Raw genomic sequence first — 57,671 nt, forward strand, 5'->3', positions numbered from 1 at the left:
AAAGGATAAGGTAGTGACTGAATATTCTGTAGATAGTATATGTTCTCAATAACTTAAATTTGACAATGCTTAAATATTTTTATGCAATGCTAGTGATATCATATAATATTTATATATTGTAAATTTAATTATAGAGTTGGAATAATCTTTTCGCGAGAACTAATGGGAGCAATGACTTTTTTAATGGAAGAAAGTGATCCCTTTATTTTAAATCAGGGTAGTACATATTTAAATATTGTGCTGGCCTCAATGCTTTTTGGTCTGCCGATGATGGTAGTTAATGCTATTCTGCAGGGAATTGGAGATATGAAAACTCCTCTTTTTATTATGTTTATCAGTAATGTTGTAAATGTTTTATTTAACTATCTTTTGATCTTTGGTATCGGAATTTTCCCGGCAATGGGAGTGGCAGGAGCTGCTCTGGGAAGTGGGCTGGGGCGTTTTGTCGGTTTTTTAATTGGAATAGCAATTTTAATCAAAGGTGAAAAAGGGATTAAATTAGATTTAGATGTAATTGAACTTAAAGTAGATTTTGAAATAATTAAAGATATCTTAATTATCGGTATTCCAGCTGCAGTGGAACAGTTTGCCCGTCAGAGCAGCCAGATCATTTACACAGCTATGGTTGCCGGCCTTGGAACAGCTACCATTGCAGCCAATGCAGTAACTATGAATGTTTCTTCACTTTCTTTTATGCCCGGTTTTGGTTTTGGAATGGCCGCAACTACTCTTGTCGGTCAGAGCCTGGGAGCAAAAAAGAAAAAGCTGGCTGAAAATTATTCCAAACAGTCGACTTATTTAACTTTAGTCTTAATGGTGGCTGCTTCGATTTTGATGTACATTTTTGTAGAACCAATTGTAAATTTATATACTGATGACCCGGCAGTTGTCAATATGGCAGTCTCTGCTCTAAAAATATTTATCCTCTTCCAGCCGCTTTTAGGACTCTTTATGGTTCTGGCCGGTGCTTTAAAAGGTGCTGGAGATACAAAGTGGGTTATGTATTTTACCATAGCTGGTAACTGGGGTGTCCGCCTGGTTTTAAGTTATATCTTAGGTTTAAGAATGGGAATTGGTTTAAATGGTTTCTGGATTGCAATGGGAATTGACATCACCTTTAGATCGATGCTCATAATCTGGCGTTTCTTATCCGGTAAATGGAAGGATTTAGATGTAGTAAATGTCAGAGAAAAAAGGATCGACCGGATTGTAGAAGAATAAGCTATTAATCGCAAAGTCCCCCATCATGATTGATATGATGCGGGACTTTTTCTTAACTATTATATAATTTTTCGAAGCTTGTATTTAAAAGCTCAAGTTTTGCCAGCTCATTTACCCACTGCTCAGGGATCTGATCAAAACCATAATAGGCACCTGCAAGCTGTCCGGTTACTGCTGCTACTGTATCTGCATCATCTCCCAGGTTTGCTGCCAGCAGTACTGCTTCTTTGAATGAATTACTATTTAAAAAAGCCCAGAGGCTGGCTTCCAGAGTATTGATCACAAAACCATCAGATTTAATTTCACTTCTTTCTCTTTTAAAAGCACCATTGACTGCCATAATTACCCGCTCATCTAAATCAAGGTCCACAGCAGTATCCTTAAGCACTTTCTTTTTAAAAGCATCCATCTCAATCCGAGCATTGATAAACTGCTGCAGCAAACCGCCAAAATAGCGGCAGCTGTCAACTGCCATCTGGTTATTGTGGGTTGTGAGTGAGCTCTCACCGGAATATTTAACAGCTTTTTGAAAATCATCCCTAAAATAAATAGGAACTGGTGCCAGCCGCATTAGAGAACCATTACCTGCTGCCCTATCTTTTTCCGGCGGCAGCTCTCTGTTTTCTTCAAAATACTCAAGAGAACGGGCTGTATTGGCTCCAATATCAAAACAGCGGCCTGTAGAACTCAAATAACCATTTCGGTACCAGTCTAAATATCTTAGAAGCTGGTCTTTAGGGTCATAACCCTTCTCACTTAAACTTTCAGCAAGACAGAGAGCCATTGAGCTGTCATCAGTCCAGTATCCTGCCTCTAGACCATGCGGACCTCCGCCCCTCATCTCTGTAACTTCTTTGAATGTATCCCGCTTTTTAAATTCTACTGCAGCTCCCAGAGCATCTCCAACCAGAAGTCCAATAAAAGCTCCAGCAGCCTTGTCTTTTCTCTTTATTTCAATTTCTCGCATCAATCTTTGATTATCAGATGGGGTTTGAGCCATAATCTTCACCCTCTCATAAATTTTATACCCTTAAAAAAAGAGAATAATCAGCTGATTATTCTCTTTAAAAACTATTTACCCAAAATCTTTTTAATTTTATTTGTAGCATCTAAAAGTGGACTGACCGAATCATCATAGTTGACAGTATCAATCAGCAGTGAAATTAATTTAGACATATCTACCTCTTCAAACCACTCAGCATCTTTAAATTTCTGTGGAATATAGGTCATATTGGTTGAGAATAATTTTGTGATATATCCCTTTTCATAGTACTCATTCATCTTTTCAATACCATTGGTAAAGAAAGTAAAAGAAACTGCAACATAGACATTACGGGCATTTTTCTTTTTAAGTTCTCTGGCAATATCAAAAACTGAACCACCTGAGGCAATCATATCATCAACAATTAAAATATCTTTACCTGCTACTTCTGCTCCCATATACTCATGCTGAATAATTGGATTTCTGCCGTCTACAATTTTTTTGTAGTCTCTGCGTTTATAAAATAGCCCCACATCAAGGCCTAAAACACTGGCATAATAGATTGCTCTATCCATTGCCCCTGTGTCAGGAGAAATAACCATCATCGCATCCTTATCAAAGCAGATCTGATCATCAACTCTGTGCATTGCTTTAATGATCTGATAGGTAGAATGTAAACTTTCAAAACCGGTCTGTGGAATAGCGTTCTGCACTCTTGTCTCGTGAGCATCAAAGGTAAAGATGTTTTCCACACCCATATTCTCCAGTTCCTGCAGGGCCATTGCACAGTCTAAAGATTCTCTACTGTTTCTTTTATCCTGACGGCTCTCATATAAAAGCGGCATAATCACATGAATTCTTCTCGCTTTACCCGCAATCGCAGAAATTAAGCGCTTAACATCCTGAAAATGATCATCAGGACTCATCCTATTTTCATGTCCGAACATATTATAAGTTACATTATAATTGCCAATATCGGCTAAAATATAAATATCTTTTCCTCTAATTGACTCTTTAAGCTGACCCTTTGCTTCCCCATTAGCAAAGCGAACTATCTCACTGTCAATAATGTATGAATCTTTAATTTCATCTACATGATATTCACTGCAGCTGCTGGCAAATTCTTCTCTTCTGCGCTTAACAATATAGTCATCTACTTTTTTACCAAGCTCTTTACAGCTGTCATGTACAATAATTCCCAGTTGCCCAAATGGTATCTTAGTGATCTTTTGTTCTTCCACTTTTGTTTTAGCACCTCATTTATATATTATTTTCTTATCTCCTAATATTATTTCAAGATTTAAGATAAATATCCTCTTTTACGACAGTAATTAATGAAAGTTTATATATTATCTATATTCACACATTGATATATTCTGCCAATTAATAAAATAACTGCTTAAATTAAATAAACCAAAAAACTTCTGGCCAGTCCCAGAAAAACGAAAAATCCGAAGACATCAGTTACTGTAGTTAAAAATATAGCTGAAGCCAGTGCAGGATCAATCCCCAGTGACTGCAGTGAAAGTGGAATTAAAAATCCAAACATACCAGCTATTAAGAGGTTTAAAATCATTGCCAGAAAGATAATAAGTCCTAGATAATAATTACCGTACATTAAATAGAGAATAAAACCGGTAACCAGTCCGGTGGCTGCACCATTAATTATTCCAACAGCTGCTTCCTTAAACAAAAGTTTCCAGTTATCTTTAAAATCAATTTCTCCCAGGGCGATTCCTCTAATAACTATAGAAAGAGTCTGAGTACCTGCATTTCCACCCATTCCAGCTACTATCGGCATTGCCGCAGCTAGAGCAGCAACCTGAGCAATCACATCTTCAAACATGGCAACCGTAAAAGTGGCCAGAAAAGCTGTCGCCAGATTTATAAACATCCAGGGCATCCTGCTTTTAATCGACTGCAGTAAGCTTGTATCTGAACTTTCTTCTTCATCCACCCCGTGCATCTTATATAAATCCTCGGTGTTTTCTGCTTCAATAACGTCAATAATATCATCAACTGTAATAATCCCAATTAAAATTCCACTTTTATTAATTACTGGAATTACTGTCAGGTCATACTTAGCAACCTGCTGGGCAACAATTTCCTGGTCTACATCAGCGGTTACTTTAATAATGTTGTCATCCATTAACTCTTCTAACTTTTTATCATCATCTGAACTCAAAATATCCCTCAAGTCAACACTGCCCACCAGTTTTTTGCTTTCATCAGAAACAAAAATTGTATCAATGATTTCTGTATCAGGAGCGATATTCTTTAATTTCTGCAGGGCCTCTGTAGTTTTTAAATTTTTATTTAATAAAAGATATTCGGTGGTCATAATACCACCGGCAGATTCTCTGTCATATCCCAGCAGATTTTTTACTACCAGTGCATCATCCTGCTTCATATGACGCAGCAGTTCTTTTCTTTTTTGAATTGGCAGTAAACCCAGGATATCAGTAATATCATCAGCTGCCATATGAGAGAAAATCTCAATTATTTCTTCGGAACTTTTGCACTTTAAAATGTCAATCTGCAGCTCTTTTTCTGATTCTTCAAAGATGTCTGCCAGGTCTTCAGTTTCCAGCAATTTGGTAAAGTTATTTATTTCTGAAGCATCAAGTTCAGAAAGAGCTTCTGCAATATCAACTGGATGATTATCTTCTATCCATTCTTCTTTAATGTTTTTTTCTTCAGTTAAATATTTATTAATATCATTTTTAATGTTATCAATTTTTTCTTCCATCTAATCACCCCACTAATAAAATTAAGCTTAAATTCTACTCCTCATTATAACAATAAATAGAGTCAGTTAAAAGTGATTGAAAATAAAATTAATTGTTCAGGTGAGCAATTAATTGCTGAGCACTGCTCAATTCAAAACGGCCCGAATCGAGCTTCCAGTACTGAGCAGAATCTGTTAGCCTGCTGATGAATGAAATTAAATGTGGATGACAGCTTAAAATAAATATCTGATGGCTCCCGGCAAGTTCAGCAAGCAGCTCGGCTGTGTTATAAAGGTGGCTTCGATCAAAATTAACCAGCGAATCATCCAGAACAAGCGGCAGTGGAGGATTAATCTCTTTTATTCTGCTTAATCTAACTGCCAGAAACAGCTGTTCTAAGCTCCCCTGACTCAGCTCCTTAGTCTGTTTTTCTTCTTTATTTTTTGCTGTAATTATTCTAAAATCTCTCTGTTCAAGATCAGAAGCTGTTTTGAGCTGGCTGTAATGACCGCTGCTGATTCTCTTCATGATTTTGGAAGCCGGTTTTAGTAATTCCTCTTCTGCTTTTTCAATCATCTTTGCGCGCAGTTTTTTTAAAATAAAACTAACACTTTGATTCAGAGCGTAGTCCTGAGCCTTTTTTTCCAGTTTTGTCTGTGCCAGATCAATTTTCTGCTGAGCTTTTTCGATTCTAGTAGAAGTAGATAATTCATTAATTCTATTTTTTAAAGTTGTGATATTTTCTTCCAGCTTTCCCTTTTCAGCTTTTAAATTACTCAACTCTAGAGAAAGCGACTCTTTTTCTGCTTCTACTGCTGCAGCTGTGGGAAATTGCTGATAAAAATTAATAAATATCTGATAATAACTCTGTTCTTGATTAATTTCAGTGAGTGCATTTTTTATTTTCTCAGAAGCTTTAAGAGTGTGTTTAAGTTGATTTTTTTTAGTAAGATATTGATCAGTCAGTGCCTTTAAATCTTTAATTAATTCAAAATCTCCAAAGAGATCCTGCTGATTTTTGATTAAATCAACTTCTGCGGCAGCACTAAACTCCAAATCACAGTTTTGTGCTGTATTTTTAATTATTGTTTTTAATTCCTGCAGAGTTTTAAGCAGCTCTGCTTTATTTGAGAAGTGAACTTTTTCCTCATTTTTAAGTTCCTGATACCTTCTCTGCTTATCTCTAATTTCTCTGTAGTAGGAAGCCAAAAATGACCGATATTCATCTTCCTTTATTCCTAATATTTGAGCATAACTGCCCAATTCTTTTTCAAGCTCCTCTAAAAGCTCTGTTTTTTTAGCTAAATTCTGCTCCAGTTGAGCAAGTTCACGCTGCTTAAGCTCTTTTTCTTTTTTTAATTTATCAGCTTTTTCTTTTTCTAACTGGGATGTCTTATAACTGGAGCTGTAGTAGAAAAATGCAGCCAGAGCTATAATCAGCGATAAATATCGCAGCTGATTGAGATTAATTAAAAATGAAGAGCCTAAAGTTAAAATTGAAACAGCTAAAATTAAATAGCTCTGTTTCAAAACAGTTCCAGGTTTTCTAAATTCAACTGCTTCCAGCTCCTGGCTGAGATCCCGCTCATCATTTTTAAGCCTCTTTATTTGTGATTCGATTTTTTCAAGATCTGAATTTAAATTTTCATAATCTTTGAGTTTAAGATTTAATTTCTGCTCTTTTATCAGGTCAAGTTCAATATTATTGAGCTGCTGCAGACCTCCCTCCCAGCTGGAATTTAAACTTTCCAGTTCCAAAAGCAGCTGCTGTCTTACACCAGCTAATTTTTCTTTTTGTAATTGATAATTTTTAATTCTCTCTTTTAATGCTTCTTCTTTCTGCTTAAATTTGTTAATTAATTTATTTTGTTCAAAAAAACTTATCAGTTCATTTAATTTTTTCTGCTGATTAAGATTTTCCGTCTTAGTTTCTGCTTGATCTGGCTCCACAGATCTGCTGGAAGAAATACCAGAGACGGCTCTTTTCAACTTCTGCTCAACCGCTTCTATTTCCTGAAGTTCAGAATAGTTATTTTTTAAGAGGTCAATTAAGATGTATTCATTTTCAACAGACTCAATTTTTTCGTTAAGCTTCTGCAGGCTGCTCTGTTTTTTTAATAACTCTTCTCTCTTATTAGAAAACTCTTTAACCTCTAAAAGTGCCTCGTCCCGGTCATCTTCAGCCTCTCTTATCTGATTATAGTAAGGTTTAAAATCTGCCACAGAGGGGTCACCGCGCTTACCACCCGTATCTACAGCTCTATTATAATATTTATCTGCAAGTTCCGGCACTCTGACCAGCTCTGAAAAACCAGCCCCAAGCAGTATTGAATAAAGCCGTTTTTCTTTCTTTTTACCGCCGGCAATTTTAGATAAATGCTGCAGTTCATCCAGACTGATACTAAATAAGTGCTGATAAGTTAACTGGTCCAGCTGATTAAAAAGTTCAACTGCAGAATGTTCTCTCTGTTTTTCATCTAAGACCCGGGGCTTAGAAAAACCTTCCAAAGAAAGATTATAACTGGTATTTTCTTTTTCCAGCTCAGCTTCTATATAATAATTGCTGGCAGCAGGTGGAATAGAGTTATCCTGCGGCAGGCCGTAGGGTAAGTAGCGGAGAAGCTTTAAAAAACTGCTTTTGCCGGCTCTATTTTTACCGCCAATAACCACCAGCTTATTTGAAATATCATCTAAATTCTGATTGTTGAAAATTCCAAAATCACGAATGTATATTTTCTTATAATGCATTTAATCTCCATCCTCAATTAATTCAGAAATTATAATTCTTTTTGCTTCTGCCATAATTTCCTGCTGCAGCTTTTGATCAGGATAAAATTTGTGGTTCTCTCTATCCTCTGGATCCTGAGTTCCCTGCCAGATCTCTCCCCATTCTGCCAGCAGCTCCTGATTTAATTCTTCCTCAGCTAAAATATCACTAATTAAAGCTTCTAGATTCTTATATAGTGGGTTGCTATTTCTCAATTCAGCCAGTTCTGGTAGGGATTTTGCTGTTCTAAAAATAATTGAATGCAGCCAGCAGCCTGGACTTTGATTAAAATTAGATCGGCGAAATTCTGCCAGCAGAGTCTCTTCCAGTTCTTCGCTGTTGTTTTCAACATGCCGGTGCAGTTCAGTTCTACCTTTGAGCAGCAGGCGAATTATTACCGCTTCAGCCGCAAACTCCTGTTTTTTATTCTGTCTGTTTATTTTATCTCTCAGCTCTTCAATTCTCTGCTGAAGCAAACTCTGCAGTTGACTAATATTATTTAAATCTTCTGCTGTCAAATCAATTTCTAACTGCCGGTAGATAACTGGAGCCAGCGGAATAAATTCTTCAATGCTCTTTAAATTGCTGTCAACCTCAACCAGAATTGCTCCTTTCTGCCCCTCTTCACTAATGTTATGGGCCTGCAGGGTTCCAGAAAAATAAACAGCTGGCTTTTTATTGAGCTGTTCAAACTGATGGATATGCCCGAGTGCCCAGTAATCAATTTCTTTTTTGCTCAGGAGCTCTCCTTTGTTAACCGGAACATAGCGGCTATTATCTTTAGTCAGAGCTGTGTGGAGCAGACCAATATTAAAAACAGAATTATCAGCTGCAGTGTAATAATTATACATGGTTCGTGATTCAAATTTCTGTCTGTAGGACTGCCCGATAATTCTGGCTGCAAGCCTGCCTGCTTTCTGATACTCAAAAGTTTCGACCTCTTCACTGGAAAAGTAATGGACATTTGCCGGGAGTTCAAAAATCTCATTTTCAACTCCCGCGGGATCATGGTTGCCGGAGATCAAAAATAGATCAATATCTTTTTCCTGCAGCTCTTCTGCCTTTTCTAAAAAAAAGCGGCTGGCCTTAACTGATCTTGCTTCCCGATCATAAAGGTCACCGGCAATTAAGATAAAATCAACTTCTCTGCTGACAGCAAGTTTAACTAAGTTTTCAAAGGCTCTTTTACCTGCAGTTCTAAACAAATTTTCATTTTCCGAATGATTTAGACCATTAACACTTAATTCTCTGCCGAGGTGAATATCTGCTGTATGAATAAATTTAATTGGCTTCGACATTAATTTCCTCCAGTCTTAGCTGTAATCTCTCTCAGTTCTATTTTCCCACTTTACAAAAAACCAGCTGAAAACAAAAATTTGGACAGTAACTTCCGGGATTCCTATCAGATGCTCAGCCAGAGACATCTTAGTATAGATAATTCCTTCAATTGAGCCAGGAATTGGTGCTACAGATCCAATCAGCGAAAATCCCCAGATCAAAAAAAACATTTTTACCCAGGCATAATCACTTTTAATCAGAGTATTATAGAAAGGATATAAAATAAAGGCGAAAAAAGCTCCCCTAAAAATTTGAAAAACTGGAGCCATCCTGACAATAGTGGAATCCAGTGAACGAAAATTAGCAAATGCATCCATGGTGACAAAGGCACTGGCATAGTTCTGCAGGTTCATAAAAACTACACCGATAAAAATATAAGTTATAACATGGACCAGGATAAAACGAATTGTAAAATAGACAAATCTTTTAGACGGTTTTAGCATCTTATTCCCCTTTTTCTACTAGTTTTAGTTTGATAGTAATTTTAACCTCTTAATAATATTTCTATATTAAAGAATTAAATCCTGTAAATTAGTTTTAAATTTTGCATAAAATCCATTGACTAATATTAATAGTAGGAATATAATTATTTATGTAAAGGAGTATCCAAAAAGCAAAGCAGCCTGTAGAGTTTTAATTCTACAGGCTTTTTTTAATTAATAGTTAATTATTTAAAATTATAATCGAGCTTACTTATCATTTTCTTCAAAACTCTCTCCAAAAGTTAGTTCCTCAGCCAGATCGCCGACATAAGGCAGTTTAAACAGCTCACCATTATAAGCCTTATACATTAATAAAAACCAGAGAACTGTTCCCACAAAGGTAATTAAAGAAGAAAGCAGGATTCCAAAGACCGGAATCACAAGCACTAAAGACGAAGCAATAAATAAAGAAAAAAAGGTGATCAGTGACTGCATCGCATGAAAGCGAACATGATTATTGTCTTTTTCTATAAAAAGAAAAATCAAACCTGTAATCCAGATGCCTGCATAAGCCAGAATGGCTTCCACATTTTCATCCAGGCCGAGACTGGTTTTTTTATGATACATAATATTTGAGATAATTATCTTTTAACTCAACTGCTAGATAATATCTCTCTCCCCCCTTTTTTCTATAGTTTTATTGTCAGAAAATTGATTGATTTCTTATATCTTTATTTTAACATAAAATCTCAAAATTAAAAAGTACTTTAAATAGAGAAAAAAACCGGCTCTGGCTAAATTTTAGAGGCGGTCTGTATTCTGATATTAAATTTAGAGCTATTCTAATTCTAAAATTAGTTCTCCTGATTCGAGCTGCTGTCCGGCTGCAGCATGAATTGCAGCTACAGTACCATCAGCAGGAGCAGTAATATTGGTCTCCATCTTCATGGCTTCCATAATTACCAGGCTCTGATTTTCTTTAACTTCTTCTCCTTCTTCGACCAGGATTTCAACAATATTCCCCGGCAGGCTGGCTCCAATTTCCATTTCATTTTTCGGATCAGCCATCTGTTTGGAGGCAGAATCAGAAGCAGCTGTACTTGCTTCATCATATATTTTTATCTCTCTTCTAAAACCGTTAACTTCAAAGGCTAATCTGCGGTACCCCTGATCATCAACCTTACCGATTTCTAAGAGTTTAACCACCAGAGTTTTACCTTCTTCAACTTTGATTTCACTGGTTTCTCCCTCACGCAGAGCGTGGAAGTAAACATCACTACCCATATGGCTTAAGTCTCCGTGTTCTTCCAGATAATCAAGATAATCTGTATAAACCTTAGGGTAAAGGGCATAAGCTAAGAGATCCTTTTGAGTCGGTTCAAAATCAAATTCCGCTTTTAACTCAGCTTCAGCTTTTTCAAAATCATAATCTTCCAGCAGAGTTCCAGGTCTAACAGTTATTGGCTCCTCGCCTTTTAAGACCAGCTGCTGCAGCTCTTTAGGAAAACCTCCAGGAGGCTGACCGAGCATACCTTTAAAGTAGGCTTCTACTGAATCCGGGAAGGCCATATTTTTGGCTTCTTCACAGATATTATCAGGTGTCAGGTCATTTTTCACCATAAAGATTGCCAGATCTCCTACCACTTTAGAAGATGGTGTAACCTTAGGAATATCACCGAGCATAAAGTTAACTTTGCGGTACATTTCCTTAAACTCCTTAAAGCGGTGGCCGAGACCAACACTTTCTACCTGTGGTTTTAAGTTAGAATACTGACCTCCAGGAATTTCATATTTATAGATTTCTGCTGTTCCAGATTTAAGTTCAGATTCAAACTGAGAATAAACAGGCCTTACTGCTCCCCAGTAGTTTGAGATCTTCTGAATATTTTCAATATCCATCTCTGGATCACGATAGGTATTTGTCAGCGCTGCAACAATTGAGTTTAGAGGTGGCTGACTTGTCAGGCCTGCCATTGTATTAAAGGCAGTATCCACAATATCAACACCTGCCTCAGCAGCCATCAGTAAAGTGGCCGCACCATTTCCGCTTGTATCGTGAGTATGAAGATGAATTGGAATTGAGATTTCTGCCTTTAAGGCTTTAATCAATTCATAGGCTGCATAAGGTTTTAAAAGACCTGCCATATCCTTAATTCCTAAGATATGAGCCCCCATTTCTTCAATTCCCTTTGCTAATTCCAGATAATAGTCCAAGTCATATTTATCTCTTTCATCATCTAAGATATCACCTGTATAGCACATTGATACCTCAGCTATTTTACCCTGTTTAACAACCTCATCCACTGAAACTTCCATTCCCGGCAGCCAGTTTAGTGAGTCAAAGATTCTGAAGACATCAATTCCAGCTTCAGCTGCTTCGACTACCAGACTGCGGATTACATTGTCAGGATAGTTTTTATATCCTACTCCATTTGAACCTCTTAATAGCATCTGGAATAAAATATTGGGTATTCTATCACGCAGGCGCTCAATTCTTTCCCAGGGTGATTCCTTTAAGAATCTGTAGGAAACATCAAAAGTCGCTCCTCCCCACATTTCAAGTGAGAATAAATCTTTAGCCAGATGAGAAGTTGCTTCAGCTATTTTTTCCATATCCACAGTTCTCATTCTGGTTGCCATCAGTGACTGATGGGCATCTCTATAAGTTGTATCTGTTAAAAGAATTTCTTCCTTATCCTTTATCCACTTAACTACAGCTTCCGGTCCACCCTGATCTAAAATTTGTTTTGTACCTTCCAGGCTGTCGATTTTTTCAAATTCAGGAACCTTGGGTACATCAAAATCAGGCTTATTACCACGGGTTTCATTGACAATTTTTTCTCCGAGATAACTTAAAATTTTCTGCTCCTGATCAGAACCGGGCACAATATCCAGCAATTCAGGATTATTGGCAATAAAGCCAGTGTCACAGGTTCCATTTTTAAAGTCTTCATGGTTTAAAACATTGATTAAAAATGAGGCATTAGTTTTAACTCCACGGACCTTCATTTCTTCAACTGAGCGCATTACTTTCCTAATTGCATCAGGAAAACTTCTCGACCAGGAAATAGTCTTAACCAGCAGACTGTCATAATAGGGATTGATAATTGCCCCTGTATAACCATTTCCACCATCAAGTCTGATACCATAACCGGAGCCAGTCCGATAATGATCAAGACGGCCGGTGTCAGGAATAAAGTTGTTGGAAGGATCCTCAGTTGTAACCCGACACTGAATGGAATAACCATTCATTTTAATTGACTCCTGTGAAGGAATATTAATTTCTTCTGAATCAAGTTGGTAGCCTTCAGCCACCAGAACCTGACTCTGAACAATATCAATTCCAGTTACCATTTCACTGACTGTATGTTCAACCTGAATTCTCGGATTAACCTCGATAAAATAATGATTATTATATTTATCAACTAAAAATTCTACTGTACCTGCATTTTTATAACCTGCACCACGGCAGAGTTTTAAAGCATCATCCAAAATTGCCTGTCTCTTTTCATCACTTAAGGCAACAGCGGGTGTAAACTCAACTATTTTCTGATGGCGGCGCTGGATTGAGCAGTCACGTTCAAATAAATGAACAAGATTGCCGTGTTCATCACCTAAAATTTGAACCTCAATATGTTTCGGATTCTCCAGATATCTTTCTACAAAAATATCGTCAACCCCAAAAGCCTTACGGGCTTCTTCTTTGGCATCTCTATATTGAGCAATTAATTCGTCATCAGAACGAACAATTCTCATTCCACGGCCACCACCACCGGCAGCTGCTTTAAGCATCAGAGGATAACCATGTTTTTCAGCGAATTTTTTGATCTCATCTTCTTTTTTAATCGGTTTTTCTAAACCAGGGATAGTAGGCACATCAAATTCCTGAGCCAGAATCTTGGACTTAATCTTATCTCCTAATTTCTCCATTACTTCTGCATTAGGTCCAATAAACTTAATCCCGGCTTCCTCACACTGACGGACAAATTCCGGATTTTCTGATAAAAATCCATAACCAGGATGAATTGCATCTACATCCTTTTTAAGTGCTAAGTCAATAATTTCGTCGATAGCCAGATAAGCCTCAATTGGTCCTTTGTTATTTCCAATTTGATAGGCCTCATCTGCTTTAGTTCTGAAAAGAGCGGTTCTGTCCTCCTCAGAATAAATTGCTACAGTTCTAATGCCCAACTCCTTACAGGCTCTAATTACTCGAATTGCTATTTCTCCACGATTGGCCACTAAAACTCTCTTAAACTTTTTCGGCATACTCTAAATCTCCCTTCTTTAACTCTTTAATAGTGTAAAGTATTTATATTTAATAAAATTCTACCCGAAAAATCAGGTAGAAGTTATTAATAAAGTATTATCAGCGGCAAAAACAAATGCGCAAAAACTGTTTAAACTCTCATATTTATTTATATTCCTCTTCAGTATACCATAATTAATGAATAATATCTAATCAGAGACTGTATTAAAAATTTTTTGAATAATTATTTATTTTGCCTGTTCTGATAGAGGAAAAATCCACCCAGCCCGATTAATACTACAGGTGTAATATAATTTAAGTATTCAAGATTTTGTATAAAATCATTATTATCCACGAATATCACAAATAATCCAAAAAGAATTAGGGCAGCAGCAGGATATATCGGCCAGTCCCATTTTTTAAAAGCACTGGTGTGAATTAAAATAGCTAAAAAAGCCAGCCCCAGCATGATAAAGAAAAATCCCCCACCAAGACTTTCAATAAAATCTATTCTCTCCAGGTCTGAAAATAGGGCAATGGCCAGCAAAATAGCACCAGGGATCAAAAAACCAATATTTCTGTAATGTTTTCTGGCTCCCAAAATAAAATAAGTAAAAATAAAGCCGCCACTTAAAAGATAAAGGAAAATATCATCACTGATTAAATTTAAGGTGTTTAGTAAAATAAAGATACCAATTGTAATTAATAAAATTCCAAGCTTCTTTTTATCCATTCTAAAACCTCCATTTGTATATTTTATAACTTAATTATAACAGAAATATTTTAGACAGCAAATTTTTCAACTCACTTTTATTTTAATTAAGTGAAGGAGATTTTTTTAATTTAAAGAATATAATATATAAGAGATAAATAAAAATTCATAAGAGGTGGCGAAAATGAAAAAGAGAGAGAATCTTTTAAATGACTTTAAGACGCTGATCTCTTTTGATCTGATAGTCTTATTTATAAAAAGAGTCTATCAGAAAGCTAAAGAAAATGATATTTTCATTCATGCGATGGGTATGGTTTATATAACCACCCTTTCGATTGTCCCCTTTTTAATCTTTTCTTTTTATATTATGACTCTTTTTAATTTTTTTGGTAAGATTGATACCATTGTCGACGAAATCAAAGCCCTAATTTTAAATAATCTCGCTGCCGGCACCGGTGAAAATTTGATTGAATATCTGGAAGTATATATTGTGAATGTTGACATTGAGCAGCTGGGAATAATCAGTTTTATATCTTTGATTTTCATTATTGTTTTTATGCTGGCCCGCGTCGAAATGACCTTTAATAAGATCTGGAATGTTAAGGAACACCGCGACTTATTTAAAAGATTTGTTTCTTTTTGGACCTTTATTACTCTTGGGACTTTTACAATAACACTTCTTTTGACCCTAAGCCTCTTATTTGCCGAAAGATATCTTGGTTTGTGGTTGAGTGGAGATCAAATTAGTGAGAGCAGTATTTTCAGCTATATTCTATTTTCTTTTAATTTTCTAATCTTTATCACCGCTTATTATTTTGTGCCCAACACAGAAGTAAAACCAGCAGCTGCACTTTTTGCCGGACTGTTTAGTGGTGTTCTGTTTATTTTTTCTAAAAATATTTACAGTATCTATACAGCCAATATCATTACTTACAATCAGATTTATGGACCATTATCAATCATCCCAATCTTTTTGCTCTGGCTCTATTTAATCTGGCTAATTGCTCTTTTAGGTGCAGTGATTTCTTATGTTTTCCAGCACCGCTCAAGCCTTAAATATATGCTCAACAGAAAAAAGATTAATCAGGGTTTAAGAGATTTAATTCCAACTGCTATTTTGTTAGCGCTTTACAAAAATTTTAAAGCCGAAAATAAGCACCCTCTTTCCTTTGCAGAGCTAATTGGAAAAATTAATCTTCCGGCTGAAGATATCGAAGCTGAACTGGAAAACTTAAAAGAAAAAAATATCATTGCCGAAACTGAAGATGGTAAATATCTGCCGCTGGATGAAGCCAGTAAATTATCTATCTGGGAAAGTTATCAAACTAATTTTCTTGATGAAAAATTTGAAATCAAAAATATTTTTAAAGATGAGGAAATGCAGTCTCTGTATAAAAGGATTAAAGAACTGGAAAAGGACAGTTTTGAAAGCATGAAATTTGTCGATTTTTTGAATTAATTCTGCTGAAAGCTTTAAATTTAGTCTAATTTGTGCTACAATTAATGATTGTGTCAGGCATTATGCATTGAGGAGGAATTTAAATGGTTAAAAAAGCTAATAATGAAAATAATGATAACCAGAATGACAGTACTGAAGAAGAAGAAAATGATCTCGATCTTTCCATACCTGATGGAGCCGGTATTGATGATTCCGTACGTGTTTATTTGAAAGAAATGGGAAAAGTTGATCTGCTTGACAAGGAAGAAGAAGTGGAACTTGCAAAAAGAATTGAACAGGGTGATCAGGAAGCGCGCGAAAAGCTGACTGAAGCCAACTTAAGACTTGTTGTCAGTATTGCCAAAAAATATATAGGACAGGGTATGTCATTTCTGGATTTAATTCAGGAAGGTAATAAAGGTTTAATGAAAGCAGTGGAAAAATTTGATTACACTAAGGGGTACAAATTCAGCACCTATGCTACCTGGTGGATCAGACAGTCTATTACCAGAGCACTTGCTGACCAGGCAAGAACAATTAGGATTCCAGTGCATATGGTAGAGACTATGAACAAATTAAGAAGAATTGAAAAAAGACTTAAAAAAGATTTAGAAAGAGAACCCACTTTAGAGGAAATCGGTGAAGAAATGAATATGGAGCCGGAAAAGGTATTAGAAATTCAGAAACTGGCTATGAATCAGCAGCCAACTTCTTTAGATACTCCTATCGGTGAAGAAAAAGACAGCCATTTAAAGGACTTTATTGAAGATCAGGATGCACCAGCACCTGAAATGCTTGCCTCTTCTGAACTTTTAAAGGATCAGTTAGAAACAGTACTCGATACTTTAACAGACAGAGAAAAAAGAATTATTAAATTAAGATTTGGGCTCGAAGACGGACGTCAGAGAACTTTAAAAGAAGTAGGAAGTCAGTTTGGAGTTACCAGAGAAAGAATCAGACAGATTCAGGCAAAAGCTTTAAGAAAACTAAGACATCCCACCAGAAGTAAAGAATTAAGAGGATATTTAAATAATTAAATTGAGCATATGAGGCATAAATAATTAAAGGCTGATCCACTCTCAAACGGGAGTAGGTCAGCCCTTTTTTTATTTTAATATTTTCTTTTCAAAGTAGGAATTAAGCAGATCATAGAGAAAATCAATGTTCTGCTCCTCTTCTTCAAAATTCTGGTGCAGCAGCGGAATATTTGTCTGCAGCACAGCAAAAAGTCGGTACAAATCCTGATTATCCTTTTCTAATTTGATTTCAAATTCTTTCTCCAGAATCATAATAAAAAGTTCATATATTTGATTAATTACCACTCTTGGAAATCTGATTCTTTTAAATTTTTCTTTCTGCTCTGCCTCATCCATTTCAAGATCATTCATAATATATCGATAAAGCTCTCTCACAATTGATTTTTTCTTCTTCATTTCAGAATAAAGTACTTCTATATAGTTTTTTAAATAATCTGCTTCATTTTTTTTGCAGTTCATTTTTAAAATCTGATATGTTTCTTTCCAGCTTTCCTCAAAAACTCCAATATATAATTTCCATTTATTTGGATAATAGTTGTAGAGAGTCCCGACGGCTATTCCGACTTCTGAGGCAATTTTTCGCATACTTACATTCTGATAGGGATTTTCTTTGAACAATTTTAAAGAGGTTTTTGCGATCTCTTCTTCCAGATTTTCAATTATTTTAGGCATATTATACTCCTTTAACTAAAATACTACAAAATACAGTGATAATAATTTAAGCACTCTCTTTATTATATTCTAGATTAGGATTTCGGATTCCTGCCTCTCCTTCCAGCTCCTTAATCTCTCTGTAAACAAAGGTAAATAAAATCACTGTCAGCAGAAAGGTAAGTCCATCAGCAACCGGTTGAGCCATAAATAAACCCTGGATTCCAAATGACCTGGAGAGCATGATGATTGCCGGGATAAAGAAAAACCCCTGTCTCGATAGTGATAAAATGGTTGCCGGTACCCCGTGTCCTAATGCCTGGAATAAGGTATTAATTGTAATCGCAAAACCTAGCAGTGGTAAAACAAGGGCATAGAGTTTTAAACCAGTCGAAGCTATTTGAATGACTTCCGGGTCCTGACTGAAAAAGCTGATCACCTGCTGATTAAAGAAGAAAAATACCACAAATAAAGCAACCCCAAAAAATGTTGTCCTTTTGATTGTCACCTTAATTGAATCTTTAAGCCTCTCAATCTGACGGGCACCAAAATTAAAACCAGCAACCGGCTGAAAACCCTGAGTAAAACCGGCAATTACAAAAAAGCCAAAGGAAAATACCCGGTTAATTATTCCGACTGAGGCCACTACCGAAGCACCATAAACTGCTGCCATATTGTTTAAAACTGTCATCGCTACACTGCTTAAAAGCTGTCTGATTAGTGTTGGTACACCTATTTTCATAATTTCAGTATATATTGAAAGTGAGGGGCTGAATTCTCGCAGTTTAAAATCAAGTACACTCTTCTCAGATTTATAAAAAGCGATCAGCATTACTGTAGAAACGGCCTGAGCAATTACAGTTGCTGTTGAAGCACCGGCAATTCCCATGCCAAAAGTAAAGATTAAAATCGGATCTAAGATAATATTTAAAAGAGCACCTGTGCTTAAAGCAATCATACTCATTTTAGCACTGCCCTCTGCTCTAACCATATTATTCATATTCATGTTACTCATTGTAAAAATAGATCCAATAATTATAATCGCGGTATAATTAACCGCATAAGGCATAATCACATCTGTAGCTCCAAATAGTCTGAGCAAGGGTCTAAGATAATATAGTCCCCCAGCAGCCATTATAATTCCTAAAATAAAAGTTGTGATAATTGAAGTTGTGGAAACACGATTGGCCATTTCTTTATTATTTTCTCCCAGCAGCCTGGAAATAAAAGAAGCAGAACCAATACCAAAAGTTAAACCAATAGCCGAAATCACCATAAACAAAGGAAAAGCAATAGTTACCGCCCCAATTGCTTCAGTCCCAATTCTTCCCACAAAAATTGTATCCACAATATTATAAACAGCAGTTACCAGCATCCCAATTATTGCAGGAATAGACATTTCTGTCAATAATTTAGGAATCGGCATTTCTGCCAGTTTTCTAGTCTTTTCATCTTTATACATTTTTCTACCTCCATTTTTTATATGAATTATGTTCATTAAACCATAAAAAAAGACTTTATGAATCATGTTCACTATAATAAATTATAATGAATGTTGTTCATAAAGTCAAGGTATTTTTAAATTGTTTTATTTATAATTCATAAATATTAAGAATTAATCTTTTCCTGAATAAATTTTTTACCGGTGGTAGAGCTGAAAAATATGATGTTAAAACTTAAAAATACAGCAGCACCAATAAAAATAACATATTTTACATCGATCAGTTTGATTGTAAAAGAAGAAATCAAAAGTGAAATCGGTACAATTATTTTAATAATGCTCATTTTAACACTCAAAACTCTACCCAGTAGCTTTTGAGGAACAATTTTTTGAATAATCACATTTGCCGGCACATCTATCCAGGCAACTGAAATCCCGCTCAAAAACATCAGCAAACTGTAATAAGTTAAAATGAAATTTGAAGCTGGAGTATTCTGAAATATAAAGATCGGTAAGGCAAATGCTGCTGCCCCCACTGCAGAAATAAATGTAATATTTTTGATTAAAATATTATAGCTGATTTTATTCATAATCTTTTCAGTTAATAAGGCACCGGTTATCATCCCAACCGGAAACGCTGCCTGAATAATTCCATATTTACCCGGATCAATTTTCCAGATTGTATTTAATAGATAGGGCAGCGGTACAATTAAAGTGAAATTGAAAAAGAAATTTAAGGCAGCAAAGATATAGACCAGAGCTTTTAAACTTTTTGAACTGAAAATATAATGAAACCCTTCTTTTAATCTAAAAATAAAAGTATCTAATTCGCTGCTGCTCCCTCTTCCCTCTGCTAACTGCTGATTATACTGATAATCGATAAAATACTCTATCAGTGCCGAAATCATAAAAGAAAAAGCATTAATTAAGATAAAACCTTCCAGATTAATAAATCCATAAATTACTCCCCCCATTAGCGGGCCTAAAATATGGGATAAAGATTCAATTACCCTGGCCTGAGAATTAATTTTTACCAGAGCTGATTTCCTGACCAGAGCTGGTTTGGCTGATTCTAGAGCAATATCAAAAAACACTGTTAAGCTTGTCATTACAAAGGTGCTGAAATATAGAATATAAACATTAAAGGTAAAATTAGTTATAAAAAGATAGATCAGAAAAAGAAAGATACCATTAATCAGATCAGCACCAACCACTAGAATCTTTTTGTTGAATTTATCCGCTATTACACCGGCAATTGGATTAAATAAAACAACAGGTAAAGTATATAAAGCAAGATTAAGGGCAAAAGAAAGTGCAGAAGAAGTTGACCTCAATAGATAAAGTCCAACCACAAAAGCATAGATTGCAGAGCCAAATAAAGAAATAGTTTTACCTGATAAAAATAAGAGCAGATTTAAATTTTCTCTTCGATCACTTTTATGCTCCAGTTTATTTTCAATTTTTTCTTCCTGATAATTTAACATTTTTAATTACCTCCTCTTCTTTCTAATTTAATTATAAAGAGTGGAGGTAGGACTACTGCAAGAGGCTCAAAAAATTTTTTTTAGCCTATTTTTTAAAAAACTGGAGTTAACTCTACTTTTATTTTCTGGCCTGCAGCTGATAGGAATAGATTTGATCACCAATCTGAGCAAATTCTTCGTATTTGCCGAAAGAATTTTCAATTTTTTTAAGTTCTGACTTATCTTCTTCTAAAAACTCAAAACCCATCTCCTGTAGTTTTAATCTGATATTTGAATAGATAAAGTAGTCACGATATTTTCTGGCAACTATGTTTTTCTCCCCAAACTTATGATAGATTATAAAAACTGCAGTTAAAATAAAATTCTCTTTAAAATATTGAAGCAGCAGCTCCGGTAAAAAGCCCTGATTATGAAAAGAAAAGTTAGAAATTCCAGAAAAATCAAGTAAGTAATCAAGTGACTTTTCTTTAAGAGGTAGGGTAGGTAGTTCTGCAGTTAGAAAAATAATTTCAGGACCGGCAGGTGATAATTCAAGTAATGACTTGAGATATCTATTAAGTTCAGGATTATGTTCTACACAAATATAAGTGATGTCTGAGGACAGCTGATCATAGATATTTCTTAATAAAAGTCCGTAACCGGAACCGGGTTCTAAAATCACTTTATTCTTTAAATTACTGAAATTAATTTTATTCTTCAGCCACTCAAGACTCTGATAGGAATGATCCATAAATTCAGAATCAGTCTGCTTAATATAGTCAGTTACATGAAAAAGCGGATCTGTTTCGAATACCTCCGCCTGAGTCTCCTGATTGTAAATTTCTTTTGTATAGAGGATTCCATCCTTAATTAAAATCTTTTCTCCACAGCTGCAGTTGAGGCTGCCCTGATGAATTCTATTATTTTCAATTTTTTCTGCAGATAAGCTTAAGTCTGAGCCGCAGGCCGGACAGGCAAAGAGATCTAAAAGATTTAAATTTAAGCTGAGGTCATTCTGCTTTTCATTACTTTCTTCTTTTAGTTTTTTTAGGTGGCTTTTTAAACCATCTTTGGCCTTTTTCAGCTCAGTTATTCTCTTATTTAAGCTTTTTAATTTATTTTGATAAAGATTCTGATAATAGCTGTTCCGCTGGTAGTTGCTCAGTCTGCCTATTCTTTTAAAATTTAAGATTTCTTTTATTTCATCCAGGGAAAACTCCATTTCTTTTAGTTTTAAGATCTCTTCCATATCATTCTGGTCTTCCTGATCAAATTCGTAATGTCCTCCCACTTTCTGCGGGTTAATCAGTTTCAATTTCATGTAATAACGAATGGTATCATAGCTTAAATTAAATTTATTTGAAAATTCTCTAATTTTCATTTAAACTCATCCCTTTATCTTTTATTTCCAGGCCGACTAATAATTATCCTTGATTTAACTTAAAAAAGCTTAGGCTGCTGCAGATATTTACAGCAGCCTGAACTTTAAGTTATATAATTTTATTTTGCTGCCAGAGATCCCATTGGATCCCATGGTTTTAAGACAACCGGATCTTTTTGATATGATTTCAGATCGGCTTCAGCTAAATATTTTTTATTAATAACTACCTCATAGTTAAATTCCTTAAACCAGTCATTACTCATAATGAAAAATCCATCTTCTCCAACTTTTTCTCCCCAGCTGTTCTGAACCTTCCAGCTTAAAGGCTCTTCGTCTTTTAAGTTGACACCGGTAAAGGCCATAGCATGAGTTAAAATACTTTCACCATACTGCAGGCGCTGCCCCTTATCCAGAGAAAATTTTGTATCCAGCACATCGCCATAGTTAAATAATTCAGTATCCATAATTCCTAGCTCGCGATCAGACCACTGACCAACATCACAGCCAAACCAGACAGGTTCACCATCTTTTAGCTGCTCTTTTGTATAAGCAATCAGCTTCTCAATCGGCAGATTTAAGTAATGAATCTGCTGACCTTCTTTGACATTACCTAAAAATTCGACTGTATAGGTTTGATCAAAAGGTTTATCATCAGTTGGAGCATTGATAATACTTACATAATCTGTCATCTTGACTTTAGAATATTTATTATAAAATTCCTGAGGAGTCAGCTCACTATCTCGATAGAACTCCCCATCTTTATTTCTGTATTCAAAATCGAAGTTCTGAGGCGGCTCACCCAGAAAATAAGCAAGAATTGAATAAATTTCAGCCAGCATATCTTCTTTTTCTTCTCTTAAGCTTTCTTTATCTGCTCCCAGTTTAAAATCTTCCCGTAAAGTTTGGGCCAGATCTCTTAATTTTAAACTTAAAATCTTATTCAGATAGCGGGAATTGCTGCTGTGATAGCTCTCAGGCATCACATATTTAGGTACAATCCCGTACTTCTCAATTAGGGCAGTAAACATATCCCACTGACCACCATCATTTGTCGGCTCATTTAAAAGCCACATTACCCGGCGGCTGTCTAAGTCCAGTTCAACAGTGGAAATAATATTTTCCAGAAAATAATTTGCTTTTTCCAGCTTATCCCAGAACATCGTGTAGGCCTGAGATAACTCAAAATCGTGATCTTTGATATTTAAATCTTTCGAAATACTGTAGCGGATATTATTTAAAGCAGCAAACATCCAGCAGCGGCCGCTTTTTACCTGATTGGTTACCTTTCCTACATCAATCTCTTCGGAAAAATCATAGTGCATCTTTTTGACCGACTCATTATTTAAGGCAGTATCATTGATTCCATTTTTAATAACTGCATTGGCAATGATCTCACTATTTTCTCTGGCCTTAAACTTCTTTTTGAATTTATCCAACTTGGGCTGATCGATTATTTGTCTGTTCATTTTGTAAATCCTCCCTTTTTAATCTAAAACTTAATATTTATAGTAAAAGCTTAATTTTATCTTAATCTTAAACAGTTATGTTTTTATTGTCAGACTATTACCCTGTTACCTAATTGTACACTTTTCTTCATTTTTAAGTGCCTTGTAGGCGGGACGAATAATTTTGTGGTCACTAACCAGCTGCTCAATTCTGTGAGCACACCAGCTGGCAACTCTGGCTGTAGCAAATAATGGGGTAAATAACTCTTCCGGAATATTTAACAGCTGATAGACAAAACCGGAGTATAAATCCACATTAGCACAGATTTCTACATCCTCTCCCCGCTCTTCTTTAAATATTTCTTTGGTCAGACTTTCAATATTATCATAGAGCTCAAATTCTTTGAGTCTGTCTTTGGCTGCTGCCAGCTCTTTTGACTTTTTCTTTAAAATTACAGCCCGGGGATCACTTTTGGTATAAACAGCATGCCCCATTCCATAAATTAGGCCCTTTTGATCAAAGACTTCCCCTTTTAAAATCTGCTTCAGATATTTCTTCAGCTCTGCTCTATCAGAATAGTCAGCAAGGTTTTCTTTGATATCATCGACCATTGCTTTAACTCTTAAGTTAGCTCCCCCGTGCTTGGGTCCCTTAAGACTTCCGACAGCTGCTCCCACGGCAGAATAAGTATCTGTTCCACTGGATGAAACCACATGGGTTGTAAAAGCCGAGTTATTACCTCCACCATGTTCAGCGTGCAGGATCAGTAATAAATCAAGCGTATCTTTTTCCAGCTGAGTATAATCATTATTGGCTCTGATCATATGTAAAATATTTGCCGCTGTCCCCAGACCTTCTTTCGGGTTATGAAGATAAAGGCTCTGATCGTCAAAATAATGAGCTTTAGCCTGAAAACCATAGGAAATAATGGTAGGAAATCTGGCAATTAATTTTAAACTCTGGACTAAAATCCGGTCAATAGCAAGTGAATCCGGTTTTTCATCATAAGAGTAAAGCACCAGAATCGCCCGCTGCAGCTTATTCATTACATCGCGACTTGGACTTTTCAAAATTGTATTTTCAGTAAAATGAGTTGGCAGTTTTCTAAAGCCATCTAAAATTGCATTAAATTTTCTTAACTCTTCCTCTCCCGGCAGCTCCCCAAATAATAAGAGGTAGACAATACTTTCAAAACCAAATTCACCAGTATTTTTTACCAGCTCATCAATTTCTATATCTCTATAGAATAATTTACCTTCAATCGGAGTTTTAACTCCATCACAGTAGGTATAACCATGCACAGAACCAATCTTAGTAAAACCAACTACTACACCAGTACCATCAGAATTTCTCAAACCCTGCTTAATATCATACTGTCTGTAATATTCTTTATCAATCTTATTAACCCGTTCCACCTTTGCGGCTCTGTCTTCAAGCCAGTTATCTTTTAAATCCCTAATCAACCAGTCTTTTGTTTCCACATTCTCACTCCTCAATTCTCTGCTCAAATAGTTAATGATATTTAAAAAAATAAATTAAATTTTAGTTCTTATATTATTATAACAAAATATTGAGCATTTATACAATTGATTTAATCTTCAGAAAAAATCAGGTGATAGAATTCCCCAGTTTAATTACCGCATTTAATAATTCAATAAAAATTTCTGAAGGCCGGTTTAAAGCCGCTGGTGGAAATGAATTGCTGCCAACAGTTTTAATTATCTTATCTTGATGAACAATATATAAATGCCAGTTTGAGCCTTCATAGAATCTAAGACCTCTATAGTTATATTCACTATCCCAGTCCCAGACATTTAATTGGTCTAAAGACTGCCAGAATTCCACCCAGTCTATTTCTGCCGGCCTTCCTATTTTGAAATGGCTGTCACTATCAAATATATTTTTAAAAAGATTACAGTTGTTAAAGTAATAAATATTTGGCTCTATCCATTTTAAATAAATTATAGGATTTAATCTGTTGAAGCTGAAGTCTAATTTTTGGGGAAGATAAAGTTTATTATTTTTCATATTAGTTCACCTCTAATTTAACAATAACACAATAAGATATAAAAAGACTCTAAAAGTATTTAAACTATTAGAGTCCTATCTATTCAGTCAATATTTTTTATCATCTCTAAAATTGTATCCCTGCCGTTTAAAAAATCTTCAAATCTTGTTTCAACAGTAATCTCTGGATAAAGTGAATCGGGATCACTATCTTCAAGCAGAGTAAAATATTTAGTAGAATAGCTTACTCGCAAACCAGAATTTGGAAGGTTAAAGGTTCTTACCTCACCATAGTGATTCGGTTTACCCATAGTAGGAGTACCAATCAAATACCCATTCAACTCTTCTTTAAAATCAAGGGCATTTATAATTGCTGATGAGAAGGTATCAGGACCTATAATAACATAGGTTTCAAATTGATCTTTATACTCTCTTAATTCCTCTGCAAAGTTGGTCCCCTGGCTTGAATCACCTCCGGAATTGAAGCGCAGGTCAATTACAAGTTTATTTATTTCTTCATTTTTTATTAAATCTAATATTTCCAACTTTTCTGCTGCAAAGGAAGGCAGTTCCGGATTAGGCTGGCCGTGTTTATCAGCCAGTTCCCTGCTCCAGCAGCTGTTATACTGAAAATATAAAATTTTTTCAGCAGCAATATAATCTGACCAGAAAAGTTGATTGGCATTTTCCAGCACATAACCAGGCTGATAATTCAGGGACACAAAATTATTTCTGTCTGCTGCCATGTTTTCAATTTTTAAAGGCTCAAAACTAATGCTAATCTCCTCTTCATTTTGTTCAAAAATAAATTGATTCTCAGATTCAGCTATCTCCAAATAGCTGAGAAGTTCATTTAGTTTAAGAAATGAGCTCAGCCGGTAATCAAGGGATACCTGATTATCAGCTGTAATAATGCGGCTGAATTTATTTTTTAATTCTTCCACTGAATAACCATTAATTGAAATCAGTTCTGCCCCCAGAATCTCTTTATGCTGCTCAGTAGTTGTCATTACTCGATAACCATCTTCAAATCTGCGCAGAAATAGTGGGTAATATTCACTTAAAAAGCGGGTATTGTCAATAGCAGTGTGGGTGTCACCAATTTCAGCAAAGATTTCTGCCATCCTTAGACTGATTTCGAGATCAGAAAGTTCAGGCAGATCACTTTTTAGTTGACTCATTTCCTGCTTAAATTCTTCCTCTTCCAGCTGAAAAAACAAATTTTTATGCCGGGCAGGCAGCTCTTTTTCTAAATAATTTAGATCTTGCCGCCATTCCATTTCCGTGATTTCTGCTGCTGTCCCAGTGTTAATAAAGATGAATAAAAAAATTAAGCTGAGCAAAAATATTTTTTTCATAAATGATATTCCCTCCACAATAATTAAAGTATTTAAAATTTACATGATAAATATATCACAATAAGTGTAAAAGATAAAACCCGCTTTTACAAACGGGATCTATCCTGATTTTAAATTAAATATTACTTTCAACTCTAATCACACTTTTAACCTCTATCACATCATCAAGTTCTTTAATTTGAGCCAGAGATTTATTTAAATCTTTTTCCCTAACTGAGTGAGTGATAAATACCAGTGGTACAACCGGATTGTCCTTCTGCTTCTGCAGTACTGAAGCCAGACTGACATTATTATCCCCAAATATTTTGGCGATATGGGCCATCACGCCCGGCTCATCCTTAACTTCAAAGCGCAGATAAAAGCTGTTCTCAATTTCATCAATTTTAATTACATTACTTTCTAAAAAGGAGTCCATCCGCTGTACTTCCCGCTGATTGTGGTTAATATCTTTAGCCACCTGGATGATATCTGCAGTTACAGCACTACCAGTAGGCATCTGTCCTGCTCCCCGGGCTGTAGACATCACCTGACCAACAGCATCACCATGCAGGTAAACACAGTTATAGGTGCCATTAATCATAGCCAGCGGGTGATCTTCAGGCACAAAGGCTGGATGAACTCTGACATCAAGTCCTTCAGGTGAGTTTTTGGCTATTGCTAAAAGCTTAATTACATAACCCATTTCGTGGGCCAGCTCAATATCTTCAATAGCAACATCTTTAATTCCTTCTACATAAACCTCTCTAACATCAACAAAGCGCTCAAAAGCCAGTGAGGAAAGAATAGTGATTTTATAGGCTGCATCATCACCTTCAATATCTGAAGAAGGATCTGCCTCAGCAAAGCCCAGCTCCTGAGCATTTTTTAGAGATTCAGCAAAATCTTTTTTCTCCTTGCTCATATCAGTTAAAATATAATTGGTGGTTCCATTTAAAATACCATATATTTTTTCAATTCTATTGGCGGCCAGAGAATTCTGCAGCGGTCTGATTATCGGCAGACCACCGGCAACACTTCCCTCATAACAGACCTGAACATCATTTTCATCTGCTTTTCTAAAGATCCGCTTTCCATATTTTGCAATCACCAGTTTATTGGCAGTAACAATACTCTTCCCATTTTCAATAGCCCTAATTATGTAGTCATAGGCCGGCTGCTCTCCCCCAATTAATTCGACAACAATATCTATATCCGGATTATTAATGATATCTTCAACCTGATCAGTTAATAATTCCCGGTTAATTTCAATATCTCTTTCCTTTTCCAGGCTGTTGACCAGGATTTTTTCTATTCTAACCTCAGTTCCAACCTTATTTTTAATATTTTCAGCATTCTTCTCCAAAATCTTAACTACTCCACTACCAACTGTACCAAGTCCTAAAATTCCTATCTTAAGCAAAATTATAACCTCCTGTAATCTTATATTGCTTGCTTCTAACTTCTCTATTATTAAATATTATATCAAGGAGTTATTAACTTGTCGACTTTCTGAGAAAATTTATGCTTTAAATTTAAGAATTATTAATAATTTCAACAAATCATCTTTCCTTCATGGCTGCAGTTGGCTCTAATTTCGCTGCCCTGCGAGCCGGTAAAATACAGCTTAAGGTCACTACAACTGCCCCAATTAAAAAGGCAAAAACCGAGTTGAAGATCGAAGACTGAGTATAGATAATTGAACTGATCATGATCTCAGAATCAAAACCAGATAAAGCAGCTGTAAAATCAATTCCATTCACAGCAAAATAATTATTGATAATTGAACCAATAATTGAGCCAAAAAAACTGCCGATAATTCCCATTACCGCCCCTTCTAAAATAAAAAGCTTTAAAATACCTCCGCTTTTCATTCCCAGAGCAGACATCATGCCAATTTCTCTGGTTCTTTCTTTAATAATCATAATCATTGTATTAATCACAACAATTGAAGATAAGAGAACAATAAATATATAGACCTGATTATATATTAATTGTGCAATTTCCATGTAGGGCAGAAGATCACTTGTTTCCTGATAACTGAGCGCCAGATATTTATTTCCACCCGCTTGAGAATTAAGATATTCTTTGACCCGTGGCAGAACCTCAGCTGTCATTTCTCTCTCTGGAGTAACTAATAAAATTTCACTCTGCTGATCTTCCATATACAGTAAAGGCTGCACGGCTGCCAGCGGTATAAAAAATGCCTGTTCATTTAAAGCTTTTAAACTGCTGTTGATTCGTCCAACCACTGTTACCGTAAAACCGGTTACAGAATTAAAAGATGTATTAGCTACTATAGTTAAACTATCTCCCACCTTTTTATCCAGCTTTCTTAAAAGTTCAGTTCCCATCACCACTTCTAATTTGCCGTTTTCGATCATTCTGCCTTCGACCAGCTGATCTTCTATATTTGTAAACTCTATTTCATTTTCTTTTTCAACTCCCCAGCCCATCATATTAATCAGTTCATTACCGGTGCTGACAACTGCACCAAACTTTAAACGCGAAATTAAAAGCTCTACTCCGTCCAGATTCTGCAGTTCAGATTTCATCTGAGCTAAAGATTTGTCCTCAAAACCATCAACATTATAATTTAAAGGCATTACTCTCTCCTGATCGTAGTATTCCCGGTCAATTATCTTTATGTGGCCTGAATTATACTGAATGTGATCGGCAAAAGATAAATTAATCAATCCTGTTATATAACCGCGGGCAAAAACAACTACTGCTACAGCAAAGGCAACAGCAAGAATAGATACAAAAGTTCTTAATTTGTGTCTAAATAAGTTTTTAAGGGCTAAATTAAGATAAAAAAGCATTTTTCTCCCCCCTATTCATAATGAAGCGCTTCTACTGGATCTTTTGCTGCTGCCCAGTATGCTGGTAAAATACTTGCCAGAAATGAAACAGTTACTCCATAAGCAAAGACTAAAATAAATGATCTGGGGTTCCAGCTTCCATACATTTCACCAATTATAGGAACTCCAAACTTAGATAATTCTATCCCAGTAATCAGATCAAAATTGATACCAATCCTGGTCATAGCTAAAACTCCAAAAAAGCCCAAAATTAGACCAATGAGTCCTCCTAAAATTCCAATTCCTGTTGACTCAATAATAAAAATATAGATAATCTCAGATTTTTTTAAACCAAGGGAAAGCATCATCCCGATTTCTTCCATTCTTTCTAAAGCAGCCAAAATTACAGTATTAATAATTGCAATGGCCGCTATCAATAAAATTATCACCATCACCAGCTGAATTCCTGCCTGTTTGGCACTGGCAACTGTAACGGCGTCCAGCTGCTGCCAGGGATAGCCTTCAAGTGTGGGATATTCCTGATTTAAACTATTTTCTAGCTGGACTGCGGTCTTCTCAGCAGTATTTTTATCATTCAGCTCAATGATTAGATTAGAAATACTGTTGTCTACATTTAAAGATTTCTGAGCTATTTGAAGGGGCAGATAGACATAATTGCTGTTTAAATTGGGATTAATTGTGTGCAGCAGACCCACTATTTCTAAATCTATAGTATTGAAAGTTTCATATTTATCTTTAACCAGCAGAGTAAAGTAATCTCCCTCCTTTAGTTTCATTAGATCAGCCAGCCTTTTACCCATTACTGCCTGATAGCTATTTTCAGTAAAAATAGTTCCTTCCACAAAACTATTTTTTAAGTCAAAAATACTAAGCAGCTCAGCTCCTTTAACCCCCTTGGCCACTATCGGCAGTTCATTTATCCCATTATTTAATCTGGCTGAAAAATTTAGTTCTCTTAAATCAAGCTGATGCTGAGGGTGGTCTCGAATAATTTTAAATAGTTTATCTTCTTCGCTGATTAAATTCTCCAGCGGCAGTTCATCCTTTTCCTCCCAGTAATTTTGATCAGCCACCTGCAGATGACCTGCCTCATAATCAATTATTGTGTCAAATGACATTTCGGTCATCCCACCAATCAAGGAATCCATAATCAGATAAAAGAAAATAGCAAAGGCGATAATAACAGCAGTAATCAGAGTTCTATTTTTGTGGCGGACTAAATTTTTAAAAGCTAGTCTGGTTAAAAACATAAATTCACCTTCTTTATTATAATTATTTATACTATATAGTTCTCTATCCAGTTTATTTAACCTTCATTTTTTAAGTTAATTTGTTGCCTCTGATACACTTTTAAAAATTAATAATAATTACTATTGACAAAGATAAAAAGTGGTGGTATATTATATTTAACAAAATTGAATTGTACACAACTAATCAAGGAGGAAATAAAAATGAAAAAAGCTTTAAGTAATTCAAAAACAATGATGGTGTCTTTAGTTCTGGTTCTGGCTTTAATGTTTTCTCTGAATGCAGCGGTTCTGGCGGATGGACATTTCAAAAGTGGACCTGATGTGCTGGATGTAGCTCTGGAAGCTGATGATTTTAATACTCTTGTAACTGCAGTTATTGAAGCAGATCTTGTTGGAGCATTAAAAGGTGATGGACCATTTACAGTTTTTGCACCGACAGATGCAGCCTTTGCAGCTCTACCAGAAGGTACTCTAGACAGCTTACTGGCTGATCAAGAACAGCTGGCAAATATTCTCCTCTATCATGTAGTTTCCGGTAAAGTAATGGCTGAAGATGTTGTAACAATGGATGGAGCGATGGTAGAAACTCTATTCGGTGAGGAAATTGAAATCTCAATTAAAGATGGTATGGTTTATATCAATGATGCCCAGGTTACTACAACAGATATTGAAGCCAGCAATGGTGTCATTCATGTAATCGATACTGTTTTAGTCCCTTAATTAATAACCATAAATCTAAATAAATATAAATTTATCAAAAAATTTGATAAATAAAAAGCTCTTCCTACACAGCAACAGCAGTGATAAGAAGAGCTTTTTTTGCTAATATATTATTTTAATCTAAAAACTGAAAAACTCCAGAAAAGTCCTGATTACACTGGCTCCACCAACAGCAGTTCCAATTACACTGCCCAAATTAGCAAGAATAACTATTAAAAGGATATGAGTCACCTTATTTGTGTAAATTTCCTTAATCGAAATTCCTTCCGAAAGTTTCTGGAAATCCTTAACCTGTGGTTTTTTGAGATAGGCTTCAGCCAGGCCAGCAAACCATCCTGCTGCTAGAGTTGGATTCAGTGAGCTTAAGGGTGCTACAACAAATGCAGTCAGCACAGTTAAAATATGACCTCTGCCTAAAACAACCCCCAGAGCTGAAAGTGATCCATTCCAGATAAACCAGGCCTTAGTAACCTCGATTCCTGTACTGATATTATTGATAAAACTTGAAATAATAATTATTAAAATTACTGCCGGAATTCCCCAGGAAAATAGCTTTCCCCATTTGGGTTTAGGAGGCAGTTTGGTAATTGCACTCAAATTCTGTTCTTTATAAATTTCCTTTTTAACTCCCGGAACATGGGCAGCACCTAAAACTGCTACAATCTTATCCCCAGGAGCATTTTTTATCTTATTGGCCAGATACTGATCTCGCTCGTCAAGCAGATGCTTTTTAATCCCGGGAAAAGATTTACCCATCTCCTCCAGCATCATATTTAAGGCATCACCACTCTTAAGTTGATCCATCTCCTCTTCGGTAATTTCTTCATCTACAAAAAGCATAGAAATGATCTGAAAAATAAGCTTCATTTTTTCCCAGAGGCCGAGCCCACGCCAGACTCTTTTAAAGGTAATCTGAATATTGCGGTCAGCAAGAACCAGTTCTGCTCCAATTTCCTCAGCAGATTTAATTCCCTGCCTCATTTCCTCTCCAGCGTTGATCCCTAACTTTTCTGCCATCCGGCTCTGAAAAGAACTGATGATTAAATTAACCAGCAGCAACAGTGATTTTTTCTGCTTAATCACCTGAAAAATATTCATTTCACTCCACTTATCTTCATCATTAATTGAGCTGTATCTTTCCTCATCCAGCTCTACACAAACACTGTCAGGTTCTTCAGTTTCAATTACTTCTTTAACCTGTTCTGCACTCTTTTTGGAAATATGAGCAGTTGGAATTAATATTATTTCTTTACCATCATACTCAAGTCTTTGAATATTGTCTTCGTCCATAAAAACAGCTCCTTCTTAAAATTCTCTCACTTATCTATTATATCACTTATGAAAGAATTATCAAAAAAATTTATTGGTAAAAAAGTCATAAAGACTGTCCGGCAGCAGCCAGCGGAAAAATAATATTAGTTTCGCATGAGCTGGAACTGCATATCTAGCTTTTGGCTTATCAGTTTCTGCAGCCTTAAAGATTGCTTCAGCCACAACTTCTGGTGAAGCTGCCATACCACCTTCTCCATACATCTGCTTATATTTATTAGCCTTCCGCTCAGCCTGTTTTTGATAAATGCCTTCACCAGAGCTTTCTAATAAGTTGTCTCCCGCAGTCTCGGCCCAGTTGGTTTCAATTGCTCCTGGCTCAATTAAAATTACATCTATTCCAAATTGCCGCAGTTCGTTGCGCAGGCAGTCACTTAAGCCTTCTAAGGCAAATTTACTGGCATGATACCAGCCGCCAAGTGGGGTCCAGATTTTGCCGGCAATTGATGAAATATTAATAATTCGGCCGCTGCCCTTTTCCCTCATCCCAGGAATTACAAGTTTAGTTAGTTCAGACAGGCCAAATAAATTGACTTCAAACTGCTTTTTAGCATCTTGAAGCGGCACCTCCTCCACTGCTCCATAGGCTCCATAACCAGCATTATTCACCAGAATATCAAGTCCGGCTTCATTTTTCAGTATCTGATTCACACAATTTTTTCTCATTTCTGCCTCAGTAATATCCATTAAAATGTAATGGCCATTTGGATAATCACTTAAGTATTCAAGATCTGCCTCAGTTCTGGCAGCACCATAAACGGTGTAATCCTGCTTCAGAAATCTTACTGCGGCTGCCTTCCCAATTCCACTTGAGGCACCAGTAATTAGAACTACTTTTCCACTCATCTTTTATTCTGCCTCCTATTTTTTTAAAAAAATCAAATTTTAATAATAGTAGTTTTCATTTTTAGATATTTTTTCTAGTTCTGTGTAATATAATAAATATATCAAAAAAGTCTTTAAAAAGGGGGTAATATTAATGTCAGGAAAATTTGAAGTCTATCAGGATAAAAAAGGTGCCTACAGATTCAGACTTAAAGCTTCAAACGGACAGATAATTGCTACCGGTCAGTCTTACAAAACTAAAGAAAGCTGTCTCCATGGAATTGAATCAGTCAAAAAAAATGCAGCAGATTCAAAAATAGAAGAAGTTGAAGTTGAACATTAAAAATTTTGAAAAGCATTTTAAAAAGCAGGTATTAACCTGCTTTTTCTTTAATCTTCCTGATAAAATTTATTAATCTGACTGACATTTTTCTCTTTTTTATTTTTAATAAAGGTACCATTATCCAGTTCCCGGGAAGCCAGTGCCAGTTCTTCGCGACTGTTCATTACAATCGGACCACCCCAGGCAATCGGTTCTTCTAATTTTTTGCCTGCCAGAAATAAGAAACGGGCTTCATTTTCAGCTGTATTAATCTTAATCTTACTGCCGCTCTGGTAGAGAACTCCCTGTGGATATTTCCTTAAATCCTCTTTTTCCGGTTCAAAATTGGCCTCACCTCTGATTAAAAAAGCATAAGCATTAAAATCTGCCGGCAGCTCAAAAATAAATTCACTTTCAGACTCTAACTCCACATCAAAAAAAGTAGGTCTGGTATCAGCTCTCTGAATTTCACCACTCAGGCCCTCATATTCTCCAGCAATAATGTGTACCTTTTTCTCGTCATCCTCGTAAAGAGGGATCATCTCTTCAGTAATATCACCATACTGCGGCTCAGTCATCTTATTATCAGCGGCCAGATTCAGCCAGACCTGAACTCCCAGCATTTCTGCTGAAGGCTGGGGTAATTCCTGGTGCAGGATCCCAGAACCTGCTGTCATCCACTGACACTGACCATCTCTAATTACTCCACTATTACCGATACTGTCCCCGTGCTCAATTTCTCCCTTAATCAAATAGGTCACTGTTTCAATCCCGCGGTGGGGATGCCAGGGAAATCCGCGGTTGTAATCTGAGGGATCAGTTGAATCAAAAAAGTCCATCATCAAAAAAGGATCAAAATCTGGAATCTGATGATAACCAAAACAGCGTCTGAGTTTAACTCCTGCTCCATCCTGAGTTTCTCTTCCTTCAAAATATGTTTTTACTTTTCTATACATTTTATATTACCTCTCTTTTTTAATTATTTTGTTGTCGATACTTTTCTACCTCTTCCGACAGTGTATTAAATTCTCTGTCTGCAATTTCGAGCATCCCGGCCAGAGCATAAAAGCGGCGCTGTAAATTCTTTGGAAGCTCACCCTTAAATTTATAATTGCGGTCATGCTCAATTTCAGCCCAGGCGTGCTGCAGAATACTTCTAATCTGGATTTCAAATTTAAGGCCGGCAAAACTTTCAAGTTCTGTCCTGGCGATTTTATCAGCACTCAATTCAGCAATATAATGAATTGATTTATAACCCATCTTATCAGCTGCCAGTAGATCGGACTTATCTTCACTCCGCCTGTAGTCAATTTCAAATAATTCTTTAATAATATCACTGATCTGATGGATTTCCTTTTCGAAAAGTGTAATAACTCGAATTCCACATAAATCTGTTATTTCCTCTACTGGTTTACTGTATTTTTCCCGGCTCGCTTTTTCGCGAAAGCTTTCTACTGACTTAACTCTGCTTTCTATGCTGTGAAATATTATCTCGTTTTCATTTAAAGCTTCTCTTAAAATCACTTCCACTTCAGCTCTTAAATCTCTGAATTTATTTCTCTGACTTTCATACCATAAAACTGCCTGATTAACTTTTTTTCTACTGGCCATAATAATATCCTCCAATTGACTGCAAAATATAATTTATATATAAATTAAAAATTGAAATCTTAATGGTTAAAAAAGTATTTAATAAAATTTAAGCTCGGGCTTTAACTCTCTGATAAAGTTCAGCATTAACTGCGTCATAGTATGGCTGGACAAATAAGATTCCGATTCCAAAAAATAATGCTCCCAGAAAAAACCAGCCCAGAAAAGAAAGATCAAGAATGAAAATATCCATTTTCTGGCCTGCTGTCATTTCCCGGCTTAAATTAAGAGCACGATTATGATCTAAATCCGGCTTTTCTGCCATAATATAGGGAACAAAGCGGTATTCATACATTTTTATTATTCCTGGAATGATTAAAAGCAGTGACCAGAGAAAAATATAGATTCCCCTAAATAAAAGTGCAGTAATAATATTTTTATAATATCTTTTGTCAAAAAACTTAAGCAGATAGGAAATCTCCGATTCACCTCTGCTCAACTGAATAAAATACTTTCTGCCGCCAACTTCCAGAATATAGCCCAGAAATATTCTCAGGGCTAAAAAAACTAAGACTCCCACCACTGCGATCAGGGCTATCTCCAGAGCAAATTCACTGCCACCTCCATTAGCTGTACCGGTACTGCTGCCGGAGCTGCCGAGGTCAAGACGGTTGTGGCTGCCCCCTGTAATTACCAAAATTAAACTGACTAAAAACGCCTGCCAGTAAAAACCTTTTAATTTCCCTTTTGCATTCTCTTTAAGTTCACTTCTTGTCCACACTTTAAATTCTCCCCTTTTATTGGTTTTATAAGCTCAAAACTTAATTAAATATTTAAATTAGTTCTTTAAATATAATTCAGCATTCGGGGGAAAAATCCTTTTTAAATAGAAAAATCCTCGCTTTCAGTTAAGAAAACGAGGCTTAAAATCAAATCTATTATGCTATATTTATTCGCTACTGTTAGCCATTTTATTAATTATCCAAAATTTTTACCGCATTTTCTGCCGCTTTGACCAGCAGATTGTGGGCAGGATAAAAGGACTGATATGGCTGAGAAGAATAATTAAAGTCTAACAGCTGGTCCACATTCAGACCATACTGAACTGCCATAGTTATTTTGTCCACTTTATCTGTAACAGGCTCTCCACTTATTATCTGACCACCTAAAACTTTTCGGTCAGCCTGATTAACAATCAATTTAAGTCTTACATCTTTAGCAAAAGGCATAATTGGAAAAGCAGTTGTAAACTCAGCCTCAGCAGTTATAATATCGTAGTTTTCAGCTGCAATTTTTTCTGTCAGACCGGTACCGCCGACAAAATAATCACCAACCTTGGTTGCCGCTCCATTATAAAAACCAGTATATTTCCTCTCACTGCCGAGCAGATTTGCTGCCAGAACTCTTCCCATTGCAACAGCATTTGTAGCCAGCTTACCTGAAATAACCTCACCAGTTATTCCACTTTCAAACTGAACACAGTCTCCCGCTGCATATACAGCTTCCAGATTTGTCTCCATTTTTTCATTTACCAGAATACCATCTCTGCCAATTTCTAAAGCAGTATCTCTTAGAAATTCAACATTGGGCTGCATTCCCACAGCAAAAATAACCAGATCACTTTCAATCTCCTGCTGACTGTCAAGCACAATTGAGCTTAAACTTGAGTCACCATCTAATTTTACAACTCTCTGATCTAAATATAAATTGATGCCCAGTTCTTTCAGCTCCTCTTCAGCCTGCTTTGAAATATCAGTATCAAGCATATTTGGTAAGATTGAAGGCATCATATCAATTAAATTTGTATTGATTCCTTTTTCATTTAAAGCCTGAGCCAGCTCTATTCCTATCGCCCCGGCTCCAACAACCGAAACATTTTTCACCCCGTCGTCAAGAGTAGACAGGATTTGCTTTAAGTCATTTTCACTTTTAAAAGTCATTACTCCATCAAGGTCTCGGCCCTCAATTGGAGGTAAAATAGGATCAGCTCCGGTAGCAATAATTAATTCATTGTACTGATACTCTTCATTTTTTTCAGTTTTAACTACTTTATTTTCAAAATCAATTTCTAGAGCCCGATCTCTAATTAAATCTGCCCCTGTCTCAGTAACAATCGCATCAGTTTTTAAAGTTTTCTCATAAGGAAGCAGATCTTCTATAACATAAGGCATCGCACAGTAGATCATCGAATGATCTTCCGGTCTCATAATTCCAATTTCTCTTTTATTTTTTATATTCTTTGTCAGCGTAATTCCAGCAGGTCCTCCACCAATAATTAAAATATCATATTTCTGCAAAAATATCCCTCCAGCTAATTATATTTAGTAATTGCGATATAAATTATAATATAATATTGAACATATGTCAACAATAAATCGCATTTAATTGATAATCATTTTCATTCGAGCTCAAAAATTAACCTGACAGAACTCTGCCAGGCCAAATATAAGATTCAATTAAGTCCACATATGGAGTAAAAAAGCACTGTAAGCTGTAACAGCTCCTACTGCAACTCCAGCTTCGGCAGTTTTTTTCATTATTTCTTTCATCATAATCATCCCTTCTTATTTGCTTATATAATTTTTAGGTTTTTTAAAACGCATATTTATTATATATCCTCAACAGTCAAAGTCAAGTATAGCATTTTACAGATCCAGAAAAAAATAATTTAAAAAAAGCAGGAATAATAGTTTTAATGACAAATTATATAAACAAAGCTATTACAATTTAGAAAGGGGTTTATAATTATGAAAAGAGTTCTCTTTTTTACCATTGCTCTGGTTCTCAGTCTAACTCTCAGCGTTTATGCACATCCCCCCGGAGATATAGAGATGTCTTTCAATACTGAAAATAAGATGCTTGAAGTGACAATCCCTCACAACTCAAATGATAATAGTGACCACTTTATCAATAATGTAAAAGTTTATTTAAATGATAGTCTGCACATCGAGCAAAATTTTATAATGCAGACTGATAATGAAGTTCAGTATTTGCACTATATGATTCCAGGAGCAAAGGCTGGCGATACAATTCGTCTGAATGCAGAATGCAACAAGTTTGGCAGCAGAGAAATTGAATTAACTGTAGAATAATAGTCTTTAGAGTAATTTATTATTAATAAGGAGTCTGTAGTTTGCAGAGGAGGTCAATATGGGGCAGTGGATTATTCCAATGGGTATTAGTGCTCTGACATCACTTTTAATTACTTTTTTACTGGGAATCAGATTTTTTAGAAAGGTCTTTAATCTCAATCCCCGCTTAAATTTAAAACTGCATAAAATATTTGCTTATATTACTCTTATTTTAGCTGCAGGCCACGGTCTGCTTGTCTACATTGTTTATTTGTAAAGTTTAATTATAAAACCCGGCAGAAACTCACTATTTTAAAAAGGAGTTTCTAAACCGGGTTTTAATTATTTTAGCTTTATTATCTTATTTGAAAATCTCAGCTACAACTTCTTTAAATTCAGCATACATTTTTAGACCCTCAAGTTCTTTAAGACTCTCCACCAGAGATTGATAATACCACTTCTGTTTGCTTTTAGGAGCACTAAAGCGCTGCCAGAAATCTTCTGGCTCAGCTTCTAAATCTCTTAAGATACTGCGGGCATTGCTCAACTTATCAGCACAGGCCACTGCCTTATTAATAAAAGCAGCCTCCTCTTTTAAATATTTAATGGTCTGGTTTTTCCTTTTATCCCAGCTTCTTTCATCTCTTCCTTCCAGTTTTTCGGAAGCCGCCAGCACCAGTTCCAGAATTTCTACTCCAAATTCTCTTTTTAAATCTTCTCTTCCAACTTCAGTATCTTCAAGCAGGTCGTGCAGGAGTCCGGCGGCCACAATTTTATCTGCAAAAGCATTTTCTTTTAAGATCATTGCCACTTCAAAGGGATGAACAATATAGGGAACCTCTCCCCCTTTACGGGTATCACCCTGATGTGCCTGGGCGGCATATTCCATTGCTCTTGCGATTAGTTTATTGGCAAACATTAGATTTCACCTCTATTTATAATTCTTATTTATTCAATCCAGTGCTGATAAACATAATATAAGCTTTTAAAACAAAAATTATTTTAAAGCGAGTTTAACAGCTTTTTTAGCATGCAGCTCAGTGGTATTAAAAACCGGCAGACTGCTGTCCTCTTTTTTAATCAGTAATGGTATTTCTGTACAGCCCAGGATAATTCCCTCTGCTCCCTGATTTTTTAAACCAGCAATAACTCTCTGAAACTTTTCTCTAGTTTGATCTTTTAAGACTCCGTTAACCAGTTCCTGATAAATAGCCTGATGGATATAATCCCGCTCTTCAGCCTCAGGAATTAGAACCTCAATTTGATAATTTTCTTCTATTCTTTTTCTGTAAAAATCGCCTTCCATCGTATACTTTGTTCCCAGAAGACCAACTTTTTTTAAGCCTTCAGCCTTAATTTTTTCAGCTGCCGCATCTGCAATGTGGAGCAGTGGAATCCCAAGTTCTGCCTGAACTTTTGGTGCCATCTGGTGCATCGTATTGGCACAGATTAAAATCATATCTGCTCCAGCTCTCTCCAGTTTATCGGCTATTTCTATCATCTTTTCACTTAGCTGATCCCACTCACCTGCCGCCTGCAGTCTCTCTATCTCTGCAAAATCGACTGAGTACATAATGATTTCTGCTGAATGGGGACTACCCAGCTTCTTTTTTACTTCTCTATTTATAATTTTATAATAATCAACTGTAGATTCCCAGCTCATACCACCGATCAATCCTATTGTTTTCATCTTAGTGCCTCCTCATAATTATCTTCTTTAACTTGCTTTAAAATTGTATAAAGGTTTTAATACTTCAATTACTTCAATGCTTTTCTTAACCGCCAGCAGAATTTCCTCCGCCGATTTATAGGCAGAAGGAGCTTCGTCAATTGTACTTTTTTTGACTGAACTTGAATAGACATCTCGCATTGACTTTTTAAACTCTTTAAAGCTGATTTCCTTTTTAGCCTGGGTCCTTGATAAAAGTCTGCCCGCTCCGTGGGGAGCAGAATAATTCCACTCTGGATTTCCCAGCCCCCTGGCTAAGATGCTACCGTCCCTCATATTTAAAGGAATCAGTATTTTTTCATCCTGGTGAGCAGAAACAGCCCCCTTGCGGATAATATGATCTTCAAAATTAATGTAATTGTGTCTGGTCTGAAAACTAGCGAGAGCCTCAAGTTCCAGAAACTCAAGAATTCGCTCAGCCATTATTTTTCGATTTAAGTCAGCATATTTTTGGGCTACTTTCATATCCTGGTAGTATTCAGCTGCCAGTTTCCCCTCCAGAAAAGAGTTAGACTTATTTAAATCATACTCTACTTTCAATTCTAAATCAGCAGCCTTTTTATACTGCTGGCGGCAGTACTGATAGGCCTGTTTTTGATGATAATTGCAGATCTGCAGGCCAAAGTTGCGGGAGCCGCTGTGAATTACCAGATATTTATCTCCATTTTCTGCCTGATTGATTTCAATAAAATGATTGCCGCCTCCCAGGCTGCCGATTCCTTTCAGCTGATTATCAGCACCAAGGCCCAGCTTTTTAGATACTCGGACTATCTCTTCTTTAATGTCTGAGGGAATCCTGGGGCTAATCTTCTGATTATGCTTAAAACCATGGGGAATACTGCTGCGGATAAACTGATCCAGCAGCCTGAAATTAATCTCAACTTTCCCCAATCTGCTGCAGTGCATACCGCAGTTGATATCAACTCCGACTGTATTGGGAATAATTCTATTTTCGAGAGTGGCTGTAAATCCAATCACACTACCCAGTCCGGGGTGATAATCCGGCATGATCCTAATCTGAGAATTTTTATAGGCTGCATTACTGCAGATAGCAGCAATCTGCTCCACAGCAGTCTCATCTCTTTTTTGCGAAAAGACTCTTGCGGTATTGTATTTTCCCTCAACTAAAAAATAATTATTTTGAGCAGTCACCTTAATCTGCCTCCCTGCTTATAGTTAAAATTGCTCAATTCTTGCCTGACTTAGATTTTTTATAATCTCCTCTGCCCAGCTGAGAGTATTTTGATAATCCTCCAGGGAAGAAATTCCATAGTGGGTGTGGGCATAGCGGACGGGAACTCCAATTACAATAGTAGGTACAGCATTATTACTTAAAGTTATTTTGGCGCCATCATTACCGCCCCCAGTTCGAACCGCATCCTGAAAGGGAATATTCTTTGCTAGAGCACAATCTCTGGCAAAGCGGACAAAACGAGGGTTGGAAATTATCGAAACATCACAGTGTCTAATCTGCCCACCTTTATTTAAAGCAGATTGAGCATCAAATTCATCTCTAAAATTATCATCTGCTGGAGTCCCTTCAAAAGCAACTGCCAGGTCCGGTTTAATTTTTCTGGCTGTCACTTCAGCTCCGCGGGTACCAACTTCTTCTTGAGCAGAGAGACTGCCGACAAGGTTAAAATCTAACTCCTGCTCAGAAAATTTTAAGAGCAGTTCAACAACAAGTGCTGTTCCCAGGCGGTTGTCAAAAGCCTTACCCATCATAATTTGATTGGCCTCGTCATATTCAAATTCAACATCAGGAATAATCGGTGCCCCCACCTCTATTTTATAATTTTCTACTGCCTCTCTTTTAGAAGCTGCTCCGATATCAATGATCATCTCACTGACTTTAACCAGCTTATCTTTCTCGTCTGCCTCCATAAAATGCGGCGGCTTAGAAGCAACAATCCCCTTGATATATTTACCCTCCCGGTTTTTTATTCTAACCTTGTGAGCGGGAATATTCTGAGGAGACCAGCCTCCAACTGTAATAAACTTGAGGCTGCCGTTTTTATTAATTGATTTGACCATAAATCCAACTTCATCAGAATGACTGTCAAGCATTAAGACAGGTTTTTGGGGATCATAATTTTGGGGATAAAGATAGAGGTTGCGCATCGAATCCTCTTCAATTTTTAAGTTTTTCTCGGCCCGAGCTCTAACTACAGCTAAAACTTCATCTTCAAAACCTGAAATCCCATTTGCATTTGATAAATCTTCAATTAGTTTAACTGAATTCATTTTTATTCTCCTCACTGACAATTAATTATCTATCTGGCTTAATTTAAATAATACAGGTAGTGCTGCTGATTATCAAGTATTTTATTATTCCGCAGCCGATCCAGTTCTCAAAAAGATATTTTAATTTAGTTTAAATTCTGAAAAATGATGCTAGCTTAAGAATTTGTTTAAAAATGGAATATATTAAACGATATTTTGCTTTAATCGACATTATTCGACCTTGCGTTTTTAAGGGTAGAGGTCTATAATGTAGTTACAAGGTTCTGAGGAAGTCCTAAGATTGAATGTTTACAAGTAGTATTTTGAAATTCTTATTCAAGTAAGATTATTTGAGATTTAGAAGTGAGATTGTTGATTGAAATTGATCAAGGTTAATTAAGATCAATTCCGAAGAAGTTACTATTAATGGTAAGCAAAAAGAAATTATTAAGGGATAGCCTTCTTTAATAATAGTCTTTGAGCAAATCAAAGATAGTAATGGAGGACTAAATCGAAAATAAAACGAAAGAATAAGAAAAGTAAAAAAACAAACTGTAAACAGGAAATCGAAGAAGATTCGTCAGAACCTTGATTTTTTTATGCCTATTTTTATTGAATTCCTGTTTACAGCAGTTTTAATTAACGCCTTCCCTTATTTTTATACATATTTTTATCAGCCTGATTGTAGATATCAGTTAATTTTTTGCCGCTTCTGCTTGCTGTCGCACAGCCCAGTGAAATTTTAAAATCAACTGGAAAATTATTTTCAGAGTTTTGAGCTTCAAATTTTTTGATTATCCGCTCACAGATCTGAATACAATCTTTTTTATCTGTCTTTGAAAGCAGCACTGCATATTCATCCCCACCTATTCGGGCTACAACATCTTCCGCCCGCAGCAGCTCTTTTAAAATATCGGCTGCTTTGCGCAGATATTCATCACCCAGCAGATGACCATAATTATCATTAACAGTTTTTAAATTATCCAGGTCTCCAATTATAATACTGATTGGATAACGCCGAGAATCATCCAGGCGCTTCATCTCTTCTTCAAAATAGCGGCGGTTATATAAATCTGTCAGTTCATCATGATAGGATAAATATTTTATTTCTTTTTCCCGCTCTATTCTTCTGCTGACATCAACCAGGTTTACAAGCAGATAATCCTCACCAATTGGATTGACTCTAAATTCTACAAATTTATTTTTACCCGACTTGGTTTTTATCTCAGAAACCCTGTTGTAGTGTTCCCTCTCTGCCAGTTTTTCTTTAAATGCTGAATGAATTTTTTCTCTTTGAACAGGATCAGGAAAAGCAAATTTAAACCACTGCTCAAGATTTTTAATTTCACTGATTGAGTAACCGGTTATTTTAGTAGTCAAATCATTGATATAGATAAAATCTCTATTTTCATCCAAAATTGCTATACCCATTGTTAAATTATTGAGTACTGTTTCGATACTTAAATCTTTTAACATCAAATCACCTTTTATATTTAATTGTTATACTTTTATGATATTAGCCTCAAACTCAGCCGCACGCTCTGGATCACAGGTTGTATAAATTATCTGGTATTTTTTCTGATATTCCTGAATCAGCCTGACTGCATTTTTTCTGCGCTCCGGGTCAAAATTAACCAGACAGTCATCAAGAATAATAAAACCTCCGTAGTCCTGAAAGAGGTTGTCAAAAATCGCAAACCTCAGAGCAAGTGCAGCTGCATCATAGGTCCCATAAGAAAGCAGTTCAAATTTTCCGGGCAGTTCTCTACTTTCAGCTGACTTAATTTTAATTGAAAAATCGCTGTCAATCATTCCCGCCTGATATTTACCTGCAGTTAAAACTTCTAAATTCCTGCTGAAACTATCGACTAACGGCTGAAATGAATTCTGATCCATCTCTTCTAATTTTTCTTCGAAAACTTCTTTAATCTGCAGCAAATTTTGAGCCTGCTTTTTAAGCTTGGCTAATTTCTGCTCCAGCTCCTTAAATTCAGCTTCCATCTCTCTCGTCGAAGCTTCCGGCAGTGAATTTTCTAACTGCTGCTGCTTAGCTGTCTTCTCCCTTAAGTTCTGATTAATTTCTTCTCGCTTTTCTCTTTTAGCCTTTAGATCACTGATAAACTCAGCTGTAGTATCATATTCTTCTGGAAGAGAAGCAAGTTCTTCCAGTCTCTGCTGCAGAGTTTCTATCTTCTTTTCTTTTTGCTGCAGCTCATCTTTGAGAGCTTCTAAAGACTGATAATCCGCTTTAAATTCCTCAATTTTAGTTTCTTTAAGTTTGATTTCTGTATTCAGCTCTGCCAGCTCGGAAGTCAGAGAATCAATTTCTTTTCTGACCAGCTCAGTCTCCCGCGCCGATTCTAATCCTGTTAATTCAGACAAATCAGCTTCCAGAGCTTCTATTTTTTCGCCTGCCAGCAGTTCCTTAATCTTATCTCTATTGGCTTCAATTTTTCGCTTCAGTTCAGCCAGCTCCTGCAGCTTCTTCCTTGCCTGAGCGAGGTCTTTAACTTTCATTACTGTTTTCAATTCTTCAAATTTCTGTTGATTTTCTTCAAATTCCTTTTTTAAACTCTTAAAATCTATTTCTGCTGATTCAATTTCAATATCCAGCTCTTCAGTTTTAATTCTTAAATAACCATCAGCCTCAATAATTTCACCCTCAGCAACAGTTTTTTCACCCTCAACCCCGGCTGAAATTTTAATCGATTCTGCTGCAGAAAAATTGAGTTTTGCTTTTAACTTTGCAGCTTTAAGGCTTGCTTTTGCTGCTGCTATTTTATTTTTATATGCTTCGAGCTTTTCCACCTGCTCCGGTGTGGCAGAAATCTCAGCCTTTAATTCTTTCAGTTCGGCAAGCTTTTTTTCTGCTGTTCTAATCTCAGCAAGCCTACTTTTTATTTCCTGCTCTTTTTTCAACTTTTCAGCCCGCTCAATTTCAGCCTTTAATTCTGCAAGCTTTGCTGACTTTGTCTCCTGCTTCTGCTCTAATTTTTGCAGTTCTGCCTTGAGTTTTGGCCACTTTTGAGCAACCTGCTTCATTTTTTTGGTTTTTTCAGCCAGACTGTCTATTTCCAGTTCAACTGCTGCCCGCTGATTTATTTCCGACTCTATTTCAGAAAGCTCCTTAATCTCAGCAATAATTTGAGCTTCCTTTTGCTTTAACTTTTTAATTTCCAGTCCAAGTTCTTCATATTGACGCTCATTTACCTCTGCCTGCTTAATCCTGGCTCTAAGCTGTTCCCTGTCAATATAGGCATCATAAATTTCTCCGGTTCCAACCTTATAGGGATTATTAACTCCGCGGCTGCTGTTGCTGACTGCATCTGCCTTAAGATTCCACTTTTTTGTCAGTTCCTCCAGCTGATTATCAATTTTACTGCGGAATTTATCAATGGAAATCCCGTCCAGTTCCATTACCGCCCTGCGCAAAAATGAATTAATAGTATCGATCAATTCCGGATTTTCCTCAGCACTAATTCTTTTTAAAGTCGTCTTTATATCCTGCTGACTGCTGAAAACTATGTTATTATAGGTGCTTTTACCATAGGGAAAGATCTGATTTTTATATTCTTTAATTTTACCTGACTTTTCAATTCTGCGGCCGTCAGGGAGCTCTAAGAAGCCCTGGTAATTGCTGTTGCTCCACTTTTTATAAAATTTATAAGTCTCAGTTTCGGCTTCAAATTCGAGCTCTGCCTCGGCAAAATCTCCATCCGGATAGGGCAGAAATCTTGCTTTAAACTCCTTCCCCTCAGTGGTATTTAGTTTCAGCTGCGGGCTGATAAATAAAGAGGCATAAATAGCATTGATCACTGTACTCTTGCCGGCCTCATTATCTCCTAATAGAATATTTAAACCATCCTCAAATTGATATTCTCTGTTATTGATTCCTGCAAAAATTTCGGTACTGAAATTTTTTATTTTCACTCCTGTACCTCCTTCAGCATCTTATAGGCCAGATGTTGGGCCTGGTGATCAGCTTCCAGTTCTTTTAATAATTGATAGGGAAAAGAATTTTCGGCAAATTCTTCAGCTATTAGATCCTGATCAATTCTGATAGTTAAATCATTCTGATCTATCTTTACATAAAAACATTTATCCCTCAGGCGGGCAAACTCATTATCTTTTTCAGCAAATTCCTCCCGCGGCAGCTCTCCCTTAAGCTGCAGGCGCAAAATTTTAGTCTCAGCTTCAGAAGCTAAAATATCACTAATTAAATTTTCCAGCTCAGATAAAGAGTTTAGCTCTGCCTGCAGATCAGCGAAATGATAATTACCCGTTTTTATTTGTTCTGCCTCAACTTCCTTATTTTCATTTAATTCTACATACCAGGCCGTGCCGTGATGGCTGCAGTCCATACCATCAGGTTCTGGAGTTCCATTGTTAAAAATTTTATGGCCGCTCACACTTTCCTTTTTGGGATAGGGAAGATGGGAATGGCCTAAAAGATAGAGGTCCATTTCTAAATTTAAAAGTTCTGTTTCTGTCATTTTAAAATAATCGTCATTTAAATCAGGTGAAAAACCTGCCAGGGCTCCATGAGCCAGAACAAGATGATAATCAGCATCCGGCTTCTCATCTAAATTCTTAATCCAGCCCAATTTATTTTGACTCGAAAGTTTCCTGTCACAGGGAGCCGGGTAAACAGCTGCATTTAAACCAAATTCATTGAGCAGGTAGGCTTTTTCCTGGTCCAAAATCAGCATTCTTCCCTTAATTTCTTTTTTAAATTGAGACCAGAGGCTGCTGACTCCATCACTGTAGTCGTGATTTCCAGGCAGAATTAAAATTGCCTCGCCCGCAAATTTATTTAAAATTTCAACTGCTTTTTTGATCTTAACATTTTTAATACTGGCTCGATCAAAGAGATCACCTGCAATAACCAGCAGATTAGCTCCTCTCTGATTAGCTTCGACAACTACATTTTCCAGCGCCTGATAGCGGGCATTTTCCAGTTCGGAGCTGATATTTGGGTACTGATTAAATTTCATCCCCAGGTGCAGATCTCCTGTATGCATAATTTTTAAGCTCATTATTAACCTCCTCAACTTTGTGAATCAATTCTTTTGAACCAGGTCCAAATCGTACGATTTGGACCTGGTTCAAATGGGCATCACTGCAGCATTTCAATAAATTTAGCTGCCAGCTCAGGATCAAACTGAGTTCCCGAACATTTTTTGATTTCTTTAATAGCCTCTTCTTTAGACATTGCCTTACTGTATGGCCGCTCGTGGGTCATTACATCATAAGCATCAACCAGAGAGATAATTCTCGCTAGATATGGAATCTCTTTTTGCTGCAGTTGACGGGGATAACCACTGCCATCCCAGTTTTCATGATGGGAAAATATTTCTTCAGCTACAGAAGCAAATTCCTCCGAGGAGGAGGCAATTTTATAACCCTGCTCTGTATGTTTTTTCATGACTTCCCATTCCTGATCTGTCAATTTATCTACTTTATTTAAAATACTTTCGCTGATGTTAATTTTACCAATATCGTGCAGGGTTGCCAGCAGAGAAAGTCGGTTCTGATCTGATTCTGTCAGCCCAAGTTTTTCTCCAAAATCAAAGGCAAGTTTGGTCATTCTCAGTGCGTGTTCTTTGGTTTCACTGCTTTTAGTATCAAGTACATTAATTAAGCCCTGAACAATATTGCTCTTGCTGCTTCGGCTTTCAGAAAGTTTGTTCTCATACATCTGATTATCCGCCGCTTTGATAACCTCTCCTATATCCTCTTCCGGACTAAATTTAGTTGCCTGACCGACTGCAATCGAAAGCGGCAGCTCCAGTCCATCTATTTTACCTGTTTTCTCTTTAATCCGCTGAATAATCTCCGCACTTGTTTTTTGATCGGTCTGGGGCAGGAGGATAATAAATTCATCTCCACCCTGACGGGCCAAAATATCCTCTTCTCTTAATGAACTTTTTAAAATTTCAGCAGCTTTTTTAAGCATCTGATCTCCCATTTTATGGCCGTAGCTGTCATTGATAATCTTTAAGCCATTTAAGTCAGCCATCAGAATTGAAATAGGAAGCTGCCTTTTACTGTCCAGTCTTTCTAATTCAACCTCAAAAAATCTGCGGTTATAAAGTCCTGTCAGACTGTCATAATAGCTCAATTCTCTAATTTTTAAATTATCTAGATGTTTGGAAATTGCTGTTGTAATCACATCGGTAAAAATCTTAAGCTGATTAAGTACCGGCTGACTGAAGTTAAGTTCAGAATCAACAAGATCAAATCCAAAAAAACCATAAAGATCTTCACCAATTAAAATTGGCATTACAACTAAAGAACTTACATCCTGTTCTCTGAGAATTTCTTTTTCAGGAGCTGCTTCAGCTTCCAACTCCTCAACACTTTCAATAACTATGGTCTCTCTGTTATTCAATCTTTCAAACCACCAGTTGAATTTTTCAGTGCTCAGGTTCTGGAGGCGGTCCTTCTGAGATTTAATCCCAGGAGCAGTCCATTCAAATTTATTGGACATTGTCTTTTTATCTTCAGAAATTTTAAAGATATAACTGCGGTCTATCCCAAAAAATTCTCCCAAAACCTTTAGGGACTCATTAATTTTAAAGTTAAAGTTATCAAGCCCCAGATTAACCAGTCTGGAAGAAACATCTGCCAGGGTTTTTTGAAATTGATACTGTTCTCTTAATTCTTCAACATTTTTTGCGATCCTGCTCTGTGACTGTTCGATACTGTAGCTGACATAAAAGCTGAGTGCCGTTATCATAAGATAGGAGCTGAAATAAAGTGGGACAATAATCTGGCCCGAATCAGAAAAATAAAGGCTGAAAATCATCACCAAAACTAAAAGCAGATCACTCATAAATTTAAGCAGATTTAAGTTGAAAATCAGATTAAAAACTGCCGTGACAAAAATAATTAAAATTGCCAGTTCTACCGTAAAATTCTGAAAGTAGGTATAATAAAAAAGCTGAAAAATAGCAAGCAGTGAAAGAAAAAAAGTAAAGCCTTCAATATTTTTTCTAAGCCATTCAGATTTATACGAAAGGGCGAATGTTGAGAGAAAAACCAGAGTTGAAATCAGCCTCTCTGCTGAAGACATGGGATCACTAACTCCAGCTGTAAATTTATAAACAACAGCAAAAATAAGATAGGCTGCTGCGGTCAATATTAATATTTTTCGATAAAAGTTCAAGTTTTCTTCTAATTTTTTCATACCAGCTTTAAAAAAACTTCCTTTCCATTTTTTGATCAAATTTATCTATCAAGATGTCCTTTTATTATAGCATTTTTTAGCAATTTTTAAAAGTTAATCAAATTTAATTTCCTGATCAAATTTTTGGCAGTCCAGATTAGTACAGCGGGCAGAATCAACTTTATAGACGGCATATTTGCTTGAATACTTCAGTTCATAATCAAGCTTTTGGCCACAGCTTTCACATTTTATTTTTTCTCTCATTTGATTTAAGTAATCAAGATGGATAATTAAGTTACTAAGATAGTCAGAAAGTGTTTTAAAAGAGGATTCAGAAAATAAGTTTAAAGCTTCAAAGTCGACTGCAATTGAATAATGATCAAATATTTCAAGGAGAGAATATTCCGTGATTTTAAGGTCAGGCTGCAGGCTTAAATCCTTTCTTTCAGAATCAGCGTGGGGAATAATCGGCCTTAAATTTAATTTTTTATTTTCTTCTAGCGCCATTTTTGTCAGTTCATCTATCAACTGGTAGTGAAACTTTTCAAAGAGATTATTAATACTTTCCTGGCTTTCACCTGCTGCTTCGCTGATAAAATTTAGGAGAATGGTATTAACAATTCTATTAACTGCTGTTTTAAGATAAACTGAACAATTTTCATAACTGATTTTGCCTGATTCAACCTCTTCCTTTATTTTAGATCTGACTGCTGCAGGAATATCAAACCAGAAATCAGCAGTTTCTTGGTCAATTGTATCCAGCTTACTGTCAGCAAACTGCATTAGCTTTTTATAATAATCATTATCCGGATAGTTCTGAACTGCATCTAAATCCCAGTATTTTAATATCAGTTCTGCTGTTAAATCCTGATCTATGGTGTCGTTCTCCCAGAAAACGGCCGCAGAAAAAATATCATCTTTCAGCATCTGAATTATTTCGCGGTCAATTTCGCGGTCATTGGCTTTAAATGTAATTAATGAATCAATAAAATCAGTTAAACTCGATAAATCATAGGCATAATCAAAATTTGAAATAAACATTTTTTTACTGCTTAACTGCCAGCTATCTTCTCCCGCTAAAAAATCCAGCTCGAGCTTTTGACCGACCTGAGAGCTAATCAGCTGCTGGACAGCTGGATCACTATCTTCATACTGATAATCAACTTTAAGCCCCTCAGTCTCTGGCTCAATTTTATTTTTTATGATTAAAATAATTTTCTCCTCTTGTTTTCTCTTTACCCTACAGAGCATTGCTTTATTCATAAAATCCTCCTAAGTTGTAATTTTATAATCTTTGTCCTCTGTTAATTAAATCTTCCAGTCGGTGGACTGCTTTAATTTCTAATGTAAATTTCCTTCACGGTGGACTACATCATAAGCAAATAAGGCGTAGCCGATTTCTGCAGTTGTAAATTCTCCATCTGCAGCCATCTCCCGCACAATTTTTATTATTTTAAGGTAGTCGTCTGGCTTAAAACTTTCTTTTTCCTTTTCAAAATAACCTAGATTATAGAGGCTGGCCCAGACCCTGGTGTCAATTACACAGTGCTTTTCAGGGTTTAGAGAAGTTAAAATTGCTGAAGCGGTTGGAGTACCAATTCCCATTAAACTTGTATAAAGGGCCAGACGGCAGAAATCATCATAGAGCTGATAGGCTGCCTCAGTAACTTTTTCCACCCGATTGGCAGGATTCTTTTTTACATGGTAGGAACTGCGGGTGGAATTCAAATGAGCCAGCTGGTATAATTCCTCTTTAGTTAAGTATTCTTTTTGATGATATTTCTCCCCAATCTGCATTAACTCTTCTGGATAAAGTCCTGTTGTCTCTTCATATTCTTTTAAATATTTTTCAAAATCAATTAGCTTAATTTTAATCACCCCAAATTATATCTGCTGCGCTTTTTAATCTATTCATATTTTCTGGCCACTGCTACAATAATCACTCCGTAAATAATACCAGCAAAAAATGAAATCCGATCAGTCATACCTGTGGAAAGATAGAAAGCAAGAGAAACCATTAAGCCCAGATTTCCACCTTTAATTAGCCCTTCAAGTCCGGGTTTCATTTTAGTTAGACCAATTAAAATACCCATAATTAACCTGTTATACCAGAGGGCAAATAGATAAAGCTCATTGCCGCTGAAGCCCATTCTAATTCCTCCACCGATAATGCAGATCACTCCCAGCAGTGCACCAGAAACAATTGATACTTTTAATTTTTTATTCATCTTTATGATCCTCCTCTTTCTTCTCTTTGCTGATTTAAAATAAAGTTAATTTAAACTTACTATTACTATATTTGATTTTAAGAATAAATATTCCTGCTTAAAAAGACGGTCTTCTATTTTAATTTTAAAGGAAAGCTGAAAACTGAAAATGCTTTAAATCAGGAATTAAATCTGATAAACTTGATTAAAGAACTAATAATTATCACAATTTAAGGAGCTGATATTATGAGTCTAATTGAAAAGACTATGAAGATGAAAAATTGGGCAGTGGTTGGTGCCACCACAAAGAAAAATAGATACGGCCACAAAATTGTTAAAAAACTGAATAAAAATGATTATAATGTCTTCCCAGTTAACCCTAAGTTTGAAGAAGTTGACGGTCTAAAATGTTATCCTGACCTGAGCTCGATAGAAACTCAAATTGATGTTGTTGATATGGTTGTCAATCCAAAACTTGGGATTAAAGTTATCAAAGAAATTAATAAACTGGGAATTAAATATGTCTGGCTGCAGCCGGGAACCAGGAGCCAGGAAATTAGAGATTATGCAGCCGAAAATGAGATAGAAATAGTTGAGGACTGCATATATGCCCGCTTATAAGTTTGAGCTGCCTGCTCCTCCGTCAACAACTATAGAACTTCCATTAATATAATCAGACTTTGGTGAGGATAAAAAGGCTATTAAACTGGAGAGCTAAAAGAACAGGGTAAAGCAACCGAACATTTACCGCAGACATCAGTCAGAACTGACTCAGGATGAATTTCATCATTTTCTGAAAGCAGTTCATAACATAAATGGCGGTCAAATGAATCAGCCTGCAGTGAGCCATTGACACAGCGGTCAACACATTGACTGCAGTTAAAACCAGCCTTATTGAGGCATCTTTCCTCTTCTCTCCGCTCTGAGGCTGCAAGTTTCAAATCAGTAACTATAGTTCCTATTCGACCTGCACAGCCCTTTTCGGTGATCAACATGTTATTCAGTCCAAAAGTTCCAAGTCCTGCTACATAAGCGGCATGCCGGTGAGACCAGTCACTGATTAACCTTTCCTTATCAAAATTATTGGTGGCTGCGATGAGACTTGCCTGATAGCCCTTTTCTGACAGCTCGTCTTTTAAATGCTGATTTAATTCTGCGATCAGCTGATTTGTTTCTATATATGCTTTTGCCCACTGATGTGAGCTGTATTTTCCTTCAATATTTGAGTTAGCAATTTCTTCAGCGAAAGGAATAAAATACGCGATCACTGTTCTGGCATCAGTCATTATATCTTCAGGCATTAAGTGATCCTCTGAAACAACCTTTTTTAGTTGATTAAACATTGGATCAGCCGCAGCTGCATATTTAATTACCGGCTCTTTCCAACTGCTCTCTATATCATCTTTCTGCTGATAGTTAGCTATAAAGTTTTGAATTGAATTTTCAATTTCCTGCTTCAAATTATCCCTTCCTTTCTCTTTCAAATATTAATTCCTGGGTGCTTTAACAATTAAGTAAGCTCTGATTTGAATTATATCACAATAACAGTCAATTTAAAATTTAAAGCAATTTCAAATAAATAAAGGGAAATCTTTCACCATTGTTTAATTATATATTAAGAAAGCAGGTGAATATTTTGTCACATAAAACAGCAAAATCAGCCTATAAAAATCTTGAAGAACGATTAAATCAATTTCCTCAGGGAGCACCACCATCTAAAACTTTATACAAAATTTTATCAATACTTTTCAGTGAAAAAGAGGCAGAAATAGTAGCCCAGCTGCCGGTAAAACCCTTTACTGTTGAAAAAGCAGCTAAAATTTTAAAGATGGATCAGGTAAAAACAGAAAATATTCTGGATGAACTGGCAGGGAGGGCAATCCTGCTTGATTCTAAAGATCAGGGTGTTAAAAAATATATTCTGCCGCCACCAATGGCTGGTTTTTTCGAATTTTCAATGATGAGAACCAGACAGGATATTAATCAAAAACTGCTGGCAGAATTATATCATCAATATTTAAATGTGGAAGAAGATTTTATTAAAGACCTATTTTTAGCCAGTGAAACCAAACTGGGCCGGGTCTATGTTAATGAAGAAGTATTATTAAAAGATAATATGGTCCATATTCTGGATTTTGAAAAGGCAAGCCACATTATAGAAAGTGCTGAAGATATAGGTATTAGTACCTGTTACTGCCGGCATAAAATGCACCACCTTGATCAGGCCTGTGATGCTCCACTTGATATCTGCATGACTTTTAATAATACTGCTGATTCTTTAATCAGACATGATCATGCACGTCGTGTTGACAGTTCTGAGTGTCTGGAGCTCCTCCATCAGGCTTATGAGCACGGGCTCGTTCAGTGTGGAGAAAATGTGCGTGAGAGCCCTACTTTTATCTGCAACTGCTGCGGCTGCTGCTGTGAGGCTCTCCTGGCAGCTAAAAAGTTCGGAAATTTACACCCTGTGCAGACAACTCATTATCTGCCTCAGATTAATTATCAAAGCTGTCTTGACTGCGGCAAATGTATTGAGGCCTGTCCAATCGATGCAATCTCCAGAGAAGGTGAAAAAATTGTGATTGATAATGACATCTGTCTGGGCTGTGGTGTCTGTGTTAGATCCTGTCCCAACAGCTCCTTAAGTCTGCAGCGGCGTGAGGAAGAAATTATAACTCCTGTAAATTCAGTCCACAGAACTGTTATGATGGCAATTGAAAGAGGAAAACTTGCCAATCTAATTTTTGATAATCAGGCTTTCGGCAGCCACCGGGCAATGGCAGCTGTAGTCTCAGCTATCTTAAAACTGCCTCCAATTAAACAGGCAATGGCCAGCCGACAGCTTAAGTCACGCTATTTAGAAAAGATAATTAAGAAATTAGCTTAAATTATTAGTTTAAATTTAATCTTCAATAAAATAACATCAGAAAAAAAGAGGCTGCATATTTAGCAGCCTCTTTTAATAGTTAATTTTTTAGTTCATGTTAATTTCTATATACAAAATAAATTCTAAATATATCGAATCAGAAATTTAAGCTATCGGTTAGTTCTTCTAAAGAATCATAATTTCTTATAGCTGATTTAATTTCTTTTAGTTTATCATAATCATCTATTTTTTTTATATCCTGTACAATTTTTTTAGTGGATAATCCAAATTTCAACTCAAGTGCAAACTCAATCATCTCATGCATACTTTCTATTTTTCCTTCTTCTCTTCCTTCTTCTTTTCCATCATGATAAATTTTCTCTGCTATAGTCATAATTACAGCACTCCCTTCAGCTGAAATCTTTTTGGACTTTTGATCCAACTCGTTTAAAGAAATTTCTTCTCCAATATTTAAAATATACTTCACAACAGTTTCAATATATTGATTAGAGAGTTTGCATTATTTTTTCACTATTTTAATTTTTTTACGAGCTCTGTAACCAAAAAATTTGAACTCCACTTCTGCTCTGCCAGTTTTTCTGGGAGTTAGAACTCCATTTCCATTAATTTTTAAGACCTCTGGCTTGAGTGATTTAAATTCTCCCTCCAGGGCTGTCATCTTAAAACTGCTGTCAAAAGTTACAATTGGGTTGATTCTTTTTTTAGCGCCCTTAAGAGTTATCTTTTTACTGCCAATCAGTTCAATTTTTTTAATTTCTCCAATATCTCCGTAAAAATAGAGTAAGGGGCAGTGGACCCTGGCCGCCCAGGCTTTTTCGCTGTGTTTAGCTCCAGGCACCTGATAGTAGATTAAATCGAGATTTAAATCGGTTTTTAAATGTTTTAGTTCAGAAATTACCTTCTCAGTAAAAGACATAAACCTTCCTTCTGCCTCACCTGTATCCAGCCAGATTTTAGAATTAAGGTTCTGATATTTATAGGAGTTAATCTTTTCAATAGGAGAAGTTTTTCCCCACCAGAAAGATGGTGACATAACGGCGAGCTTTGAAAAGAGATCAGTTCTTCTTAAACCGATATTGAAAGTAACGAGACCTCCCATTGAAGATCCCATTAAAGCTGTGTTTTCTGGCCCCTCTTTAATCCTATAATGTTCAGCAATAAAAGGCATCAATTCCCTAACTAAAAATTTCTCATAATCAAAACCGTGAGCTTTAACTTTTTTTCCCTGATAAAAGCCGTCCTGATGAGCGTATTCACTCAGCCTCTCTTCACCCATATTATCGACAGCCACAATGATTATTTCTTCTATTAAATTTTCCTTAATTAACTTTTCAGCAGTCTGATGGAGCAGCCAGGAATCACCAGAAAAAGATTCTTTGCCGTGAAAAACATTCTGGCCGTCGTGAACATATAAGACCGGGTAATCTTTATTTTTCTGCGTCGAGTAAGAGGGCGGTAAATAAATTCTTATCTTTCTCTCATTAGCCAGCACCTCAGAATAAAAATCTTCAATTATTTTTATATCTATCTTTTCTTTTAGCATGCACAAACTCCTCTGCCAGCAATTATTATCAATTCTTTGGTTTTCATAATCCAATATTCATTTAAATTATTGACAATTAAATAATTCCTTCCTCTTTAAGTTTCCCCAAAAAGTAAGGCATCTGCTCTCTCCATCCTGTCCAGTCATGATCTACATCATAACCCCAGTAATCAAACCAGGCAGGAATATCTTTTTCAGCCAGAATTGTATCTAAAAGTCTGGTGTCCCTTAAAGTATCTTCCTCCCACCTGCCCTGACCGGCACAGACAATTAACTTATTTTTCCGATAGTGGTTGAGATACCAGTCATCTTCAAGTTCTCTTAGATAATCAACCGGGGAATTTAAATAAACCTCAGTATCCATATAACCACCGGTAAAAAATCTGGCATCATAAATTCCGCTTAAGGCAACAGCAGTGTCAAAGGCATCAGGGTGCTTAAAGTAAAAATTAACTGCATGATAGGCTCCCATACTGCAGCCGGTGGTAATTACCCCTCCCTGCCAGTTGGAGTGGTATTTAATCAGAGGCAGCAGTTCATCCACAATATACTGATCATAGCTGTTGTGGATTACTGCCTTATCATGGGAGTGCATTCCATAATTAAGCCAGGAATCAGAATCAACACTGCTGGCTGCATAAACTGTTATTTCACCATTTTCAATAAAAGGCCAGATGGCATCAATCATGCCAAAATCTTCATATTCATGAAAACTGCCGCCGGATGAAGGAAAAACAAGCATCGGTTTTCCTCCGTGACCGTAGATTTTAAATGGCATCTCTCTATTTAAATTTGAACTGTAAAAACTTCTGTATTCTATCTTCATCATAGTCCCTACTTTCTCTGCAAAAAATCATTAATACTTATCTACTGCATATTTAACTACTTTTTTACCCTGCTCTAAATCTTTAGTTCTCAAGATGATTCCGTAATCTCCAATAGCCGGAGCTAAAATGGGAGAAATTGGCTCATGCAGAACTATATAATCTCCATAATTGTTTAAAATATCTTCTAAAGAATGTTTGTAATTGATAAAATTCTTGCGGCCGATATAAAAGCAGTTATATTTTCGACTGATATCTTCATTAAAACTTCCCTGAACGACAAGCTCCGCATAGGCTTTATAAATATTGATATCATTAGCATAATTAAACATATCAAGGGTCAGGCCACCCGGAGGACGCATATTAACCTCGAGAGCAACAATTTTACCGTCAGCAAGCTTAAAATATTCAAAGTGAAAAAACCTTTCCTTAATTTTAAAAGCCTGAGCTGTTTTCATACCTGCCTCCACTATATCTTCAGGCAGCTCACGCGGTATATAATAATACATATCAAGCCCCTCATTAACAGTTTCCATAATTCCA

The 57,671-nt window shown here is 36.2% G+C and carries 51 protein-coding genes (1 of these 51 running past the window's edge); 9 read left to right on the forward strand and 42 right to left on the reverse strand.

Translation table 11 applies throughout. The annotated features are described in order from the left end of the window. Window positions 1-171: 171 nt before the first annotated feature. Window positions 172-1,221 carry an MATE family efflux transporter gene (locus C8C76_RS05210; RefSeq protein ID WP_181248151.1) on the forward strand — a complete coding sequence of 350 codons (1,050 nt, stop codon included), beginning with the start codon at window positions 172-174 and terminating at the stop codon, window positions 1,219-1,221. Between the two features lie 52 nt (window positions 1,222-1,273). On the opposite strand, the gene C8C76_RS05215 is transcribed toward C8C76_RS05210, so the two are convergent. The 9 genes from C8C76_RS05215 to C8C76_RS05255 all read right to left on the reverse strand — a co-directional run bounded on the left by C8C76_RS05215 (window position 1,274) and on the right by C8C76_RS05255 (window position 14,441). Beyond that, window positions 1,274-2,221: an ADP-ribosylglycohydrolase family protein gene (locus tag C8C76_RS05215; RefSeq protein ID WP_108139323.1), complete on the reverse strand. Its 948-nt coding sequence runs from the start codon at window positions 2,219-2,221 to the stop codon at window positions 1,274-1,276. Window positions 2,222-2,292: 71 nt separating this feature from the next. After that, window positions 2,293-3,444, reverse strand: a complete 1,152-nt coding sequence (locus tag C8C76_RS05220; protein ID WP_108139325.1) for a ribose-phosphate pyrophosphokinase — start codon at window positions 3,442-3,444, stop codon at window positions 2,293-2,295. A gap of 158 nt (window positions 3,445-3,602) precedes the next feature. Further along, the gene (mgtE, locus tag C8C76_RS05225; protein WP_108139326.1) at window positions 3,603-4,952 is read right to left on the reverse strand and encodes a magnesium transporter; all 1,350 of its coding nucleotides are present in this window, start codon (window positions 4,950-4,952) and stop codon (window positions 3,603-3,605) included. An 88-nt stretch (window positions 4,953-5,040) separates the two neighbouring features. Next, entirely contained in the window at window positions 5,041-7,680 is a 2,640-nt protein-coding gene (locus C8C76_RS05230; RefSeq protein ID WP_108139328.1) for an AAA family ATPase, read from the reverse strand. Further along, window positions 7,681-8,997: a metallophosphoesterase family protein gene (locus C8C76_RS05235; protein WP_108139330.1), complete on the reverse strand. Its 1,317-nt coding sequence runs from the start codon at window positions 8,995-8,997 to the stop codon at window positions 7,681-7,683. Between the two features lie 15 nt (window positions 8,998-9,012). Next, the gene (locus tag C8C76_RS05240) at window positions 9,013-9,480 is read right to left on the reverse strand and encodes a hypothetical protein (protein WP_108139332.1); all 468 of its coding nucleotides are present in this window, start codon (window positions 9,478-9,480) and stop codon (window positions 9,013-9,015) included. A 246-nt stretch (window positions 9,481-9,726) separates the two neighbouring features. Then, entirely contained in the window at window positions 9,727-10,086 is a 360-nt protein-coding gene (locus tag C8C76_RS05245; RefSeq protein ID WP_108139334.1) for a DUF4870 domain-containing protein, read from the reverse strand. Window positions 10,087-10,296: 210 nt separating this feature from the next. After that, a complete protein-coding gene (locus C8C76_RS05250) occupies window positions 10,297-13,728 on the reverse strand; it encodes a pyruvate carboxylase (RefSeq protein ID WP_108139336.1) in 3,432 nt (1,143 codons plus the stop codon). 224 nt (window positions 13,729-13,952) lie between these two features. Next, window positions 13,953-14,441, reverse strand: a complete 489-nt coding sequence (locus C8C76_RS05255; RefSeq protein ID WP_108139338.1) for a hypothetical protein — start codon at window positions 14,439-14,441, stop codon at window positions 13,953-13,955. 163 nt (window positions 14,442-14,604) lie between these two features. Here C8C76_RS05255 and C8C76_RS05260 point away from each other — a divergent pair, with 163 nt between their 5' ends. Then, window positions 14,605-15,879: a YihY/virulence factor BrkB family protein gene (locus C8C76_RS05260; protein ID WP_108139339.1), complete on the forward strand. Its 1,275-nt coding sequence runs from the start codon at window positions 14,605-14,607 to the stop codon at window positions 15,877-15,879. 83 nt (window positions 15,880-15,962) lie between these two features. Beyond that, the gene (gene rpoD / locus C8C76_RS05265) at window positions 15,963-16,895 is read left to right on the forward strand and encodes an RNA polymerase sigma factor RpoD (RefSeq protein ID WP_108139341.1); all 933 of its coding nucleotides are present in this window, start codon (window positions 15,963-15,965) and stop codon (window positions 16,893-16,895) included. Window positions 16,896-16,964: 69 nt separating this feature from the next. Here the strand turns inward: rpoD and C8C76_RS05270 are convergent, their stop codons facing one another. The 11 genes from C8C76_RS05270 to C8C76_RS05320 all read right to left on the reverse strand — a co-directional run bounded on the left by C8C76_RS05270 (window position 16,965) and on the right by C8C76_RS05320 (window position 30,690). Continuing rightward, on the reverse strand, window positions 16,965-17,567 hold the full coding sequence (locus tag C8C76_RS05270) for a TetR/AcrR family transcriptional regulator (RefSeq protein ID WP_108139342.1): 603 nt from the start codon (window positions 17,565-17,567) through the stop codon (window positions 16,965-16,967). A 46-nt stretch (window positions 17,568-17,613) separates the two neighbouring features. Further along, a complete protein-coding gene (locus C8C76_RS05275; protein ID WP_108139344.1) occupies window positions 17,614-19,008 on the reverse strand; it encodes an MATE family efflux transporter in 1,395 nt (464 codons plus the stop codon). A 146-nt stretch (window positions 19,009-19,154) separates the two neighbouring features. After that, a complete protein-coding gene (locus tag C8C76_RS05280; RefSeq protein WP_108139346.1) occupies window positions 19,155-20,471 on the reverse strand; it encodes an MFS transporter in 1,317 nt (438 codons plus the stop codon). 118 nt (window positions 20,472-20,589) lie between these two features. Continuing rightward, window positions 20,590-21,831 carry a MerR family transcriptional regulator gene (locus C8C76_RS05285; RefSeq protein WP_108139348.1) on the reverse strand — a complete coding sequence of 414 codons (1,242 nt, stop codon included), beginning with the start codon at window positions 21,829-21,831 and terminating at the stop codon, window positions 20,590-20,592. Window positions 21,832-21,950: 119 nt separating this feature from the next. Beyond that, the gene (locus C8C76_RS05290) at window positions 21,951-23,297 is read right to left on the reverse strand and encodes an aminopeptidase C (protein ID WP_108139350.1); all 1,347 of its coding nucleotides are present in this window, start codon (window positions 23,295-23,297) and stop codon (window positions 21,951-21,953) included. Between the two features lie 105 nt (window positions 23,298-23,402). Beyond that, window positions 23,403-24,758 carry a citrate/2-methylcitrate synthase gene (locus C8C76_RS05295; protein WP_219909365.1) on the reverse strand — a complete coding sequence of 452 codons (1,356 nt, stop codon included), beginning with the start codon at window positions 24,756-24,758 and terminating at the stop codon, window positions 23,403-23,405. A gap of 127 nt (window positions 24,759-24,885) precedes the next feature. Beyond that, window positions 24,886-25,305: a hypothetical protein gene (locus tag C8C76_RS05300; RefSeq protein WP_108139352.1), complete on the reverse strand. Its 420-nt coding sequence runs from the start codon at window positions 25,303-25,305 to the stop codon at window positions 24,886-24,888. Window positions 25,306-25,388: 83 nt separating this feature from the next. Continuing rightward, window positions 25,389-26,642, reverse strand: coding sequence for a S41 family peptidase (locus tag C8C76_RS05305; protein WP_108139354.1), 1,254 nt, complete (start codon window positions 26,640-26,642; stop codon window positions 25,389-25,391). 115 nt (window positions 26,643-26,757) lie between these two features. Then, the gene (locus C8C76_RS05310; protein WP_108139356.1) at window positions 26,758-28,041 is read right to left on the reverse strand and encodes a homoserine dehydrogenase; all 1,284 of its coding nucleotides are present in this window, start codon (window positions 28,039-28,041) and stop codon (window positions 26,758-26,760) included. Between the two features lie 139 nt (window positions 28,042-28,180). Beyond that, window positions 28,181-29,440 carry an ABC transporter permease gene (locus tag C8C76_RS05315; RefSeq protein ID WP_108139358.1) on the reverse strand — a complete coding sequence of 420 codons (1,260 nt, stop codon included), beginning with the start codon at window positions 29,438-29,440 and terminating at the stop codon, window positions 28,181-28,183. A gap of 11 nt (window positions 29,441-29,451) precedes the next feature. Next, on the reverse strand, window positions 29,452-30,690 hold the full coding sequence (locus C8C76_RS05320; protein WP_108139360.1) for an ABC transporter permease: 1,239 nt from the start codon (window positions 30,688-30,690) through the stop codon (window positions 29,452-29,454). 201 nt (window positions 30,691-30,891) lie between these two features. Here C8C76_RS05320 and C8C76_RS05325 point away from each other — a divergent pair, with 201 nt between their 5' ends. Continuing rightward, window positions 30,892-31,410, forward strand: coding sequence for a fasciclin domain-containing protein (locus tag C8C76_RS05325; protein ID WP_108139362.1), 519 nt, complete (start codon window positions 30,892-30,894; stop codon window positions 31,408-31,410). 120 nt (window positions 31,411-31,530) lie between these two features. Here C8C76_RS05325 and C8C76_RS05330 read toward each other — a convergent pair whose 3' ends face one another. Next, on the reverse strand, window positions 31,531-32,700 hold the full coding sequence (locus C8C76_RS05330; protein ID WP_108139364.1) for a TraB/GumN family protein: 1,170 nt from the start codon (window positions 32,698-32,700) through the stop codon (window positions 31,531-31,533). A gap of 60 nt (window positions 32,701-32,760) precedes the next feature. Beyond that, entirely contained in the window at window positions 32,761-33,585 is an 825-nt protein-coding gene (locus C8C76_RS05335) for an oxidoreductase (protein ID WP_108139366.1), read from the reverse strand. Window positions 33,586-33,718: 133 nt separating this feature from the next. Here C8C76_RS05335 and C8C76_RS05340 point away from each other — a divergent pair, with 133 nt between their 5' ends. Next, on the forward strand, window positions 33,719-33,907 hold the full coding sequence (locus C8C76_RS05340; protein ID WP_108139368.1) for a YegP family protein: 189 nt from the start codon (window positions 33,719-33,721) through the stop codon (window positions 33,905-33,907). Window positions 33,908-33,954: 47 nt separating this feature from the next. On the opposite strand, the gene C8C76_RS05345 is transcribed toward C8C76_RS05340, so the two are convergent. The 4 genes from C8C76_RS05345 to C8C76_RS05360 form a co-directional block, all read right to left on the reverse strand. Beyond that, window positions 33,955-34,842 (reverse strand): pirin family protein, encoded by an 888-nt coding sequence (locus tag C8C76_RS05345; RefSeq protein ID WP_108139370.1) that lies wholly within the window; start codon window positions 34,840-34,842, stop codon window positions 33,955-33,957. A gap of 19 nt (window positions 34,843-34,861) precedes the next feature. Then, complete coding sequence (locus C8C76_RS05350; protein WP_108139372.1) at window positions 34,862-35,497, reverse strand: GTP pyrophosphokinase; 636 nt, start codon at window positions 35,495-35,497, stop codon at window positions 34,862-34,864. An 88-nt stretch (window positions 35,498-35,585) separates the two neighbouring features. After that, window positions 35,586-36,257 carry a DUF975 family protein gene (locus C8C76_RS05355; protein WP_108139374.1) on the reverse strand — a complete coding sequence of 224 codons (672 nt, stop codon included), beginning with the start codon at window positions 36,255-36,257 and terminating at the stop codon, window positions 35,586-35,588. A 193-nt stretch (window positions 36,258-36,450) separates the two neighbouring features. Next, window positions 36,451-37,773: an FAD-dependent oxidoreductase gene (locus C8C76_RS05360; protein ID WP_108139376.1), complete on the reverse strand. Its 1,323-nt coding sequence runs from the start codon at window positions 37,771-37,773 to the stop codon at window positions 36,451-36,453. A gap of 450 nt (window positions 37,774-38,223) precedes the next feature. Between C8C76_RS05360 and C8C76_RS05365 the strand changes: the two genes are divergently transcribed. Together C8C76_RS05365 and C8C76_RS05370 are read left to right on the forward strand one after the other, a co-directional pair. Beyond that, on the forward strand, window positions 38,224-38,568 hold the full coding sequence (locus C8C76_RS05365; protein WP_108139378.1) for a hypothetical protein: 345 nt from the start codon (window positions 38,224-38,226) through the stop codon (window positions 38,566-38,568). A gap of 58 nt (window positions 38,569-38,626) precedes the next feature. Continuing rightward, the gene (locus tag C8C76_RS05370; RefSeq protein WP_108139380.1) at window positions 38,627-38,824 is read left to right on the forward strand and encodes a hypothetical protein; all 198 of its coding nucleotides are present in this window, start codon (window positions 38,627-38,629) and stop codon (window positions 38,822-38,824) included. An 84-nt stretch (window positions 38,825-38,908) separates the two neighbouring features. Here the strand turns inward: C8C76_RS05370 and C8C76_RS05375 are convergent, their stop codons facing one another. The 11 genes from C8C76_RS05375 to C8C76_RS05425 form a co-directional block, all read right to left on the reverse strand. Then, the gene (locus C8C76_RS05375; protein WP_108139382.1) at window positions 38,909-39,466 is read right to left on the reverse strand and encodes an HD domain-containing protein; all 558 of its coding nucleotides are present in this window, start codon (window positions 39,464-39,466) and stop codon (window positions 38,909-38,911) included. Between the two features lie 78 nt (window positions 39,467-39,544). Further along, window positions 39,545-40,237 (reverse strand): aspartate/glutamate racemase family protein, encoded by a 693-nt coding sequence (locus C8C76_RS05380; protein WP_108139384.1) that lies wholly within the window; start codon window positions 40,235-40,237, stop codon window positions 39,545-39,547. Window positions 40,238-40,264: 27 nt separating this feature from the next. Then, a complete protein-coding gene (locus tag C8C76_RS05385; protein WP_108139386.1) occupies window positions 40,265-41,428 on the reverse strand; it encodes an RtcB family protein in 1,164 nt (387 codons plus the stop codon). A 24-nt stretch (window positions 41,429-41,452) separates the two neighbouring features. Further along, window positions 41,453-42,520 (reverse strand): M42 family metallopeptidase, encoded by a 1,068-nt coding sequence (locus C8C76_RS05390; protein ID WP_108139388.1) that lies wholly within the window; start codon window positions 42,518-42,520, stop codon window positions 41,453-41,455. A gap of 618 nt (window positions 42,521-43,138) precedes the next feature. After that, window positions 43,139-43,975 (reverse strand): sensor domain-containing diguanylate cyclase, encoded by an 837-nt coding sequence (locus C8C76_RS05395; RefSeq protein ID WP_108139390.1) that lies wholly within the window; start codon window positions 43,973-43,975, stop codon window positions 43,139-43,141. A gap of 24 nt (window positions 43,976-43,999) precedes the next feature. Continuing rightward, window positions 44,000-46,429 (reverse strand): ATP-binding protein, encoded by a 2,430-nt coding sequence (locus tag C8C76_RS05400; RefSeq protein WP_108139392.1) that lies wholly within the window; start codon window positions 46,427-46,429, stop codon window positions 44,000-44,002. Further along, window positions 46,426-47,535, reverse strand: a complete 1,110-nt coding sequence (locus C8C76_RS05405; protein WP_108139394.1) for a metallophosphoesterase family protein — start codon at window positions 47,533-47,535, stop codon at window positions 46,426-46,428. The genes C8C76_RS05400 and C8C76_RS05405 overlap by 4 nt, the downstream gene beginning before the upstream one ends. Before the next feature lie 80 nt (window positions 47,536-47,615). Further along, a complete protein-coding gene (locus tag C8C76_RS15085) occupies window positions 47,616-49,688 on the reverse strand; it encodes a diguanylate cyclase domain-containing protein (protein ID WP_181248152.1) in 2,073 nt (690 codons plus the stop codon). Window positions 49,689-49,781: 93 nt separating this feature from the next. Further along, window positions 49,782-50,930, reverse strand: coding sequence for a hypothetical protein (locus tag C8C76_RS05415; RefSeq protein WP_108139396.1), 1,149 nt, complete (start codon window positions 50,928-50,930; stop codon window positions 49,782-49,784). Window positions 50,931-51,008: 78 nt separating this feature from the next. After that, complete coding sequence (locus C8C76_RS05420) at window positions 51,009-51,545, reverse strand: hypothetical protein (RefSeq protein ID WP_258222425.1); 537 nt, start codon at window positions 51,543-51,545, stop codon at window positions 51,009-51,011. Window positions 51,546-51,574: 29 nt separating this feature from the next. Next, window positions 51,575-51,895, reverse strand: a complete 321-nt coding sequence (locus tag C8C76_RS05425; RefSeq protein WP_108139398.1) for a hypothetical protein — start codon at window positions 51,893-51,895, stop codon at window positions 51,575-51,577. 225 nt (window positions 51,896-52,120) lie between these two features. Between C8C76_RS05425 and C8C76_RS05430 the strand changes: the two genes are divergently transcribed. Beyond that, window positions 52,121-52,495 (forward strand): CoA-binding protein, encoded by a 375-nt coding sequence (locus C8C76_RS05430; protein WP_108139400.1) that lies wholly within the window; start codon window positions 52,121-52,123, stop codon window positions 52,493-52,495. Window positions 52,496-52,575: 80 nt separating this feature from the next. Here C8C76_RS05430 and C8C76_RS05440 read toward each other — a convergent pair whose 3' ends face one another. After that, window positions 52,576-53,334: an epoxyqueuosine reductase gene (locus C8C76_RS05440; protein WP_108139402.1), complete on the reverse strand. Its 759-nt coding sequence runs from the start codon at window positions 53,332-53,334 to the stop codon at window positions 52,576-52,578. Window positions 53,335-53,510: 176 nt separating this feature from the next. Between C8C76_RS05440 and C8C76_RS05445 the strand changes: the two genes are divergently transcribed. Next, window positions 53,511-54,761: a 4Fe-4S dicluster domain-containing protein gene (locus tag C8C76_RS05445; protein WP_108139404.1), complete on the forward strand. Its 1,251-nt coding sequence runs from the start codon at window positions 53,511-53,513 to the stop codon at window positions 54,759-54,761. A gap of 136 nt (window positions 54,762-54,897) precedes the next feature. Here C8C76_RS05445 and C8C76_RS05450 read toward each other — a convergent pair whose 3' ends face one another. The 4 genes from C8C76_RS05450 to C8C76_RS05465 all read right to left on the reverse strand — a co-directional run. Beyond that, the gene (locus C8C76_RS05450; RefSeq protein ID WP_181248153.1) at window positions 54,898-55,227 is read right to left on the reverse strand and encodes a hypothetical protein; all 330 of its coding nucleotides are present in this window, start codon (window positions 55,225-55,227) and stop codon (window positions 54,898-54,900) included. Between the two features lie 33 nt (window positions 55,228-55,260). Beyond that, window positions 55,261-56,304 carry an alpha/beta hydrolase gene (locus C8C76_RS05455; RefSeq protein WP_108139406.1) on the reverse strand — a complete coding sequence of 348 codons (1,044 nt, stop codon included), beginning with the start codon at window positions 56,302-56,304 and terminating at the stop codon, window positions 55,261-55,263. 76 nt (window positions 56,305-56,380) lie between these two features. Beyond that, window positions 56,381-57,130, reverse strand: coding sequence for an esterase family protein (locus C8C76_RS05460; protein WP_108139407.1), 750 nt, complete (start codon window positions 57,128-57,130; stop codon window positions 56,381-56,383). 30 nt (window positions 57,131-57,160) lie between these two features. After that, on the reverse strand, window positions 57,161-57,671 hold the 3' end of the coding sequence (locus C8C76_RS05465) for an ATP-grasp domain-containing protein (RefSeq protein ID WP_108139410.1). It continues 650 nt past the right edge of the window; 511 of the gene's 1,161 nt are visible here — the last part of the coding sequence; its start codon lies beyond the right edge, outside the window; it ends in the stop codon at window positions 57,161-57,163.

Source organism: Halanaerobium saccharolyticum (assembly GCF_003053565.1).
GTDB lineage: Bacteria > Bacillota > Halanaerobiia > Halanaerobiales > Halanaerobiaceae > Halanaerobium > Halanaerobium saccharolyticum_B.

Coding starts and splice junctions, on each gene's coding strand:
- C8C76_RS05405 (WP_108139394.1), bottom strand. CDS start 47,535: ATGAGCTTAAAAATTATGCATACAGGAGATCTGCACCTGGGGATGAAA.
- mgtE (WP_108139326.1), bottom strand. CDS start 4,952: ATGGAAGAAAAAATTGATAACATTAAAAATGATATTAATAAATATTTA.
- C8C76_RS05460 (WP_108139407.1), bottom strand. CDS start 57,130: ATGAAGATAGAATACAGAAGTTTTTACAGTTCAAATTTAAATAGAGAG.
- C8C76_RS05290 (WP_108139350.1), bottom strand. CDS start 23,297: ATGAACAGACAAATAATCGATCAGCCCAAGTTGGATAAATTCAAAAAG.
- C8C76_RS05320 (WP_108139360.1), bottom strand. CDS start 30,690: ATGTTTTTAACCAGACTAGCTTTTAAAAATTTAGTCCGCCACAAAAAT.
- C8C76_RS05250 (WP_108139336.1), bottom strand. CDS start 13,728: ATGCCGAAAAAGTTTAAGAGAGTTTTAGTGGCCAATCGTGGAGAAATA.
- C8C76_RS05415 (WP_108139396.1), bottom strand. CDS start 50,930: ATGAATAAAGCAATGCTCTGTAGGGTAAAGAGAAAACAAGAGGAGAAA.
- C8C76_RS05390 (WP_108139388.1), bottom strand. CDS start 42,520: ATGAATTCAGTTAAACTAATTGAAGATTTATCAAATGCAAATGGGATT.
- C8C76_RS05345 (WP_108139370.1), bottom strand. CDS start 34,842: ATGTATAGAAAAGTAAAAACATATTTTGAAGGAAGAGAAACTCAGGAT.
- C8C76_RS05365 (WP_108139378.1), top strand. CDS start 38,224: ATGAAAAGAGTTCTCTTTTTTACCATTGCTCTGGTTCTCAGTCTAACT.
- rpoD (WP_108139341.1), top strand. CDS start 15,963: ATGGTTAAAAAAGCTAATAATGAAAATAATGATAACCAGAATGACAGT.
- C8C76_RS05340 (WP_108139368.1), top strand. CDS start 33,719: ATGTCAGGAAAATTTGAAGTCTATCAGGATAAAAAAGGTGCCTACAGA.
- C8C76_RS05300 (WP_108139352.1), bottom strand. CDS start 25,305: ATGAAAAATAATAAACTTTATCTTCCCCAAAAATTAGACTTCAGCTTC.
- C8C76_RS05380 (WP_108139384.1), bottom strand. CDS start 40,237: ATGAAAACAATAGGATTGATCGGTGGTATGAGCTGGGAATCTACAGTT.
- C8C76_RS05425 (WP_108139398.1), bottom strand. CDS start 51,895: ATGAATAAAAAATTAAAAGTATCAATTGTTTCTGGTGCACTGCTGGGA.
- C8C76_RS05335 (WP_108139366.1), bottom strand. CDS start 33,585: ATGAGTGGAAAAGTAGTTCTAATTACTGGTGCCTCAAGTGGAATTGGG.
- C8C76_RS05325 (WP_108139362.1), top strand. CDS start 30,892: ATGAAAAAAGCTTTAAGTAATTCAAAAACAATGATGGTGTCTTTAGTT.
- C8C76_RS05215 (WP_108139323.1), bottom strand. CDS start 2,221: ATGGCTCAAACCCCATCTGATAATCAAAGATTGATGCGAGAAATTGAA.
- C8C76_RS05280 (WP_108139346.1), bottom strand. CDS start 20,471: ATGTTAAATTATCAGGAAGAAAAAATTGAAAATAAACTGGAGCATAAA.
- C8C76_RS05375 (WP_108139382.1), bottom strand. CDS start 39,466: ATGTTTGCCAATAAACTAATCGCAAGAGCAATGGAATATGCCGCCCAG.
- C8C76_RS05230 (WP_108139328.1), bottom strand. CDS start 7,680: ATGCATTATAAGAAAATATACATTCGTGATTTTGGAATTTTCAACAAT.
- C8C76_RS15085 (WP_181248152.1), bottom strand. CDS start 49,688: ATGAAAAAATTAGAAGAAAACTTGAACTTTTATCGAAAAATATTAATA.
- C8C76_RS05370 (WP_108139380.1), top strand. CDS start 38,627: ATGGGGCAGTGGATTATTCCAATGGGTATTAGTGCTCTGACATCACTT.
- C8C76_RS05235 (WP_108139330.1), bottom strand. CDS start 8,997: ATGTCGAAGCCAATTAAATTTATTCATACAGCAGATATTCACCTCGGC.
- C8C76_RS05305 (WP_108139354.1), bottom strand. CDS start 26,642: ATGAAAAAAATATTTTTGCTCAGCTTAATTTTTTTATTCATCTTTATT.
- C8C76_RS05350 (WP_108139372.1), bottom strand. CDS start 35,497: ATGGCCAGTAGAAAAAAAGTTAATCAGGCAGTTTTATGGTATGAAAGT.
- C8C76_RS05240 (WP_108139332.1), bottom strand. CDS start 9,480: ATGCTAAAACCGTCTAAAAGATTTGTCTATTTTACAATTCGTTTTATC.
- C8C76_RS05270 (WP_108139342.1), bottom strand. CDS start 17,567: ATGCCTAAAATAATTGAAAATCTGGAAGAAGAGATCGCAAAAACCTCT.
- C8C76_RS05395 (WP_108139390.1), bottom strand. CDS start 43,975: ATGTTAAAAGATTTAAGTATCGAAACAGTACTCAATAATTTAACAATG.
- C8C76_RS05275 (WP_108139344.1), bottom strand. CDS start 19,008: ATGTATAAAGATGAAAAGACTAGAAAACTGGCAGAAATGCCGATTCCT.
- C8C76_RS05455 (WP_108139406.1), bottom strand. CDS start 56,304: ATGCTAAAAGAAAAGATAGATATAAAAATAATTGAAGATTTTTATTCT.
- C8C76_RS05260 (WP_108139339.1), top strand. CDS start 14,605: ATGAAAAAGAGAGAGAATCTTTTAAATGACTTTAAGACGCTGATCTCT.
- C8C76_RS05285 (WP_108139348.1), bottom strand. CDS start 21,831: ATGAAAATTAGAGAATTTTCAAATAAATTTAATTTAAGCTATGATACC.
- C8C76_RS05245 (WP_108139334.1), bottom strand. CDS start 10,086: ATGTATCATAAAAAAACCAGTCTCGGCCTGGATGAAAATGTGGAAGCC.
- C8C76_RS05430 (WP_108139400.1), top strand. CDS start 52,121: ATGAGTCTAATTGAAAAGACTATGAAGATGAAAAATTGGGCAGTGGTT.
- C8C76_RS05210 (WP_181248151.1), top strand. CDS start 172: ATGACTTTTTTAATGGAAGAAAGTGATCCCTTTATTTTAAATCAGGGT.
- C8C76_RS05330 (WP_108139364.1), bottom strand. CDS start 32,700: ATGGACGAAGACAATATTCAAAGACTTGAGTATGATGGTAAAGAAATA.
- C8C76_RS05255 (WP_108139338.1), bottom strand. CDS start 14,441: ATGGATAAAAAGAAGCTTGGAATTTTATTAATTACAATTGGTATCTTT.
- C8C76_RS05315 (WP_108139358.1), bottom strand. CDS start 29,440: ATGCTTTTTTATCTTAATTTAGCCCTTAAAAACTTATTTAGACACAAA.